General features: G+C 63.2%; 47 protein-coding genes (1 of these 47 running past the window's edge). 23 read left to right on the top strand and 24 right to left on the bottom strand.

Annotated features, from left to right (window positions below; translation table 11 throughout):
• From IAE39_RS10085 to IAE39_RS10075, 3 genes are all read right to left on the bottom strand, one after another.
• Positions 1–759, bottom strand: the 5' end (the start) of a protein-coding gene (locus IAE39_RS10085) for a protein-disulfide reductase DsbD (RefSeq protein WP_201201822.1). The gene continues 1014 nt to the left of window position 1, outside the view; 759 of the gene's 1773 nt are visible here — the first part of the coding sequence; its start codon is at positions 757–759; the stop codon falls past the left edge of the window.
• Positions 760–1003: 244 nt separating this feature from the next.
• Complete coding sequence (locus tag IAE39_RS30075) at positions 1004–1783, bottom strand: methyl-accepting chemotaxis protein (protein ID WP_442968432.1); 780 nt, start codon at positions 1781–1783, stop codon at positions 1004–1006.
• Positions 1784–3211: 1428 nt separating this feature from the next.
• Entirely contained in the window at positions 3212–4567 is a 1356-nt protein-coding gene (locus tag IAE39_RS10075) for a GGDEF domain-containing protein (RefSeq protein WP_201201820.1), read from the bottom strand.
• A gap of 249 nt (positions 4568–4816) precedes the next feature.
• On the opposite strand from IAE39_RS10075, the gene IAE39_RS10070 reads away from it, so the two are divergent.
• From IAE39_RS10070 to IAE39_RS10050, 5 genes are all read left to right on the top strand, one after another.
• The gene (locus IAE39_RS10070) at positions 4817–5884 is read left to right on the top strand and encodes a DUF2333 family protein (RefSeq protein WP_201201818.1); all 1068 of its coding nucleotides are present in this window, start codon (positions 4817–4819) and stop codon (positions 5882–5884) included.
• 2 nt (positions 5885–5886) lie between these two features.
• Positions 5887–6423 carry an NUDIX hydrolase gene (locus IAE39_RS10065; protein WP_201201816.1) on the top strand — a complete coding sequence of 179 codons (537 nt, stop codon included), beginning with the start codon at positions 5887–5889 and terminating at the stop codon, positions 6421–6423.
• Between the two features lie 295 nt (positions 6424–6718).
• The gene (locus IAE39_RS10060) at positions 6719–7090 is read left to right on the top strand and encodes a translation initiation factor Sui1 (protein ID WP_027920822.1); all 372 of its coding nucleotides are present in this window, start codon (positions 6719–6721) and stop codon (positions 7088–7090) included.
• 153 nt (positions 7091–7243) lie between these two features.
• The gene (gene speA / locus IAE39_RS10055) at positions 7244–9157 is read left to right on the top strand and encodes an arginine decarboxylase (protein WP_201201814.1); all 1914 of its coding nucleotides are present in this window, start codon (positions 7244–7246) and stop codon (positions 9155–9157) included.
• Positions 9158–9340: 183 nt separating this feature from the next.
• The gene (locus IAE39_RS10050; RefSeq protein ID WP_201201805.1) at positions 9341–9796 is read left to right on the top strand and encodes an REP-associated tyrosine transposase; all 456 of its coding nucleotides are present in this window, start codon (positions 9341–9343) and stop codon (positions 9794–9796) included.
• Positions 9797–9915: 119 nt separating this feature from the next.
• Here IAE39_RS10050 and IAE39_RS10045 read toward each other — a convergent pair whose 3' ends face one another.
• A complete protein-coding gene (locus IAE39_RS10045) occupies positions 9916–11253 on the bottom strand; it encodes an MATE family efflux transporter (RefSeq protein ID WP_201201797.1) in 1338 nt (445 codons plus the stop codon).
• A gap of 242 nt (positions 11254–11495) precedes the next feature.
• Here IAE39_RS10045 and IAE39_RS10040 point away from each other — a divergent pair, with 242 nt between their 5' ends.
• Positions 11496–16397 carry an alpha-2-macroglobulin family protein gene (locus IAE39_RS10040; protein WP_201201794.1) on the top strand — a complete coding sequence of 1634 codons (4902 nt, stop codon included), beginning with the start codon at positions 11496–11498 and terminating at the stop codon, positions 16395–16397.
• 147 nt (positions 16398–16544) lie between these two features.
• Here IAE39_RS10040 and IAE39_RS10035 read toward each other — a convergent pair whose 3' ends face one another.
• Positions 16545–17642 carry a sugar diacid recognition domain-containing protein gene (locus IAE39_RS10035; protein WP_201201792.1) on the bottom strand — a complete coding sequence of 366 codons (1098 nt, stop codon included), beginning with the start codon at positions 17640–17642 and terminating at the stop codon, positions 16545–16547.
• Between the two features lie 165 nt (positions 17643–17807).
• Here IAE39_RS10035 and IAE39_RS10030 point away from each other — a divergent pair, with 165 nt between their 5' ends.
• On the top strand, positions 17808–19136 hold the full coding sequence (locus tag IAE39_RS10030; RefSeq protein ID WP_201201790.1) for an MFS transporter: 1329 nt from the start codon (positions 17808–17810) through the stop codon (positions 19134–19136).
• Positions 19137–19337: 201 nt separating this feature from the next.
• On the top strand, positions 19338–20858 hold the full coding sequence (locus IAE39_RS10025; protein ID WP_201201788.1) for an FAD-dependent oxidoreductase: 1521 nt from the start codon (positions 19338–19340) through the stop codon (positions 20856–20858).
• 79 nt (positions 20859–20937) lie between these two features.
• Here the strand turns inward: IAE39_RS10025 and IAE39_RS10020 are convergent, their stop codons facing one another.
• The gene (locus IAE39_RS10020) at positions 20938–21735 is read right to left on the bottom strand and encodes an RHS repeat-associated core domain-containing protein (RefSeq protein WP_201201787.1); all 798 of its coding nucleotides are present in this window, start codon (positions 21733–21735) and stop codon (positions 20938–20940) included.
• Positions 21736–21901: 166 nt separating this feature from the next.
• Between IAE39_RS10020 and IAE39_RS10015 the strand changes: the two genes are divergently transcribed.
• Positions 21902–22906, top strand: a complete 1005-nt coding sequence (locus IAE39_RS10015; RefSeq protein ID WP_201201786.1) for an aldo/keto reductase — start codon at positions 21902–21904, stop codon at positions 22904–22906.
• A gap of 150 nt (positions 22907–23056) precedes the next feature.
• Entirely contained in the window at positions 23057–24154 is a 1098-nt protein-coding gene (locus tag IAE39_RS10010; RefSeq protein WP_201201785.1) for an alkene reductase, read from the top strand.
• A gap of 81 nt (positions 24155–24235) precedes the next feature.
• Here the strand turns inward: IAE39_RS10010 and IAE39_RS10005 are convergent, their stop codons facing one another.
• The 4 genes from IAE39_RS10005 to IAE39_RS09990 all read right to left on the bottom strand — a co-directional run bounded on the left by IAE39_RS10005 (position 24236) and on the right by IAE39_RS09990 (position 26952).
• The gene (locus tag IAE39_RS10005) at positions 24236–24448 is read right to left on the bottom strand and encodes a cold-shock protein (protein ID WP_201201784.1); all 213 of its coding nucleotides are present in this window, start codon (positions 24446–24448) and stop codon (positions 24236–24238) included.
• A 146-nt stretch (positions 24449–24594) separates the two neighbouring features.
• On the bottom strand, positions 24595–25575 hold the full coding sequence (locus tag IAE39_RS10000) for an LLM class flavin-dependent oxidoreductase (RefSeq protein WP_201201783.1): 981 nt from the start codon (positions 25573–25575) through the stop codon (positions 24595–24597).
• 100 nt (positions 25576–25675) lie between these two features.
• The gene (locus IAE39_RS09995) at positions 25676–26587 is read right to left on the bottom strand and encodes a LysR family transcriptional regulator (protein ID WP_201201781.1); all 912 of its coding nucleotides are present in this window, start codon (positions 26585–26587) and stop codon (positions 25676–25678) included.
• A gap of 131 nt (positions 26588–26718) precedes the next feature.
• Positions 26719–26952 carry a hypothetical protein gene (locus IAE39_RS09990; protein WP_201201778.1) on the bottom strand — a complete coding sequence of 78 codons (234 nt, stop codon included), beginning with the start codon at positions 26950–26952 and terminating at the stop codon, positions 26719–26721.
• 146 nt (positions 26953–27098) lie between these two features.
• Here IAE39_RS09990 and IAE39_RS09985 point away from each other — a divergent pair, with 146 nt between their 5' ends.
• The gene (locus tag IAE39_RS09985) at positions 27099–27563 is read left to right on the top strand and encodes a glycine zipper 2TM domain-containing protein (protein WP_197889101.1); all 465 of its coding nucleotides are present in this window, start codon (positions 27099–27101) and stop codon (positions 27561–27563) included.
• Between the two features lie 67 nt (positions 27564–27630).
• On the opposite strand, the gene nhaA is transcribed toward IAE39_RS09985, so the two are convergent.
• From nhaA to IAE39_RS09945, 8 genes are all read right to left on the bottom strand, one after another.
• Positions 27631–28806 (bottom strand): Na+/H+ antiporter NhaA, encoded by a 1176-nt coding sequence (gene nhaA / locus IAE39_RS09980; RefSeq protein WP_201201776.1) that lies wholly within the window; start codon positions 28804–28806, stop codon positions 27631–27633.
• A 296-nt stretch (positions 28807–29102) separates the two neighbouring features.
• On the bottom strand, positions 29103–30710 hold the full coding sequence (locus IAE39_RS09975; protein WP_201201774.1) for an NAD(P)/FAD-dependent oxidoreductase: 1608 nt from the start codon (positions 30708–30710) through the stop codon (positions 29103–29105).
• Between the two features lie 103 nt (positions 30711–30813).
• Positions 30814–31488 (bottom strand): COG3650 family protein, encoded by a 675-nt coding sequence (locus IAE39_RS09970; protein WP_201201765.1) that lies wholly within the window; start codon positions 31486–31488, stop codon positions 30814–30816.
• A gap of 223 nt (positions 31489–31711) precedes the next feature.
• The gene (locus IAE39_RS09965; protein ID WP_003254879.1) at positions 31712–32413 is read right to left on the bottom strand and encodes an ABC transporter ATP-binding protein; all 702 of its coding nucleotides are present in this window, start codon (positions 32411–32413) and stop codon (positions 31712–31714) included.
• Positions 32414–33181, bottom strand: coding sequence for a high-affinity branched-chain amino acid ABC transporter ATP-binding protein LivG (gene livG / locus IAE39_RS09960; protein ID WP_003254878.1), 768 nt, complete (start codon positions 33179–33181; stop codon positions 32414–32416).
• The gene (locus IAE39_RS09955; RefSeq protein ID WP_201201762.1) at positions 33178–34434 is read right to left on the bottom strand and encodes a high-affinity branched-chain amino acid ABC transporter permease LivM; all 1257 of its coding nucleotides are present in this window, start codon (positions 34432–34434) and stop codon (positions 33178–33180) included. The genes livG and IAE39_RS09955 overlap by 4 nt, the downstream gene beginning before the upstream one ends.
• Positions 34431–35354, bottom strand: coding sequence for a high-affinity branched-chain amino acid ABC transporter permease LivH (gene livH / locus IAE39_RS09950; protein WP_201201760.1), 924 nt, complete (start codon positions 35352–35354; stop codon positions 34431–34433). Before livH ends, IAE39_RS09955 begins: the two co-directional genes overlap by 4 nt.
• A gap of 186 nt (positions 35355–35540) precedes the next feature.
• Positions 35541–36656 (bottom strand): branched-chain amino acid ABC transporter substrate-binding protein, encoded by a 1116-nt coding sequence (locus IAE39_RS09945; RefSeq protein WP_201201758.1) that lies wholly within the window; start codon positions 36654–36656, stop codon positions 35541–35543.
• A gap of 359 nt (positions 36657–37015) precedes the next feature.
• Here IAE39_RS09945 and IAE39_RS09940 point away from each other — a divergent pair, with 359 nt between their 5' ends.
• Positions 37016–37327, top strand: a complete 312-nt coding sequence (locus tag IAE39_RS09940) for a DUF2288 domain-containing protein (protein WP_201201756.1) — start codon at positions 37016–37018, stop codon at positions 37325–37327.
• 323 nt (positions 37328–37650) lie between these two features.
• Positions 37651–38538, top strand: a complete 888-nt coding sequence (locus IAE39_RS09935) for an NAD(P)-dependent oxidoreductase (protein ID WP_201201754.1) — start codon at positions 37651–37653, stop codon at positions 38536–38538.
• Here the strand turns inward: IAE39_RS09935 and IAE39_RS09930 are convergent.
• Entirely contained in the window at positions 38438–40702 is a 2265-nt protein-coding gene (locus IAE39_RS09930) for a putative bifunctional diguanylate cyclase/phosphodiesterase (RefSeq protein WP_201201752.1), read from the bottom strand. The genes IAE39_RS09935 and IAE39_RS09930 overlap by 101 nt on opposite strands.
• A 362-nt stretch (positions 40703–41064) precedes the next feature.
• Complete coding sequence (gene rapA / locus IAE39_RS09925) at positions 41065–43911, bottom strand: RNA polymerase-associated protein RapA (protein WP_201201750.1); 2847 nt, start codon at positions 43909–43911, stop codon at positions 41065–41067.
• Between the two features lie 151 nt (positions 43912–44062).
• Between rapA and IAE39_RS09920 the strand changes: the two genes are divergently transcribed.
• The 7 genes from IAE39_RS09920 (at position 44063) to IAE39_RS09895 (ending at position 48961) form a co-directional block, all read left to right on the top strand.
• Entirely contained in the window at positions 44063–44758 is a 696-nt protein-coding gene (locus IAE39_RS09920) for a M949_RS01915 family surface polysaccharide biosynthesis protein (protein WP_201201748.1), read from the top strand.
• Between the two features lie 63 nt (positions 44759–44821).
• Positions 44822–45151, top strand: a complete 330-nt coding sequence (locus tag IAE39_RS09915) for an aspartate-semialdehyde dehydrogenase (RefSeq protein ID WP_201201747.1) — start codon at positions 44822–44824, stop codon at positions 45149–45151.
• A gap of 67 nt (positions 45152–45218) precedes the next feature.
• A complete protein-coding gene (locus IAE39_RS09910) occupies positions 45219–45380 on the top strand; it encodes a hypothetical protein (protein WP_003254864.1) in 162 nt (53 codons plus the stop codon).
• 135 nt (positions 45381–45515) lie between these two features.
• Complete coding sequence (gene ccoM, locus IAE39_RS29975) at positions 45516–45632, top strand: cytochrome c oxidase subunit CcoM (protein ID WP_003254862.1); 117 nt, start codon at positions 45516–45518, stop codon at positions 45630–45632.
• Between the two features lie 265 nt (positions 45633–45897).
• The gene (locus tag IAE39_RS09905; RefSeq protein WP_201201743.1) at positions 45898–47886 is read left to right on the top strand and encodes an FUSC family protein; all 1989 of its coding nucleotides are present in this window, start codon (positions 45898–45900) and stop codon (positions 47884–47886) included.
• Positions 47873–48079 carry a DUF1656 domain-containing protein gene (locus IAE39_RS09900; protein ID WP_201201742.1) on the top strand — a complete coding sequence of 69 codons (207 nt, stop codon included), beginning with the start codon at positions 47873–47875 and terminating at the stop codon, positions 48077–48079. The genes IAE39_RS09905 and IAE39_RS09900 overlap by 14 nt, the downstream gene beginning before the upstream one ends.
• A gap of 12 nt (positions 48080–48091) precedes the next feature.
• Entirely contained in the window at positions 48092–48961 is an 870-nt protein-coding gene (locus tag IAE39_RS09895; protein ID WP_201201741.1) for an efflux RND transporter periplasmic adaptor subunit, read from the top strand.
• Positions 48962–49097: 136 nt separating this feature from the next.
• Here the strand turns inward: IAE39_RS09895 and IAE39_RS09890 are convergent, their stop codons facing one another.
• Positions 49098–49856 carry an SDR family NAD(P)-dependent oxidoreductase gene (locus tag IAE39_RS09890; RefSeq protein WP_201201740.1) on the bottom strand — a complete coding sequence of 253 codons (759 nt, stop codon included), beginning with the start codon at positions 49854–49856 and terminating at the stop codon, positions 49098–49100.
• Between the two features lie 111 nt (positions 49857–49967).
• Between IAE39_RS09890 and IAE39_RS09885 the strand changes: the two genes are divergently transcribed.
• Positions 49968–50870, top strand: a complete 903-nt coding sequence (locus tag IAE39_RS09885) for a LysR family transcriptional regulator (protein WP_201201739.1) — start codon at positions 49968–49970, stop codon at positions 50868–50870.
• Between the two features lie 119 nt (positions 50871–50989).
• Entirely contained in the window at positions 50990–51337 is a 348-nt protein-coding gene (locus tag IAE39_RS09880) for a DUF2025 family protein (protein ID WP_201201738.1), read from the top strand.
• Positions 51338–51443: 106 nt separating this feature from the next.
• Here the strand turns inward: IAE39_RS09880 and IAE39_RS09875 are convergent, their stop codons facing one another.
• Complete coding sequence (locus IAE39_RS09875; RefSeq protein ID WP_201201736.1) at positions 51444–54029, bottom strand: bifunctional diguanylate cyclase/phosphodiesterase; 2586 nt, start codon at positions 54027–54029, stop codon at positions 51444–51446.
• 51 nt (positions 54030–54080) lie between these two features.
• Positions 54081–55154, bottom strand: a complete 1074-nt coding sequence (locus IAE39_RS09870) for a diguanylate cyclase (RefSeq protein WP_201201846.1) — start codon at positions 55152–55154, stop codon at positions 54081–54083.
• Positions 55155–55283: 129 nt separating this feature from the next.
• On the opposite strand from IAE39_RS09870, the gene IAE39_RS09865 reads away from it, so the two are divergent.
• Positions 55284–56375 (top strand): MBL fold metallo-hydrolase, encoded by a 1092-nt coding sequence (locus IAE39_RS09865; RefSeq protein ID WP_201201735.1) that lies wholly within the window; start codon positions 55284–55286, stop codon positions 56373–56375.
• Positions 56376–56378: 3 nt separating this feature from the next.
• On the opposite strand, the gene IAE39_RS09860 is transcribed toward IAE39_RS09865, so the two are convergent.
• Entirely contained in the window at positions 56379–57275 is an 897-nt protein-coding gene (locus IAE39_RS09860) for a formate/nitrite transporter family protein (RefSeq protein ID WP_201201734.1), read from the bottom strand.
• Positions 57276–57671 lie beyond the last annotated feature (396 nt).

Genomic DNA, 57671 nt, shown 5'->3' with positions numbered 1-57671 from the left:
GAAGGGCACCAGCACCCAGGCCGATTGCAGGCGCGCCTGCAGGTTCAGGCCGGCGCCGAACAACCCCATCAGCGCGCCGAGAGCTGCGAAGCTGGCGGCCATAGGCAGCACGTAGGCCAGCGACAGCGCCAGCCCGCGCAGGCCGCCGACCTGGCCGCGCAATACCACGCCGGAAAGGATAGGCAGCATCGGTAGCACGCAGGGGGTGAACGTCAGGCCGATCCCGGCGAGGAAGAACAGCAGCAGCGATTTCCAGCTCCACGCTTGTTCGATTGTGCCAGGGGTGTTTGTGGCGCCTTCGCCATCGATGCTCAGGCGTGCGGTTTCCGGTGGGTAGCACAGGCCTTTGTCGGCACAACCCTGGTAGCCCACCAGCAGGGTAAAGGCGCGCGGGTCTTTGCGTGGCAGCTCGATGTCGAGCACGCCGTGGTACACCTCGACGTCGCCGAAGAACTCATCGTGCTTGGCCTCGCCCTTGGGGATGTTCGGCGTGCCCAGGGCGATGTCGGCCGGTTCCGTACGGAACTGGAAGCGGTGGCGGTAGAGGTAATAGCCATCGGTGGCGATGAAGCGCAACTTGATGGTTTGCGCATCGGCCTGGATCAGGTTGAGCTTGAAAGCCTCGTGTACCGGCAGGAAGTCGGCGTCGTTGGCCAGCGAAGCGGCGCCGAGGGTGGCGCTGGGGCGGTTGTCGAGCAGGCCCGTGGCAAAGGCAGGGCTGGCCAGCAGCAGGAACAGCAGGAAAAACAGGCGGCGCATGGCGGACTCGCGAGGTGGAACTTGGTGGGCATGATAGCGGAAGTGCTGCGGGTTGGGGCTATACGGGTGGTGGGGGCGACACATGGCCGCTGGCTGCACCGGCCTCTTCGCGGGTAAACCCGCTCCCACAGGATTTGTGCTGCAGGTGAGTTTTGTAGGCACATGCACTGGCCCTATCGAGGCCAGCAGCAGCGCGGTCCTTGTGGGAGCGGGTTTACCCGCGAAGAGGCCAGTGCAGGCCGGCTCAAACCCTGAACGCCCGCACCGCCCGGTTCAGCTCACCCCCCAAACTCAGCAACTGCTCCCCTTGCTCCCGCCCTTCGCCAATGCGCTGCAGGTTATCTTCACCCAGCTCATGAATCCGCTCGCTGTGATCACGAATCTCACTCACCGCGCCGCTCTGCTGCGCCGTCACATCGGCAATGCGCACGGCGGTATCCGAGATGGTTCGAATGGCACAGACAATCTCGTCCAGCGCACCATCCGCCGCCTGCGCCCGGCTAGCCGTGGCTTCGGCATGCTCCAGCTGCGCGCGCATGCCGGCCACCGAACCTTTGGCCGCCTGCTGCAAGCGGTCGATCAGCAGCTGAATCTCGCCAGTAGCCCCGGTGGTGCGCTGCGCCAGCGAACGCACTTCATCAGCCACCACGGCAAACCCCCGGCCCATCTCGCCCGCACGGGCCGCTTCGATCGCGGCGTTCAGCGCCAGCAGGTTGGTCTGTTCGGCAATCGAGCGGATCACTGTCAGCACCCCGCCGATGGTGGCCGACTCTTCCGCCAGTTGCTCGATCATGCGCGCATTGCCCTGCACTTCATCGACCAGCTCACGCAACCCCGACAGGCTCTGGCCAATCACCGCCTGGCCTTGTTCCACCGCGCGCCCGGCATCACGGCTGGCGTCGGCGGCGGCGCTGGCATCACCGGCCACTTGCTGGATGGTCGCTTCCAGCTCGCCCAGGGCATCTCGGATTTGCCCGGTATCGCCGGCCTGGCGTTCGGCACCGTCATGCAGGGCGGCGCTCATGCCGGCCAGGGCGTGGCTGCTGCCGGCGACCTGTTCGGCGTTGTGACGAATGGTGCCAACCAGTTCGACCAAGTACTGGCGCAGGCGATTGAGCGACTCCTGAATGTCATGCAGTTCGCGGTTGGTCTTGCCCAGGGCGATCACTTGGGCGAAGTCGCCTTCGGCCCAGCGCGACAGGGCTGGGGCGAGGCCGGTCAGGGTGCGGGCCAAGCGCCGCTGCAGGGTATCGATCAACAGGGCGATGAGCAGGATCAGGCCGATCATCAGGCCCTGGATGATGCGCACTTCGGCGGCAATTTTCGCATGCTGGCTGCGCACTTCCGGTTCCAGCGCAGCAATGGCTTGCTGTACGGCCTCCAGGCGCTGGCCGGTGCTGGCAGCCAGGGCGGCGCGGCGCTCAATCTGTTCGCGGGTGCGTTGCAGTTCGGCCGGGTAGCGGCCCAGCAGGCTCTGCAGTTCACGCTTGAGGCCCACGGCGATGTCTTCCTGTTGGGCGCTGGCCTGGGTTTCCAGGCCCATCATGGCGGCGAAGTCGTCGGCACCGGACTCGGCAGCGCGGGTAACGCCAAGCAAGGGCAGGGCGTCGATGATCTGCGCCTGAGCGCGGATCAGTTGCAGTTCGCGCTCCACTTCGTCAGCAAGTTCCGGGCGTCCGCTGCTGACCAGCTTGTCGCGGGCCAGTGATAACCGGCCCAAGTGCACGGTGGCGTCGAGCAGGGGTAGCAAATAGCGGTTGGCCTCGGCATTGCCACTGTCGCGGGCGTAGCCGGCCAGTTGCTCGAAATTAGCCCCCAACTCCCGTTCCGCTTGCAGCAGCAGGGCTTGAGGGTCGCCAGCCAGCTTGCCGGCGGCCAGCAGTTCGTTGGCGGTAAAGGCTTGCAGGCTGCCCAGGCTGGGGCGCAGCTTGTCGGCCAGCTCGACGGGCCAATCAGCCAGTGCCGCCTGTAGCTGCTGGTTGGCCTCCATGGCGGCGGCATGGCGCAGGGCATCGCCACTGCCCAGGTACGCCTGGATGTTGCGCGCTGTCTGGTTCTGAAACTGCTGGGACAGGCCCAGGTAGCGTTCCATCATCTGGTAGGGGCGCTCCAGCGCCCGTTGCGACCACCAAAGGGTAGCGCCCAGGGCGAGGCACACGGTCACCAGCAACAGGGTGTTGAAATTGGTCAGCCACTTCAGGCGCATAGCCGCGAACTTCCTGCGGAGGGGAGTGGAGGTAGGCGCCTGAAGTTATTGCGATTTTGTGACCGGGTGATGACGCCGGAGGGTTGGCGTCAGAAAAAAGTGGCACAGTGCCTGTATCTGTTTGGTCAGTACCGGCCTCTTCGCGGGTGAACCCGCTCCCACAGAGATTGCACAGCCATCAACCCTGGTGGAGAACCTGTGGGAGCGGGTTTACCCGCGAAGAGGCCGGTACTGGCAATGCAAACCTCAGGGCTCTACGCGCACCACACAATTGCGCCCCGCATGCTTGGCCCGGTACAGCGCCTCATCCGCCGCACTGGCCATGGTCAGCGCATCCAGCCCGTCATCCAGCTGCACCACCCCGGCACTGAAGGTGCACTGCAAATCCCGCGGTTGCGCCGGGTAGAGAATCTCGGCAAAGCGTCGGCGAATGTCGTCCAGCACCTTGTGCGCTGCCTCCAGCGCGGTATTGGGCATGACGATTGCGAACTCTTCGCCGCCATAGCGGCCAATGAAGTCGGTCTTGCGCAAACGCTGCTTGAGAAACAGCGCCAGGCTCTTGATCACCCGGTCGCCCATGGGGTGGCCGTGGCGGTCGTTGATCTTCTTGAAATGGTCGATGTCGAGCATGGCAAAGCTCAACGGCTGCTGCTCACGGCGGGCGCGGAAGCTGCAGTCTTCCAGCAATTGCAGGATGTGCGTGTGGTTGTACAGCCCGGTCAGGCTGTCGCGCACCATGCGTGCCTTAAGGTGGCGGGCGCGGGCGGCGCGGTTGCGTACGGTGGTGATCAGGTGGCGTGAGCGAAACGGCTTGGTCAGGAAGTCATCACCGCCTTCGCTCATGGCATCCAGTTGCTTGTCCAGGTCGTCTTCGGCGGACAGGTAAATGATCGGTACGCTCACATAGCGGTCACTGTGGCGGATCACCTTGGCCAGTTCCGGGCCGGTGCAGGCCGGCATGTACAGGTCGAGGATGATCAGGTCGGGCTGGAAATCAGCCAGCTCGGCCATGGTGCGGATCGGGTCGGTCAGGCTGCGGGTGACCATGCCGGCGCTGACCAGTACGCGTTCGGTGTGCAGCGCCTGGGTGCGCGAATCGTCGATGATCAGCACGCGCAAAGGGTCGTGCTGGGCGGCGTTGGTCAGCCGTTCGACCTTTTCCAGCAGGCTGGAAGCTTCCAGGCTGCCGGTCAGAAAGTCCTGCCCGCCGGCGCGCACGGCGGCCAGCCGGGTCGGGGTGTCGGCTTCGTGGTGGCTGAAGAACAGCAGCGGAATGCACTGCGCCAGGCCTCGTTGCACCTGGTCGGCCAGCAACAGGCCCTGGCCGATGCCGGTGAAGTCGACATCCATGATGATGGCCGAGGGCGGGTATTCGCTGATCGAAGCAAGAAAGGCAGCAGCACTGGGCAGCGCCTGCACAACGAGGCCAAAGAACTCCAGTTGCTGGGCCAGGCGCTGGGCCCGGCCGTGGTCCTGCAGCAGGATGTACACCGGCTTGCGCAGGGGTAGCAGTACCTGATCCAGTGGGTCGTCCTTGCGCAGGCCGCTACGCGACAGGTGCGGGTCGGGGCACTGCGGGCTTGGCTCGACGGCTTGGCTCATGTCCTGGCTACTTATAGGTTGGGATATGCAGGGGCAATGATGGCTCTATGCTAGCAGCTCTTTTCCAATGCACGAGTGCCCTGTATCAACAATCCGTTCAGAACGAATATTCAGTTACTGACTGAATGGTCGCTTATGCGCAAGGCAGTGTCTGCTTTATAGTGCTGCCACGCGGGCTTGCCGTGGCACCCTGGCGCAGGCCTGTGGTCCAAGCCCCTGAACCGTCGTGACTGATTAAGGACAAAAGCCATGCTGGACTGGAAAAACCGCGAGGCCAAAGCCGAGCCCCGCGAGCGTGTCGATGGCCGCGGTGCTGCCGCCCGTAGCTACCTTGGCGGCCTTTGGAGCCGTGCCCTGGGGACCCTGATCGGGTTGTACCTGCTGGTGTGTATCGGCCTGGGCTGGTACTGGAGCCAGGAGCCTGCGCTGTTCCCGGTGCAGCAGAACGCCCAGGCTGCCGCCGAGCACAATGGCCAGCAGATGGTTGTGGGCTACACCACCATCGAAACCCTCAAGACCGTGGCCGGCACCCTGCTGAACAAGCCAGGTGGCTATATTTCCAACGACCGCTTCCCGCCAGGGTTGTGGATGGACAACATGCCAAGCTGGGAATACGGCGTGCTGGTGCAGGTGCGTGACTTGTCCCGTGCCTTGCGCAAGGACTTTGCCCGCTCGCAGTCGCAGTCCACCGAAGACGCCGACCTGGCCAAGGCCGAGCCGCGCTTCAACTTCGACAACAAGAGCTGGATCCTGCCATCGAGCGAATCGGAGTTCGAAGAGGGCATCAAGTCGCTGACCCGCTACCAGACCCGTCTGGCAGCCGGTGACAAAGGCGCTATCTTCTATACCCGCGCCGACAACCTGAACAACTGGCTGGGTGACGTTGCCACTCGCCTGGGCTCGCTGTCGCAGCGCCTGTCGGCCAGCGTTGGCCGGGTCAAGCTCAACACCACGCTGAAGACCGAGTCGGTGGTTGCCGGCCAGGCGCCGCAGGTGGACGAAGAGCTGGTGGAAACCCCATGGCTGCAGATCGACAACGTATTCTACGAAGCCCGTGGCCAGGCCTGGGCGCTGTCGCACCTGCTGCGCGCCATCGAGGTGGACTTTGCCGACGTGCTGGCGAAGAAGAACGCCACGGTCAGCGTGCGCCAGATCATCCGTGAACTGGAAGCCTCGCAAGAACCGCTGTGGAGCCCAATGGTGCTGAACGGCAGCGGCTTTGGCATGTGGGCCAACCACTCGCTGGTCATGGCCAACTACATTTCCCGGGCCAACGCTGCGGTCATCGACCTGCGTCAGTTGCTGTCGCAGGGTTGATGATGGCTATCAGCCAGAACGAGGCCGCCCACCGGGCGGCTTCCGACCGTGAACTGGTTACCTGGGTAGACGATGCCGACCAGGTGCTGGGTGCCTTGCCCCGGGCCGAGCTGCGTGAGCGCGGCCTGATCGGCCGTTGCACGTTCATCCTGCTGTTCAACAGTGCCGGTGAGTTGTGCGTGCACCGGCGGACCTTGAGCAAGGCGCTGTACCCAGGGTACTGGGATGTGGCGGCGGGCGGCATGGTCGCGGCGGGGGAGGCGTATGCCGAATCGGCCGCGCGTGAACTGGCCGAGGAGCTGGGGATTGAAGGCGCCGAGTTGCGCTTTCATGAGCGGTTCTACTTTGACCAGCCGGATAACCACTTGTGGTGTGCGGTGTATTCGGCGGTGTCGGATGCGCCGCTGCGGTTGCAGCCGGAAGAGGTGATCGAGGCGCGGTTCATTGGCCTGGCGCAGGCTGAGGAAGAAAGCCTGACGAAACCGTATTGCCCGGATTCGCTGGCGGCTTTGCAGCGGTATAAGGCCAGCCTGAAATAGTTGCTTTGCCTGTGCCGGCCCTTTCGCGGGTGAACCCGCTCCCACAGGATCTGGGCAGTGCTCAGGGGGGCGCAGCACCTGTGGGAGCGGGTTTACCCGCGAAGGGTCGCAAATCATTCGTAAAATGCCGCAATCCGGTACTTAGCAACCGCCGGATTTATCGTTACACTGCGCGCCCTTTTCGGGCTGCCGCATTTCTTGCAGCAGTAGCGCCGCCCCTGCCAGAGTGGGGCTTCGCGGTCGGCCTCTACCCCAAGGCACGACCAGTTTTTGTCCTCAGCACCGAGGAACAAAAGTGGCCAAGAAAGCTTCTTCCTTCGCCGCCCTTGGCGGTCTCGTTTACTCCACCGACGCCGGTCGGCACTGCCCCGACTGTGGCCAGCCGGTGGATGCCTGTACCTGCAAGCAGCAGGTCATCCCCGAAGGCGATGGCATTGCCCGTGTGCGCCGTGAAAGCAAAGGCCGGGGCGGCAAGACCGTGACGACTGTCACCGGCGTGCCGCTGCCGCTCGACCAGCTCAAGGAGCTGGCCACCACCCTCAAGCGCCGTTGCGGTACCGGCGGCGCGCTGAAGGATGGGGTCATCGAAATCCAGGGCGACCATGTCGAGCTGCTGATCGCCGAGCTGATCAAGCAGGGCTTCAAGGCGAAAAAGTCCGGCGGCTGATTCCCCCGCGCGCTTTTTTGCCCAGTGCTTTCTAAACTCGTTGCCGTGACCAGGGTCTATTCGCTGGGCACGGACGAATCGTCATTTTTGGCTTTTACACTGCGCCCGCCTCCTTGCGGGGCAGTGTCTTCGACTTATCTATAGGGGACTTGAATGTCCGTACGACGCACACGCAAAGACGATGGTAGCCAATGGACCGTGGCCGACAGCCGCAGTGTTTATGGCATCCGCCATTGGGGCGCTGGTTATTTCGCCATCAATGAAGCCGGGCGCGTCGAAGTGCGCCCCAACGGCCCCGACAGCGCGCCGATCGACCTGTACGAGCAGGTTGACGAACTGCGCCAGAGCGGCCTGTCGCTGCCCTTGCTGGTGCGCTTCCCCGACATTCTGCAGGACCGCGTACGCCAGCTGACCGGCGCTTTCGACGCCAACATTGCGCGCCTGGAGTACCAGAGCCAGTACACCGCGCTGTACCCGATCAAGGTCAACCAGCAGGAAGCGGTGGTGGAAAACATCATCGCCACGCAGAACGTGTCGATCGGCCTGGAAGCCGGTTCCAAGCCAGAACTGCTGGCCGTGCTGGCGCTGGCCCCTAAGGGCGGCACCATCGTCTGCAACGGCTACAAGGACCGCGAGTTCATTCGCCTGGCGCTGATGGGCCAGAAGCTCGGCCACAACGTGTTCATCGTCATCGAGAAAGAGTCGGAAGTGGCCCTGGTGATCGAAGAGGCCGCCGAGCTGAAGGTGAAGCCGCAGGTTGGCCTGCGCGTGCGTCTGTCGTCGCTGGCGTCGAGCAAATGGGCCGACACCGGTGGCGAGAAGTCCAAGTTCGGCTTGTCTGCCGCCCAGCTGCTTTCCGTGGTGCAGCGTTTCCGCGATGCCGGCCTGGACCAGGGCATTCGCCTGCTGCACTTCCACATGGGCTCGCAGATCGCCAACCTGGCCGACTACCAGCACGGCTTCAAGGAAGCCATCCGCTACTATGGCGAGCTGCGTGCGCTGGGCCTGCCGGTTGACCATATCGACGTGGGTGGCGGCCTGGGCGTGGACTACGACGGTACCCACTCGCGCAATGCCAGCTCGATCAACTACGACATGGACGACTACGCCGGCGTGGTGGTGGGCATGCTCAAGGAGTTCTGCGATGCGCAGGGCCTGCCGCACCCTCACATTTTCTCCGAGAGCGGCCGCTCGCTGACCGCGCACCACGCCATGCTGGTGATCCAGGTGACCGACGTCGAAAGGCACAACGACGACGTGCCGACCATCGAGAACAAGGAAGCCCTGCCCGAGACCGTGCAGTGGCTGGTCGACCTGCTCGGCCCGACCGACATCGAAATGGTCACCGAGACCTACTGGCGGGCCACCCACTACATGGGTGACGTGGCCGCGCAGTATGCCGATGGCAAGCTCACCCTGGGCGAGAAAGCCCTGGCCGAGCAATGCTATTTTGCCGTGTGCCGCCGCCTGCACAACTCGCTGAAGGCGCGCCAGCGCTCGCACCGCCAGGTGCTGGACGAGCTGAACGACAAGTTGGCCGACAAGTACATCTGCAATTTCTCGGTGTTCCAGAGCCTGCCGGACACCTGGGCCATCGGCCAGGTACTGCCGATCATTCCGCTGCACCGCCTGGACGAAGAACCGATGCGTCGCGCGGTACTGCAGGACCTGACCTGCGACTCCGACGGCAAGATCAACCAGTACGTCGACGAGCAGAGCATCGAGACCAGCATGCCGGTGCATGCGGTGAAGGAAGGCGAGGACTACCTGCTGGGCGTGTTCCTGGTCGGTGCCTACCAGGAAATCCTCGGCGACATGCACAACCTGTTCGGTGACACCGACTCGGTGAACATCTACCAGAACGCCGATGGCAGCGTGTACCACGCCGGCATCGAGACCCACGACACCATCGAAGACATGCTGCGCTACGTGCACCTGTCGCCGGAGGAGTTGATGACCCATTACCGTGACAAGGTCGCCAGCGCCAAGATTACTGCGCGTGAGCGGACGCAATATCTGGATGCCTTGCGGCTTGGGTTGACCCGGTCTTCGTACTTGTCGTCGTAATTGCCAAGGCCGCTTCTACAGGTGTACGAGCAATATTTGCCGTACGCGATTCCCTTGTAGGAGCGGCCTTGCGTCGCGATCTGAGGGCGCAGCCCTCACCACGTCATACCCGGTAATGATCCACTCACGCCACCTCTCGTCACGACACCTATCCTGCGAATGCAATGTTCAAAGGAAGTCGACATGGATCGTCATGGCAATCACAGCTTGCGCCAAGGGCGCTATTCAGAGCCAGGCAGGCTCTACCTGCTAACCACTATTACCCGCCAGCGCCTACCCCTGTTCCAGAATCTCTGGTTTGCACGAGCGGCCATCCATCAATTGTGCCTGAGTGAACAAGAAGGGAATTGTCGCTCTCTTGCCTGGGTCTTGATGCCAGACCACCTGCCTTGGCTGATCGAGCTTGGGCCGACCAGCCTGGACAAACTCATGTGTGCCTTCAAGTCGCGAAGCAGCTGTGCGCTTTATCGAAATGGTGCCGAGCGAAAGCGCATCTGGCAGCCTGGCTTTTATGACCGGGCGTTGCGCAAGGAAGAGGATGTCAGGGCCGCAGCCCGCTACATCATCGCCAACCCCATTCGGGCTGGACTGGTGCAGCGGGCTGGCGAGTATCCACATTGGGATTGTGTTTGGTTGTGAGATCGCAGGTGAGGGCTTTGCCCTCATTTCGCGACACAAGGCCGCTCCTACACAGACCTGCATACGCCGATCGATGTAGGAGCGACCTTGCGTCGCGATGGGCCGCAAAGCGGCCCCAATCAGCCAACCCACAGACCTCTCTGCTGCAACCGCCACCCCACCCACCCCAACGTCACCGCCCGCAACCCCATGAACCCGAGAAACGCCAACCACAACCCATGGTTGCCAAACCCGCTCATGGCCACCGCCACCGGCAGCGCAATCAGCACCGAAACCAGCATCGCATTCCGCATCTCCCGCGCCCGCGTAGCGCCAATGAACAACCCATCCAGCAAGTAACTCCATACTGCAATCAACGGCAGCAACGCCAGGTACGGCAAGTACGGGTAAGCCGCCGCCCGCACACTGTCAATATCAGTCTGCAAGTCGATGAACAGGTGCCCACCCAGCAGGAACAACCCGGCAAACCCCACGCTGGTAATCAGCGACCAACCACAGGCCACCACCAGTGAACGGCGCAAGGTATCGCGGTCGCGGGCACCGATGGCATGGCCGCACAACGCCTCCACCGCATGCGCCAGTCCATCCAGTGCATAGGCAGTCAGCAGCAGGCCATTGAGCAGCAGGGCGTTGGCCGCCACCGTGGCTTCGCCCAGGCGGGCGCCTTGCACGGTAATCAGCAGGAACACCAGCTGCAGCGCCAGGCTGCGCAGGAAGATATCGCGGTTCACCGCAAGCAGTGGCCGCCAGGCTTGCCAGCGCTTGAGCGCCGCCCACACGACTTGCCCCGGGTAGGCGCGTAGGGCGGGGCGGGTCAGGGCCAAGCCGAGCAGGGCGGCACTCCACTCGGCAATCACCGATGCCCGTGCCGAACCCAGCACACCCCAGTCCAGGCCCAGCACGAACCACAGGTTCAGCACGATGTTCAGCAGGTTGGTGGTCAGCAGGATCGCCAGTGGCGCCCGGGCATTCTGCGTGCCGAGGAACCAGCCGACCAGTGCGTAGCTGGCCAATGCCGCCGGCAGGCCAAGCAGGCGGGTATGGAAGAAGTTTTCGGTGGATTGCTGCAGGGCGGCACTGGGTTGCATCGCGTGCAGCGCCAGCTGGCTGAAGGGAATGGCCAACAGGCCGATCAGCAGGGCGAAGCCAACTGCCAGCAGCAGCCCTTGTACCAGCACCTGACGCAACGCCGCACCGTCGCCGCGGCCGGCGGCCTGGGCGGCGAAACCGGTGGAACCCATGCGCAGGAAGCCCATCAGGCCGACCATGAAGGTGAACAAGGTGGCGCCCACGGCCACGGCGCCCAGTTGATGGGCGTGGGGCAGGTGGCCGATGACAGTGCTGTCGACAAGGGCTACCAAGGGCACGGAGATGTTGGACAGGATCATCGGCGCGGCCAGGGCCCAGACCTTGTGGTGGGTGGGGCGGTGGCGCCAGTCGGCGGTCAGTGCAGTCATTGGGGTCCTTGGGAATCTGGGGCTGCTGCGCAGCCCAATCGCGACACAAGGCCGCTCCCACATTGATCGGCGTACGCGGGCCTTTTGTGGGAGCGGCCTTGTGTCGCGAAAGGGGCGCAAAGCGCCCCCGGCTATTCTGAATGGCCACAGTGTAACGGCCAGGCAACCAAATCGCGCGAACATGGTCTCAGCCAGCTATAGTTGCTGCCCTCAAGTACCCGCTGCCAAAGAGTTCCTACTCCATGTTCAACAAAGGATTGTTGCTGGCCTGCGCGCTGGCCTTGCTCAGTGCCTGTGACTCTTCCACGCCGGATAAACCGGCGCCGGCCGAGAAGCCGGCAGCCACCGCGCCCGCCGAGACGCCCGCTGCCAAACGCGAAGACCCTGCCGTGCTCGGCAAGCGCTACGAGGGCCGCGAGCTGACTTTACTCGACGTCTCCGAAGTGCAGCTCGACGGCGCCGCGACTCTGTCGATCAGCTTTTCCGCACCGCTGGATGCCAAACAGGACTTCGCCAGCAAGGTGCACCTGGTCGACACTGTCAAAGGCAAGCTCGACGGCGCCTGGGAACTCTCCGACAACCAGATGGAGCTGCGCCTGCGCCACCTGGAACCGCAGCGCAAGCTGGTGCTGACTGTCGACAAGGGCCTGCTGGCAGTCAACGGCAAGCAACTCGACAGCGAGTCGATCACCCGCCTGGAAACCCGCGACATGCAGCCGACCATCGGCTTCGCCAGCCGTGGTTCGCTGCTGCCCACGCGCCTGGCCGAAGGCCTGCCGGTGATTGCCCTGAACGTCGACAAGGTCGATGTCGAGTTCTTCCGGGTCAAGCCGGACATGCTCTCGAGCTTCCTGGCCAGCTGGGGGCGCAACAGCAGCCTGTACTACTACCAGTCCAAAGAAACCCTGGACATGGCAGAGCTGGTCTACAGCGGCCGCTTCGACCTGAACCCTGCGCGCAACACGCGCGAGACTGTGCTGCTGCCGATTGCCGGCATCAAGCCGCTGCAGGAGCCTGGCGTGTACCTGGCGGTCATGCGTGCCTCTGGCACCTACGACTATTCGCAGCCGGCAACCCTGTTCACCCTCAGCGACATCGGTGTGTCTGCCCACCGCTACCGCGACCGCCTCGACGTGTTTGCCCAGGCGCTGGAAGGCGGCAAGGCGATGAACGGCGTCAACCTGGAAATCCATGACGACAAGGGCAAGCTGCTGGCCCAGGGCACAACCGATGGCAAGGGCCACGCCCAACTGCCGATCACGCCCAAGGCCGACACCCTGATCGCCACCCAGGGCGTGCATACCACGCTGTTGCGGCTGAACACCGCGGCGCTCGACCTGGCCGAGTTCGACATCACCGGGCCCCAGGCCAACCCGTTGCAGTTTTTCATCTTCGGCCCGCGCGACCTGTATCGCCCTGGTGAGACCGTGCTGCTCAATGGCCTGCTGCGTGACCAGGACGGCAAACCGGTCAAGGCCCAGCCGGTGAGCGTGGAAGTGCGCCGCCCGGATGAGCAGGTCAGCCGCAAGTTTGTCTGGGAAGCCGATGCCAATGGCCTGTACCAGTATCAGCTGCAGTTGGCCACCGAAGCCCCGACCGGTCGCTGGCAGCTGTTGCTTGACCTCGGCGGCGGGCGCAAGCAGGTTTATGAATTCCTCGTCGAAGACTTCTTGCCCGAGCGCCTGGCGCTGGAGCTGAAGGGCAGCAGCAAGCCGCTGGCGCCGGATGAAGATGCACGCATCCAGGTCAATGGCCGTTACCTGTATGGTGCCCCGGCTGCCGGCAACCGCCTGAGCGGCCAGGCTTATGTGCGCCCGCTGCGAGAGGCCGTGCCGGCGTTGCCGGGCTACCAGTTTGGCTCGGTCACTGAAACCGAACTGAACCAGGACCTGGAGCTGGACGAAGTCACCCTCGACCAGGCCGGCAAGGCTGTGGTCGATATCGAAAGCCGTTGGGCCGAAGCCCGCTCGCCGCTGCAACTGACCGTGCAGGCCAGCCTGCAGGAGTCCGGTGGCCGACCCATTACCCGGCGCCTGGAACAACCGATCTGGCCAGCCGAGCGCCTGCCGGGCCTGCGCGGCCTGTTCGATGGCGAGGAAACCGATAGTGACGGCCCCGTGGAATTCGAGTTCCTGGTCGCCGACCGCGACGGCAATAAACTGGCCGCCAACGACCTCAAGGTACGGCTGGTGCGCGAGCGCCGCGACTATTACTGGAACTACTCGCAGAGCGACGGCTGGAGCTACGCCTACAACGAGAAGTTCCTGACCCAGAGCGAAGAGACTGTCAGCGTCAAGGCCGGCTCTACCGCCAAACTGAGCTTCCAGGTGGAGTGGGGCCCATACCGCGTCGAAGTGGAAGACCCGCAAACCGGGCTGGTGTCCAGCGAGCGATTCTGGGCCGGTTACCGCGCCCAGGACAACGCCGAAGGCGGCGCGGTGCGCCCGGACCAGGTCAAGCTGGCGCTGGACAAACCGTCCTATGCCGACGGCGCCACGGCCAAGGTTACCGTTACCCCGCCTGCCGCCGGTAGCGGCTACCTGATGATCGAGTCCAGCGATGGCCCGCTGTGGTGGCAGGAGATCGACGTGCCAGCCGAGGGCAAGACCTTCGACGTGCAGTTGGACAAGGCCTGGGCGCGCCACGACCTGTACATCAGTGCGCTGGTGATCCGCCCTGGTGAGCGCAAGGCCAACGCCACGCCCAAGCGTTCGGTAGGTGTGCTGCACCTGCCGCTGGACCGTGCCGAGCGCAAGCTGGCCGTAAGCCTGCAAGCACCCGAGAAGATGCGCCCGAAACAGCCGCTGACCGTGAAGGTGAAAGCCGCCAATGCCGATGGCAGCGTGCCCAGGCAGGTGCATGTGCTGTTGTCGGCCGTGGACGTGGGCATCCTCAACATCACCGATTTCAAGACCCCCGACCCGTTCGCCAGCCTGTTCGGGCGCAAGGCCTACGGCGCCGACCAGCTGGACATCTACGGCCAGTTGATAGAAGCCGGGCAAGGCCGCCTGGCCAGCCTGGCGTTTGGTGGTGACGCGGCCATGGCCAAGGGCGGCAAACGCCCCAACACCACGGTGACCATCGTTGCCCAGCAGAGCCTGCCGGTAACCCTGGATGACAAGGGCGAGGGCCAGGTGACGGTCGATATCCCGGACTTCAATGGCGAACTGCGGCTGATGGCCCAGGCCTGGACCGAGGAGCACTTCGGCATGGCCGAAGGCAAGACCGTGGTGGCCGCGCCGCTGATTGCCGAGCTGTCGGCGCCGCGCTTCCTGGCGGGTGGCGACCGTACCAGCCTGGCGCTGGACCTGGCCAACCTGTCGGGCCGGGCCCAGCAACTGAATGTTGAAATCACTACCGAAGGGCAACTGAGCCTGGCCGCCAATGCCATGCAGGCCGTTGCCCTGGCTGAAGGCCAGCGCTCGACGCTGATGATCCCGGTGCAGGCCCAGGGTGGCCTGGGGCAGGGCAAGGTGCATGTACGGGTTACTGGCCTGCAACTGCCTGATGAGCCGACCACCGCGTTCGAGCGGGAGTGGACACTGGGCGTGCGCCCAGCCTACCCGGCAATGCTCAAGCACTACCGTGTGGCCTTGAAGGACCAGCCGTGGACCCTGCCCGAAGCAGACCTGGCCGCCTTCGAACCCGCCGGCCTGGAAGCCAGCCTGGCCTTGTCGAGCCGGCCACCACTGAACCTGGCCGAGCAGATTCGCGCCCTCGAAGCCTACCCTTACGGTTGCCTGGAGCAGACCACCAGCGGCCTGTACCCGTCGCTGTACGCCGATGCCGACAGCCTCAAGCGCCTGGGCATCAAGGGTGAGCCGGCGGACGTGCGCAAGCGCAAAATCGAAATGGGCATCGAGCACTTGCTGGGCATGCAGCGCTACAACGGCAGCTTTGGCTTGTGGAGTTCGGACAGCGAAGAAGAGTACTGGTTGACCGCCTACGTCACCGACTTCCTGCTGCGTGCCCGCGAACAGGGTTATGGCGTGCCGGCCGAAGCGCTGAAGAAGGCCAGCGAGCGCCTGTTGCGTTACCTGCAAGAGCGCAACCTGATCGAAGTCGACTACAGCGAAAACGCCGACCACACGCGCTTTGCCGTGCAGGCTTATGCCGCCTTGGTGCTGTCGCGCAGCCAGCAGGCGCCGCTGGGCGCCCTGCGGGGCTTGTTCGACCGCCGCGCCGACGCCCGCTCCGGCTTGCCGCTGGTGCAACTGGCGGTGGCACTGGACAAGATGGGCGACAAGCCGCGAGCCGAGCAAGCCTTGCAGGCGGGCCTGGGCATCAGCCGTGGCAAAGGCTGGATGGCCGACTACGGCAGCGCCCTGCGTGACCAGGCGCTGATCCTGGCGTTGTTGCAGGAAAGCAACCTGGCCAGCAACCAGGTCGACCAGCGCCTGTTCGCCTTGTCGGATGAACTGGCGGCCAACCGCTGGTTGTCGACCCAGGAGCGTAACGCCTTGTTCCTCGCCGGCCGTGGCCTGCTGGGCAAGCCGGAAGGCAAGTGGCAAGCCCGCCTGGACAGTGCTGGCGAAGTGCGTGAGTTCGACAATTCCGAGTCTGGCATGAAGCTGGAAGGCCCGTTGCTGGCCTCACCGCTGAGTGTGCAGAACGAAGGTAGCGAGACGCTCTACCAGCAGCTGACCCTGTCCGGTTACCCGCGCCAGGCGCCGGCAGCCGGTGGCAATGGCATGCAGATTCGCCGCGAGTACCTGGGCATGAACGGCCAGGCGCTGGACCTGCACAACCTGCGCAGTGGCGACCTGGTGCTGGTGCACCTGGCGCTCAAGGCCGAAGACCGCGTGCCGGATGCACTGGTGGTGGACTTGCTGCCGGCGGGCCTGGAGCTGGAAAACCAGAACCTGGCGCAAAGTGCAGCCAGCCTGGACAACGCCAGCAGTGCGGTGAAGGAGTGGCGCGAGTCGATGCAGAATGCCAGTGTGGTGCACCAGGAATACCGTGATGACCGTTATGTCGCCGCGCTCAAGCTCGACGGCTACGGCACCACACACCTGCTGTACCTGGCGCGGGCGGTGACGCCGGGCACTTACCGCGTGCCGCCGCCGCAGGTCGAGTCGATGTACCGGCCGAACCTGCAGGCGGTGGGCGAGGGGCAGGGCGAGATGACCGTAAAAGCCCGCTAAGGCATGCGGTTTGTTGTAGGAGCGGCCTTGTGTCGCGATCGGGCCGCACAGCGGCCCCAGGTTTTCAGCTCCGCCGCTGGAATTGCTGGGGCCGCCTTGCGGCCCGATCGCGACACAAGGCCGCTCCTACAACGACCGCAACAGGCTTCAATCAGCTGGAAGTAGCTGCAACCCCAGGTACAGGCTCAGCATCCCTTCCATGCGCAGCGGGTCAACCTCGCCCAGCTCGGCAACCCGCTCCAGGCGATAGCGCAGGCTGTTGCGGTGGATGCCCAAGGCATCGGCACAGGCCTGGCTCTGGCCGTCATGCGCGCACCAGGCACGCAGGGTGGTCAGCAACTGGCCGCTGCTGTCTTTGGCACGTATGCGATGCAACGGCTCTAGCAGTTCGTCCAGCGCGTCATCGTTGCGGTGGCGCCACAGCAGTGCCGGCAGCCGGTAGCGTTGCAGGCTTAGCAGGCGTTCACCCGGCAGTACTTCGCGGCCATAGGCCAACAAGTCACGTACCCGGCGGTAACCCCGGCGCAGCTGCTCCAGGCTCTGCGCAGGGCTGCCCAGGGCCAGCCGCTCCACTTCCCAGCCGTGCCGTTGCAAGCGCTCCAGCAGGCGCGCCTCATCCAGCACGGCACCCGCCGGGCGACACCACAGCAGCGACTGCCGCGCAGGGCTGACGCACCAGCTGTCCGGGTAACGGCTGGTCAACCATGCCGCCAGTGCTTCGGCGGCGGGCCCGCAGGCCAGTTCGAACAGGCACGGCACCCGCGGTAGCTGGGGTTTCAGGCCCAATTGCCGGGCTTCATCAAGCAAACGCGGAGAATCGCCGCTGCCGCCCAGCAACAGGGCCAGCAAGTCGTCACAGCGCTGCCGCCGCCATTGCTGGTCAGCCTGTAAATGGCGCTGGGCCAGCAGCATTTCGGCGGTCATGCGCACCAGTTCGCCGTACGTGCGCACCTGCTGCGGGTCGCCGGTCAGGCCGAGCACGCCCATCAGCCGGCCATCGAGCATCAACGGCAGGTTCACCCCCGGCTGCACGCCCTTCAGGCATTTCGCTGCATCCACGTCCAGCTCGACGATGCGGCCGTTGGCCAATACCAGCTGCGCGCCCTCGTGGCGAGTATTGATGCGTTCCGGCTCGCCACTGCCGAGGATCAGGCCCTGGCTGTCCATGACATTGACGTTGCACGGCAAAATGGCCATTGCCCGGTCAACGATATCCTGTGCCAGGTCATGGTCGAGTTCGAACATTGCGTAATCCCAATAGGTGTCAGGCTTTTTGGGCCCGGGCACAGCAGCCCGGGCCAAGTGCTGTGCAAAAGCACAAAGACAGGCACGCCGCAGTCCCCGAGACTCGTCAGGGCGAGCGCCGGAACAGGCGACGCGGCGACAACCATAACAACAGAGAACCCGATCATGGCACACAGCCCCGCCCCTGACCAAGGCACGGACACCACCCGCAACGCGCTGTACCGGCGCATCACCCTGCGGCTGATTCCGTTCATTTTCATCTGCTACCTGTTCAACTACCTGGACCGCGTCAACGTCGGCTTTGCCAAGCTGCAGATGCTCGACGCCCTGAAATTCAGCGAAACGGTGTACGGCCTTGGCGCCGGCATCTTCTTCATCGGCTACGTATTGTGCGGCCTGCCGAGCAACCTGGCGCTCAACCGCTTCGGCCCGCGGCGCTGGATTGCGCTGATGATGATTGCCTGGGGCAGTTTGTCCACCTGCCTGCTGTTCGTCACCACCCCCACCGAGTTCTACACCCTGCGCCTGCTCACCGGCGCCGCCGAAGCCGGCTTCTTCCCGGGTGTGGTGCTGTACCTCTCGCGCTGGTTCCCGGCGGCCCGCCGCGGGCGCATCATGGCGCTGTTCATGTCGGCCATTCCGGTGTCCGGCCTGCTGGGTGGGCCATTCTCCGGCTGGATCCTCGAACACTTCGCCACTGGCCAGCATGGCCTGGCCGGCTGGCAGTGGATGTTCCTGATCCAGGGCCTGCCGACCGTGGCACTGGGTATCCTGGCGGTGTTCCTGCTCAGTGACGGCTACCAGAAAGCCGCCTGGCTGAGCCCGGCCGAGCGCCAGCTGATTGCAGCCGACCTGGAGGCCGACGCCGCCAGCAAGCCCAACACCACCGGCGATAGCGTACTGGCGGTGCTGACCAACCCGCTGATCTGGACCTTCGGCTTCGTCTACTTCTGCATCCAGAGCGGCGTGTACGCCATCAACTTCTGGCTGCCGTCGATCATCAAGGGCATGGGCTTCGACAACCCACTGCTGATCGGCTGGCTCAGCGCCATTCCGTACCTGCTGGCCGGCGTCTTCATGATCCTCTGCGGGCGTTCCGCCGACCTGCGCAACGAGCGCCGCTGGCACCTTGTAGTGCCGATGCTGATGGGCGCTATCGGCCTGCTGATCGCCGTGAACTTCTCGGGCAACCCGGCCATCGCCATCCTTGGCCTGTCGATCGCCACCATGGGCGCCCTCACCGGCTTGCCGATGTTCTGGCCGATGCCGACGGCACTGCTCAGTGCCAGTGCCGCCGTGGCGGGCCTGGCGATCATCAACTCGGTGGGGCAGATGGCCGGCTTCCTCAGCCCGTACCTGGTCGGCTTCATCAAGGACCAGACCGGTTCCACCGATGCCGCGCTGTACTCGCTGGCGGCGCTGATCGTGGTCGGTAGCCTGGTGGCCTTGCGTGTAACCCGTGCGGGTGCGTTGAGTTCTGCTCGGGCCAATTAAGACCATTCGCGGGTAAACCCGCTCCCACAGGGTCGCCACATGCCAGAACATTGTGGTGTCCCCTGTAGGAGCGGGTTCACCCGCGAAGAGGCCCGCTCAGGCCGCTGCAAAACCCACATGTTCCACCGGTCGTCAGCCCAACGCACCCCTTCCCCACCCCAGGCGTCAAATGGTTCCAAAGGCCCCCTTTGGAGAAGCCCCATGACCCAGCACGCCGTAGCCCGCCTGGCCCAACTCGACGAACACCGCCCTTTGCGCGTCCAGGCCGGCAACGAAGAACTCATCCTCGTCCGCCAGGGCGACCAGGTATATGCCTACCAGGGCAACTGCCCCCATGCAGGCGCCCCGCTGGACGAAGGGGTGGTCTGCGCCGGCCTGCTGGTCTGCCCCTGGCACAAAGCCGCGTTCGCCATTGATGACGGCGTGGTCTGCGAACCTCCGGCACTGGCAGACCTGCGCCGTTACAAGGCCTGGGTCAAGGGTGATGAAGTGTGGGTCGACGACCAGCCTCTGCCGGCAATCGAGCCGCCCAGGCACAGCGATGCCCGCTGTTTTGTGGTCGTCGGTGCCGGTGCTGCGGGTAGCGCTGCCGTCGCCACCCTGCTCAACCACGGCTTCGCCGGCAGGCTGGTGTGGATCGACCAGGAACGCCAGCCAGCCTACGACCGCACCTCGCTGAGCAAATTCGTGATCGCCGGGCAGATGGTGCCCGACGAAGTCCCTGCGCTGCTCGAAGCCGATGCGCTGCGCAAAGGCCACCTGGAGCGTAAACACGGCAAGGTCCGCAGCTTGAACAGCCAGAAGCGCCAACTCACCCTCGCCGACGGCGAGCAGATCCAGTACGACGCCTGCCTGCTGGCCACCGGCGGCAAAGCGCTGCGCCCGGAACTGCCCGGCGTCGACCTGCCTGGGGTGTTTACCCTGCGTTCGCGCGAGGATGCTGCCCAGATTCTCGATGCCGCCGAAGCTGGCCAACCGGTGGTCATCGTGGGTGATGGTTTCATTGGCCTGGAGGCCGCCTCGGCATTGCGCAAGTACGGCGCACAGGTCCATCTTGTCACACGCCACCAAGTCCCGCTGGTGCGGCAACTGGGTGAACGCATCGGCCGCAGCATCCGCGAGCTGCATGAACGCAAAGGCGTCACCTTTCATGGCCCCACCGAGGTGGAGCGGATTGTGGGCCAGGACAAGGTCGAAGCCGTGCTGCTGGCCAGCGGCGAGCGCCTGCAAACGCCGTTGGTCTTGCTAGGTACAGGGGTAAAACCGGCCACGGCGTTCCTTCAGGGCGTGCCGCTGGGCGAGGACAAGTCGGTGCGGGTCGACGCCGAAATGCGCGCTGCCGATGGCCTGTGGGCGGCGGGCGATATCGCCACCTTCCCGCTCACGGGTCGCCCGGTACGCATCGAACACTGGCGCCTGGCTCAGCAGCACGGGGTGATTGCCGCCGCCAACATGCTGGGTGAGCAGCGCCGTTATGCTGACGTGCCGTTCTTCTGGACCTACCAGCATGGGCGCACCTACGAGGTGTTGGGACACGCGCGGGACTGGAACAGGATCGAGTTCGTCGGCAAGCCGGAGAAAGGTGATTTCATTGCCCTGCAGTGTGTAGATGAGCAGGTCGAGGCGGTGATTGCCAAGGGCTATTCCGATGCCATGGCAGCGTTGTCGCAGCGCATGAAGCGCCCTATGAATATCGGGGAAGCACTCACGCTGATTGGATGAGACCTTCTCCCCATTACAAGCAGTGCGAGACAAACTGAGCGCCGGCATCAGGGATGCGGATGCCTGCTGCCTGGCATCATCATTGCCTGACTTTTTTAAGTTCCTCGGCAGCAAAATACAGCGCCGTAATGATAATTGCTGCACCTGCTGCGGTTTGCAAGAAAGTCCCCAAGGTACTTTTCCTGAATGTGTCAACTGACCTGAGCATAATGCCGAGTCGGCTTTGTTCAACATCGGAATCGATAAGTTGCCTACTCTGCAAATGTCCCGTTCCCGAAAAATCGTCCTTGAACCGGTACTTGGCCAGCCCCTCGGGATCTGTCGCTTGGGCATAAGTAGGTAGTACTTTGTTGCGTTGTGTATTTGATGAATATCGCACAGCATCAACACGATCTGGATCAAGATGGCGCGACTCGTGAAATGTAGGTAATGTTTCCCGATCCTTCCACGCTTTTGGCAGGCTGTCGCTGCGGGTGACCGCTTTCCTGTAGTACGGCATGTTGGAGGGTTCAGAGAAGCGGCGTCGTGGGCTGTAGGCCGGAGGAGAAGGCTTGTACCAAATTCGGCTTAATCCAGACGGGTCAATGAAGTTGGCAGGATCACCAACGCAGTACATGTAACCATTCATCCCGCCACTATCCCAAGGGCTCAGCGGGTCTGGACTGAGAAATCTGCCCAGCGCAGGGCTATAGAGTCGCTTGCCCTGCCCTAGGTGATAGCCTCGCGTCACCCGATCGAGTAGCTGCCCGTTAAACCCTGACACGGTCTCCCCGGTCATGTCTGGGCCATAACCGTAGGCGGTGTAAGCTCGAGGTTTGTTGGCGCCAGTTTGCACCACCAGATTGTCGTCTAGGTAAGCTTTGCGCTTGTTACTCATGGGTGCCCTCCCTTAAAAAAGCAAGCCATGGCAAACAATATAGGGATGCCCACGCTTGGCCTACTGACAGAATTACCAGGAAGGCAGCAAGTCGCACCCAGCCTTTCAATGCCTTCTCGTTGCGTGTAAAACAGCTGAATCAGTCGAACGACGAGGACCCACGCGCATGATCTACCGCCCCCTCGGCCACAGTGGCCTGCAGGTTTCCGCCCTTACGCTGGGCAGCATGATGTTCGGCGAGCAGACCAGCACCGAAGACGCCCTGCGCATCATCGACAAGGCCTGGGACCAGGGCATCAACTTCATCGACACTGCCGACGTGTACAACGCCGGGCGTTCGGAAGAAATCGTCGGGGAGGCGGTGGCCCGCCATCGTCAGGACTGGATCGTCGCCAGCAAGGTCGGCTTCGGCCCGGCTGATGGCCTGCCCAACCGCAGCGGGTTGTCGCGAAAGCACATTTTCAACGGCCTGGAAGCCACGTTGACCCGCATGCATATGGATTACCTCGACGTCTACTACCTGCACCGTGAAGACCACCAGGTGCCACTGGAAGAGACCGTGCAGGCCATTGGCGACCTGCTGCGCCAGGGCAAGATCCGCTACTGGGGGGTGTCCAACTTCCGCGGCTGGCGTATTGCCGAGGTCTGCCATGTTGCCGAGCGCCTCGGTGTGCCCAAGCCGGTCGTCAGCCAGCCGTTGTACAACATCGTCAACCGCCAGGCCGAACCCGAGCAACTGACTGCCGCTGCCGCCCATGGCCTGGGTGTGGTGCCGTTCAGCCCATTGGCACGTGGCGTACTCAGTGGCAAGTACGCACCCGGTGCGGTGCCGGATGCGGGCAGCCGCGCCGGGCGCCAGGACAAGCGCATCATGGAAGTGGAATGGCGCCAGGAGTCGCTGGCCATCGCCCGGCAGATCCAGGCGTATGTCGAGGCCAAGGGGGTGGGCATTGTCGAGTTTGCCATTGCCTGGGTGCTGAACAACCCGCTGGTCAGTTCGGCGATTGTGGGGCCACGGACCGAGGAACAGTGGGATACCTATGGCGGTGCGCTGACGGTGAAGGTCACGGCGGAGGATGAAGCGTTCATCGATTCGCTGGTGACGCCGGGGCATGCGTCGACGCCGGGGTTCAATGATGTGGCGCATTATGTGACAGGGCGACCGTTGTAGGAGCGGGTTCACCCGCGAATAGGCCGCAACAGGCAGCACACAAATATCAGCCACAGCCATTGGGGAGCCCAACGCCGGGCTCCCGGTCCCCCCTTTCCCCAATCATCCCGGTATCGTGCGCCCCATTGGTTTTCCACCTCTGGAGCTGCGATGAAACTGCTACAACCGCTGCAAATCGGCCCCCTCACCCTGCCCAACCGTGTGCTGATGGCGCCCCTCACCCGCCTGCGCAGCCTGGAGCCGGGTGACATCCCCACCCCACTGATGGCCGAGTACTACCGCCAACGCGCCAGCGCCGGGCTGATCATTACCGAAGCCACGCAGATCTCCTTCCAGGCCAAGGGCTACTCGGGCTCGCCGGGCATACACAGCGCCGAACAGATAGCAGCCTGGAAGCAGATCAACGAAGGCATCCACGCTGACGGCGGCCACAGCGCCGTGCAGGTGTGGCACACCGGGCGGGTGTCGCATACCTCACTGCAACCTGGCGGCGAAGCACCCGTGGCGCCTTCGGCACTGCCAGCCGGCGCGCGTACTACCCTGCGTGACGAGCAAGGCAACCTGATGCGGGTCGAAACCTCGGCACCGCGTGCATTGAGCGAAGCGGAAATCGCCGGGATCGTCGCCGACTTCGGCCAGGCGGCAGTCAACGCCCGTGAAGCCGGCTTCGACTTTATCGAACTGCACGCCGCCCACGGTTACCTGCTGCACCAGTTCCTGACCCCGAGCGCCAACCAGCGTGACGACCGCTACGGCGGCAGCGTCGAGAACCGTGCGCGCATCGTGCTGGAAGCGGTTGATGCGGCGATTGCCAGCTGGAGCGCCGAACGCGTCGGTATCCGGGTGTTCCCGCTGGGTGGTTTCAATGGGGTGGACAATGGCGAAGACCAGGAAGCCGCAGGCCTGTACCTGATCCGCGAACTGGCCAAGCGCAACCTGGCCTACCTGCACCTGTCCGAGCCGGACTGGGCCGGCGGCAAGCCCCTGCGCGACGAGTTCCGTGAGGCAATCCGCGCAGCCTACCCGGGGGTGATCATTGCTGCCGGTGCGTACACCGCCGAGAAAGGCGAAGACCTGATCGGGCGAGGCTTGATCGATGCCGTGGCGTTCGGGCGCAGCTACATTGCCAACCCGGACCTGGTCGAGCGGCTGCGGCTGCAGGCGCCGCTGAATGAGCACCGGGCACAGTTCGATTATGCCAACGGGCCTGAGGGGTACACGGATTATCCGTTCCTCAAGCAGGCTTGATTGAAACGGAGCCGCAAGTGGCTCCGTTTTCTCGCTGGCGTGTGCAACCAACCCAAGGTCGGCTGCACACGCGTAGCGCGGTTACTCGGGGCGCACCTGTGCAGCCTGCATGCCCTTTTGCCCTTTTTCAGCAACGAAAGAGACCTTCTGGCCCTCTTTCAGCGACTTGAAACCGTCCGACTCAATGGCTTTGAAGTGAACGAAAAGGTCGTCGCCACCGCCATCCGGGGTGATGAAGCCGAACCCCTTCTCATCGTTGAACCATTTGACTGTACCGGTTTGTCTGTTGGACATGCTCTGAATCCTCGAATGCTGTTAGATGCGTTGAAGTGGCCATGTCAACCGACATGGCCTCTGCACGTTATAGAGTGGGCGATAGGGAGCAAATTGGCCACTGGCATTTCTCCCAGTAGGCATGCCCGCCGCCCACAACGCTGGCACTACAGCAGATCAGCCAGGGCCTGCGCTGCATAGGCATGCGACCGCTGCCGCGCCAGCGGGTCATGCATGCGGCAGTCGATCATCAACTCATCCGCCCCGGTTTGCTCGATCAGCGAGCGCAGCCCTTCCCTTACCCGCTCAGGCCCACCGGCCACGGTGCAGGCCATCACCTGCTCAAGCACCGCGCGCTCATGCTCAGGCAAGCTTTCCACATAGCCTTCCTGCGGCTTGGGCAACAAGCCAAAGCGCCCGACATGCAGGTCGAGCATCCACTTGCGATGGGAGCTGGCTAGGTAATCCGCCTCGGCATCGCTGGCGGCAGCGAACAGGTTCATGCCGACCATTACATAGGGTTTGGCCAGTTGAGCCGAAGGCTGGAAGTTGGCACGGTAATGGGCAATCGCCTGCAGCAGGTAACGGGGGGCAAAGTGCGAGGCGAACGCATACGGCAGGCCGAGCTTGGCTGCCAGGTCGGCGCCGAACAGGCTGGAGCCGAGGATCCACACCGGCACCTCGTGCTTGCCTGGCACAACCCGCACCCGGCGCTTGCCATTGTCGGCCAGGTAATCACGCAGTTCGGCGATGTCCTGGCTGAAGTCACGCTCCGGCGCGGCGCCGCGCAGGGCACGCACGGTGGGCCCGGAGGTGCCTGGCGCGCGCCCAAGGCCGAGGTCGATACGGCCCGGGTGCAGGGTGTCGAGGGTGCCAAACTGCTCGGCAACCACCAGCGGTGCGTGGTTGGGCAGCATGATCCCGCCAGCACCGACGCGAATGTGCCGGGTGGCATTGGCCACTTCGTTGATTACCAGCGACGTGGCCGCCGAGCCAATGCCCGGCATGTCGTGGTGTTCGGCGATCCAGTAGCGGCTGTAGTGCTGTTGCTCGACATGCCGCGCCAGTTGGCGGGATTCTTCGATCGCATCGGCAAAGGTCTTGCCTTCGCCGATCATGACCAGATCCAGTACGGACAGTGCAGTCATGGGGTCTCCAGAGGGATTATCAGTGGCTGCCAGTTTCCCTGCTGCGCCGCCAGTGATAAACCCGGTTACAGGCCCGGCATAGGGGCCTGACAGTCCCCAATCAGGATTCCCAGGGCACGCCCGCCTCCCAGCTGGCCACCAGCAGGTCGATGAAGCCGCGTACCCGCGGAGAAAGGTGGCGCTTGCTTGGGTACACGATACGAATCGGGTCTGCCGGTGGCCGGTAGGCTTGCAGCACTTCCACCAGGGTGCCAGCGCGCAGGTCCTCGCCGGTGATGTAGGTGGGCAGGTGGATCAGCCCGAAGCCGGCCCGGGCACCGTCCAGCATGGCCTCGGAACTGTCGATATTCAGCCGCCCGGGGTCTTCGCACAGGTGCAGGCCGGCTTCGGTGTGAAAGCGCCAGGGCATGGCTTTTTCGCCGGCGAGGAAGGCGATCTTGTCGTGGCCGTAGAGGTCACCGGGCACCTGCGGCATGCCACGCGCCGCGAGGTACGCGGGTGAAGCACAGGTGACGAACTGCTGCCAGGCCACGGTGCGGGTCAGCAGCTGTGAATCCTCCTTGGGCGCTCCGATGCGCACAGCAACGTCGACGCCCTCCTCGACCAGGTCGACAAAGCGGTCGGTGAAGCGGATGTCGGCGCGCAATTCGGGCCATTGCTTGAGGTACTGGTCCAGAATGGGCAACACATGGCGCTGGCCCAGTGACAGCGGCGCCGTCAGGCGCAGGGTGCCGGTGGGTTTGCCGCGGCGCTGGGCCATGGTGCTTTCGACCTCGTCGAGGTCGTCCAGAATCTGCCGCCAGCGCTCGAACGCCACCAGGCCCTCGTCGGTCAGGCTCAGCTTGCGCGTGGTGCGGTTGAGCAGGCGCACGGCCATGCGCGCTTCCAGGCGGGCAATGCTCTTGCCAACCGCCGAACGGGTCAGGCCCAGGCTGGCGGCGGCTGCGGTAAAGCTGCCGGCCTTCGCGGCGCTGACGAAGGCGGCGATGTCGCCGAAGCGGTTGGGTTCCATGGGTAGATCCTGAAGCGGGTAGACCGCTGTAAATGGGTATGGATTTGCCGATTGCAAGCTGGGGCGCGGTCCATGTAGGAGCGGCCTTGCGTCGCGATAGGGCCGCAAAGCGGCCCCGGCAATCTTCAAGGTTACCCCGAATACCCCGCCGCCTCCCGCTCCAACCACCCCGCCAGTTCCTTGCGCTTCACCTTCTCCACCCGCGCCTGCTCCAACCTCTTCAACATAAAGTCGCGCTTCCCCGGGTCAGCCCCCGCCAGTGACAATGCCAGGTCACGGTCCATCCAGCGGCGCATGCGCACATACAACCACCCGTGGAAATAAAGCCCCGCAATGGTTGTAACCACGACGATGAAGTAATCCATGGCTATCCTTGGTCTCAATTGAAGCGCCATGGCACAGCTGCACTGGCTGTACCCCGGCTGAATGAAAACAATTTTATTACGTTTGTACCGTGACAGCCGTCAATGTGCAGCGTCTAATGAGCACCTGACTTATGGAGACTTTACCCATGCGTAAATCCGCTTTGCTGGTGGCAACCTTTACCACCATGTCGCTGCTGCTGGGGGGCTGCGCCTCAAGCCTGACCGGTGACAGCTACTCCCGTGATGAGGCCCGCCGCGTGCAAACCGTACGTATGGGCACCATCGAATCCCTGCGTCCGGTCAAGATCGAGGGTACCAAGACCCCGATCGGCGGTGGTGCTGGCGCCATCGTCGGTGGCGTTGCCGGTAGTGCCGTGGGTGGTGGCCGTGGCAGCATCGTTGCCGCGGTAATCGGTGCCGTGGCCGGTGGCCTGGCCGGTTCCGCTGCTGAAGAAGGCCTGACCCGCACCCAAGGCGTCGAAATCACCGTGCGTGAAGATGACGGCAGCATGCGTGCCTATGTGCAGGCTGTGCAGGAGAACGAAATCTTCCGCGTTGGCGAGCGTGTGCGCATCATGACCGTTGACGGTACCAGCCGCGTCTCGCACTGACAGCCGCGCAGTAAAACAAAACCCCGACATGGCTTGCGCCAGTCGGGGTTTTTTATGCTGCAGCCCTTCAGCTGTTGATGTTCTTGCGGCTGGCCATGGCGGTGACGGCATAGCCGACCACAGCCGCGAAGAACGAGCCGGTCAGGATGCCCATGCGGTCCATGCCGGCGTAGTCACTGCTGCCCGGGACAAAGGCCAGCGAGCCAACGAACAGGCTCATGGTGAAGCCAATGCCGCAGAGTATCGCCACCCCCAGCAATTGCCCCCAGCCAGCACCCGCGGGCAGCGCGGCGAGGCGCAGCTTGACCGCCACCCAGGTCAGGCCGAAAACCCCCACGGTCTTGCCCAGCAGCAGGCCAACCGTGATGCCCATTGGCACGGGGTGGGTGAAGCTGTCCAGGGTCATGCCGGCCAGTGAAACGCCGGCATTGGCAAAGGCGAACAGTGGCAGGATGGCGTAAGCCACCCATGGGTGCAGGGCATGTTCCAGCGCCAGCAGTGGTGAAGATTCGGCATTGCGTGTGCGCAGCGGGATACACAAGGCCAGGGCGACACCGGCCAGGGTGGCATGCACGCCGCTCTTGAGCACGCAGACCCACAGGATCAGGCCAATGACCAAATACGGGCCGAGCTTGACCACGCCCAGCCGGTTCATGGCCACCAGCACCACCAGGCAAGCCGCAGCCAGCAGCAGCGATACGCTCGACAAGGTGCCGGAGTAGAACAGGGCGATGACAATGATCGCACCCAGGTCGTCAATGATCGCCAGGGTCATCAGGAACAGCTTCAGCGACACTGGCACGCGCTTGCCCAGCAGGGCCAGCACGCCGAGGGCGAAGGCGATGTCGGTGGCGGTGGGGATCGCCCAGCCCGCTACGGCGGCAGGGTCTTCGCGGTTGATGAACCAGTAGATCAGCGCCGGCACCACCATGCCACCGATCGCGGCCGTGGCAGGCAGCACGATCTGCGAGGGTTTGGACAGGTGGCCGTCGACCACCTCGCGTTTGACCTCAAGGCCGATCAGCAGGAAGAACAGGGCCATCAGGCCGTCGTTGATCCACAGCAGCAACGGCTTGGCGATGTTCAGTGCGCCGACCTGAACGGCGACGGGAACGTCGAGCAGGCCGCTGTACAAGTAGGACAGTGGCGAGTTGTTGATGACCAGGGCCAATACGGCGGCGGCGATCAGCAGCAGGCCGCTGGCGGCTTCGAGCTGGAAGAAACGGGTAAACAGGCTACGCACGGGCTATAGGCTCTCCATGAGCAGTTTACGAATGGAACGGGCGTACACCCTAGCCTGTGGCGATATGCTTTAAAACAAAAACTATATTCGTTTTTGTTATATGGTGTTGCTGGCTGGGCTGTTGCAAGCCTAGATGCAGGTGGGGAAGGATGGGGGAGGGGAAGTCTGATGTTTGTATCGGATTTCTCTTATGTGTTTCAGGCCCCTTTCGCGGGTGAACCCGCTCCCACAGGTACTGCACTATCACTGTGGGAGCGGGTTTACCCGCGAAGAGGCCAGGGCAGGCAAAAAAAGGATCAGAGGCCGAGCATATCCCGCGCCACCGCCTCGGCAATCCGAATGCCATCGACACCCGCCGACAGGATCCCGCCGGCATAACCAGCCCCTTCACCTGCCGGGAACAGCCCCTTCATGTTCAGGCTCTGGTAATCCTCACCCCGGGTAATCCGCAGCGGCGACGAGGTACGCGTCTCGATTCCGGTCAACACCGCATCATGCAGGTTGTAGCCTTTGATCTGCCGGTCGAACGCCGGCAGTGCCTCGCGGATCGCCTCAATGGCGAAGTCCGGCAGGCTCGGTGCCAGGTCACCCAGGGTCACGCCCGGCTTGTAGGACGGCTCAACGCTACCCAGCGCGGTCGAGGGGCGGCCAGCGACAAAGTCGCCCACCAGCTGCGCCGGGGCTTGGTAGTTGCTGCCACCCATCACGTAGGCGTGGGCCTCCAGGCGCTCCTGCAGCTCGATACCGGCCAGCGGGCCACCCGGGTAGTCGCGCTCGGGGTCGATGCCGACGACGATGCCGGAGTTGGCGTTGCGCTCGTTACGCGAGTACTGGCTCATGCCGTTGGTCACCACCCGCCCAGGTTCGCTGGTGGCGGCAACCACGGTGCCCCCTGGGCACATGCAGAAGCTGTACACCGAGCGGCCGTTCTTGGCGTGGTACACCAGCTTGTAGTCGGCCGCGCCGAGCTTCGGGTGGCCGGCGTACTTGCCCAGGCGCGCCTTGTCGATCAGCGTTTGCGGGTGCTCGATACGGAAGCCCACCGAGAACGGCTTGGCTTCCATGTACACACCCTTGGCGTGCAGCATGCGGAAGGTGTCGCGGGCGCTGTGGCCCAGGGCCAATACTACGTGGCGCGAGTGCAGCTGTTCGCCGCTCTCCAGCACCACGCCAGTCAGCTGGCCATCGTCGATCAGCAGGTCGGTGACCTTTTCCTGGAAACGCACTTCTGCGCCCATGGCGATCATGTCCTGACGCATCTGCTCGACCATGCCGGTCAGGCGGAAGGTGCCGATGTGCGGTTTGTTGATGTACAGGATCTCGTCCGGCGCGCCGGCCTTGACGAACTCTTCCAGCACCTTGCGGCCGTGGTGCTGCGGGTCCTTGATCTGGCTGTACAGCTTGCCGTCGGAGAAGGTACCGGCGCCGCCTTCGCCGAACTGCACGTTGGACTCGGGGTTGAGCACGCTTTTGCGCCACAGGCCCCAGGTGTCCTTGGTGCGCTGGCGCACTTCCTTGCCGCGCTCGAGAATGATCGGTTTGAAACCCATTTGTGCCAGCAGCAGGCCGGCAAAGATGCCGCACGGGCCAAAGCCGACCACGATCGGGCGCTCCTGCAGGTCGGCCGGGGCCTGGCCAACGAACTTGTAGGTAACGTCCGGGGCCGGGCCGATGTTGCGATCGTCGGCGAACTTGCCGAGCAGTTCGGCTTCGTTGCTGGCTTCCAGGTCGATGGTGTAGATGAACAGCAGTTCGCTGTTCTTCTTGCGCGCATCGTAGCTGCGCTTGAACAGGTTGAAGCTGAGCAGTTGCTCGTCGCGGATGCCCAGGCGCTGGACGATGGCCTCTCGCAGCGCTTCGTCAGGGTGGTCCAGGGGCAGCTTCAATTCGGTGATTCGTAGCATGGCAGGGTCCAGTATCCCGGCCATGGGCGGCCGGCGGCTTTACACAAACCGCCAAGTATAAGCTGTTAGCCGCCCTGACTGGCAGGATAAAAGCGCCCGGCGATCAGTTGTCGCGTGCGCCGCCGTAGTAACCGCAGCCTTGCAGGGTCTTGCCGTCGATGCGCAGTTCGGCGCGCAGGTGGTGTACGGCGCCGCTCATGCTGTCGACGCAGCGTTGTGGGGCGACCCACAGCTCCACATGCTGGCCGTTGGCTTCGCTGGTCAGGGTCAGGCCGCCGCCGGGCACTTCTTCTTCGAGGAACGGCAGGGGCAATGGCGCCTGGCCGACACGGTTGAGGACCATGCCCTTGCCGCTGGCCTTGATGTCCCAGTCTGGCTCATGACCGCTGGCGCGCAGGGTCAGCTGCTTGAAGTTGGGGTCTTCACAGGCCCGAGTGGAAGGTTCCAGGCGGTACAGCCGGCGTACTTCCAGCTGGCCGTCATTGTTAGCCTGCTTGCTGCCGGTGAGGCGGCCGCGGACGTCGGCGAAGAGTTTGTCGTTGGCGTCTTTGGCGAGGTTTGCGGCTTCCTGCAGGATACCGGTGGCGCCCACGTCGTTGATCACGAAGGTGCGGTTTTCGCTGCACGGCTTGAACAGCAGCTGGCCGCCTGCGGCGCGCAGCTCGCCCTGCATGCGCGTGGTGCCGATGTTCGGGTCGCTGGGGGCGTCAGCCATCAGTTGGCAGCCGGCGAACAGGGGCAGCAGGGCGGTGAACAGCAGGGAGGGGGTGAGGCGCATGGGGCGGGCTCCGGGGATCTTTGCCGTGAAAGCTCGCCACGTTACGCAGGCTGGTGGTGGATCACAAGTTAATGGTTGCCTGTGCGGGCCCTTTCGCGGGTAAACCCGCTCCTACAACGGTCGTGCAGCGCCTGTTGTAGGAGCGGGTTTACCCGCGAAAGGGCCAGCACTGGCAACACATTCCTTGCAGGCAAAAAAAGGGCCTGCGAAGGCCCTTTCCCAATCAACCACCCAGATACGCGTCGCGCACCTTCGGGTCGGTCAACAATGCCTCACCGGTCCCCTGCATCACCACCCGGCCGTTCTCCAGCACATACGCACGGTCGGCGATCTTCAGCGCCTGGTTGGCGTTCTGCTCCACCAGGAATACCGTCACGCCGTCGCGGCGCAGCTGTTCGATGATGTCGAAGATCTGCTGGATGATGATGGGCGCCAGGCCCAGCGAGGGCTCGTCAAGCAGCAGCAGCTTGGGCTTGCTCATCAGCGCCCGGCCAATGGCGAGCATTTGCTGCTCGCCACCGGACATGGTGCCGCCACGCTGGATATAGCGCTCCTTCAGGCGTGGGAACAGCTGCAATACCTTGTCCAGCTGTTCCTGATAGTCACCCTTGTCGGTGAAGAAACCGCCCATCGCCAGGTTTTCCTCAACGGTCAGGCGGGCGAACACACGGCGGCCTTCCGGCACCACCGCGATGCTCTTGCGCATGATGTGCGAGGACGGCTGGCCGACCAGTTCTTCACCCAGGTACTTGATGCTGCCGCTGTGCGCCTGCGGTGAGCCGCACAGGGTCATCAGCAAGGTCGACTTGCCAGCGCCGTTGGCGCCGATCAGGGTGACGATTTCGCCCTGGTTGATTTCCACGTTGACGCTGTGCAGCGCCTGGATCTTGCCGTAGAAGGTGGAAACGTTTTCGAACTTCAGCATTTACGCTTCCCCCAGGTAGGCTTTGATCACATCAGGGTTGTCGCGGATCTCTTCCGGCGTGCCGTGGGCCAGGGGGGTGCCCTGGTTGATTACCACGATATGGTCGGAAATGCTCATCACCAGCTTCATGTCATGCTCGATCAGCAGCACGGTGACGTTGTGCGATTCGCGCAGGTAGGCGATCAGTGCCTTGAGGTCTTCGGTTTCCTTCGGGTTCAGCCCGGCCGCCGGTTCATCGAGCATGATGATGCGAGGCTGGGTCATCATGCAGCGGGCGATTTCCAGGCGGCGCTGCTGGCCGTAGGCGAGGGTGCCGGCGGTACGGTTGGCGAACTCGGTCAGGTTGACCTTCTCCAGCCAGTACTGCGCGCGTTCCATGGCCTCCTTCTCGCTGCGGCGGAAGCTCGGGGTCTTGAACAGGCCGGCGAAGAAGTTGGTGTTGAGGTGGCGGTGCTGGGCAATCAGCAGGTTTTCCAGTGCGGTCATTTCCTTGAACAGGCGCACGTTCTGGAAGGTCCGCACCACGCCCTTGCGGGCGATCTGGTGGCCGGCCAGGCCCTGGATCGGCTGGCCATCGAGCAGGATGGTGCCGCCGCTGGGCTTGTAGAAGCCGGTCAGGCAGTTGAATACCGTGGTCTTGCCGGCGCCGTTCGGGCCGATCAGCGCCACAACCTGTTTTTCCTTGACGGTCAGGGCCACGCCGTTGACCGCCAACAAGCCGCCGAAGCGCATGCTCAGGCCGCTGACTTGCAGAATTTCGCGGCTCATCGACGCAGCTCCATGTGTGGACGTTGCATAGGCAGCAGGCCCTGCGGACGCCAGATCATCATCAACACCATCAGCGCACCGAACATCAACATGCGGTACTCGCTGAACTCACGCATCAGCTCGGGCAGCAGGATCATCACGATGGCCGCGAGAATCACGCCCAGCTGTGAGCCCATGCCGCCAAGCACGACGATGGCGAGGATGATCGCCGACTCGATGAAGGTGAACGACTCCGGCGTCACCAGGCCTTGCCGCGCAGCAAAGAAGCTGCCGGCGAAACCGGCGAAGCAGGCGCCCAGGGTGAAGGCCGAGAGCTTGATCACGGTCGGGTTCAGGCCCAGTGCACGGCAGGCGATCTCGTCTTCGCGCAGGGCTTCCCAGGCACGGCCGATCGGCATGCGCAGCAGGCGGTTGATCACGAACAGCGCCAGCAGGGCCAGCAGCAGGGCCACCAGGTAAAGGAAGATCACCTTGTTGATCGAGTTGTATTCCAGCCCGAAGAACTCGTGGAAGGTCTGCATGCCCTCGGCGGCGCGGCGTTCGAAGGTGAGGCCGAAGAACTCCGGTTTGGGGATGTTGCTGATGCCGTTGGGGCCGCCGGTCCAGTCGGTGAGGTTACGCAGGAACAGGCGGATGATCTCACCGAAACCGAGCGTCACGATCGCCAGGTAGTCACCACGCAAGCGCAGCACCGGGAAGCCGAGCAGGAAGCCGAAAGTGGCGGCCATCAGGCCGGCGATCGGCAGGCATACCCAGAAGCTCCAGCCCAGGTAGTGCGAGAGCATCGCGTAGCTGTAGGCGCCGACGGCGTAGAAGCCGACATAACCCAGGTCGAGCAGGCCCGCCAGGCCGACCACGATGTTCAGGCCCAGGCCCAGCAGCACGTAGATCAGGATCAGCGTGGCAATGTCGACTGCTCCGCGCGAACCGAAGAACGGCCACACCAGGGCGGCAACAATCAGGCCGATGATCACGTAACGCTGGGTTTTCGGCAGGGTCAGGTAGTTGCTTACGGCCGGTGGGATCAGCTTGCGATCCGAACGGCGGCCCATCACCGCGCTCCACTGCCGATCAAACAGCACACGCAGGAACATCAGCACCGAACACACGGCAATAATGCTGATGGTGAACGAGCCCTGGCTGTGCACCACCAGGCTGATGCCGTCGATGCTCAGTTTCAGGCCCAGCACCGGGAAGGCCACGGCCCAGACCAGCAAGGCGCTGAAGAACGCCTGTTTGAGATTTCTGTTCATACTTTTTCAACCTCCGGGCGGCCCAGGATGCCGGTCGGCCGGAATAGCAGGACAAGAACCAACAAGCCGAATGCCACCACGTCCTTGTACTGGTCGCCGAAGATATCGGCGCCAAACGCTTCGGCCACGCCCAGCACCAGCCCGCCGAGCATGGCGCCCGGGATACTGCCGATGCCACCCAGTACCGCCGCGGTAAAGGCCTTCAGGCCCACCAGGAAACCGGCGTTGGGGTTGATCACCCCGTACTGCATGCTCAGCAGCACGGCCGCCACGGCGGCCAGGGCGGCACCGATGACGAAGGTGAGGGCGATGATGTTGTTGGTGTTGATGCCCAGCAGGTTGGCCATCTTGATGTCCTCGGCGCAGGCGCGGCAGGCGCGGCCCAGGCGGGAACGGGAGATGAACAGGGTGAGCAGGGTCATGGCCACCAGAGTGACCACGAACACCAGGATCTGCATGTAGGAAACCAGGACCTCTTCCGCACCACCTGGGCCGAACGAGAAGCTGCCGGGGATCAGGTTGGGGATGGATTTGTCCTTGGAGTCTTGCGACAGCAAGACCGTGTTCTGCAGGAAGATCGACATGCCGATGGCAGAAATCAGCGGGATCAACCGGTTGCTATTGCGCAAGGGGCGGTAGGCAACCCGTTCGATGCTGTAGCCATAGGCACTGGTGACACAGATGGTCGCGACGAAGGCGACGGTCATCAGGATGGGCAGCGAGTGGATACCCATCATGGCCAGGCCCGCCAGGGCAATGAAGGCCACGTAGGAACCGATCATGTACACCTCGCCGTGGGCGAAGTTGATCATGCCAATGATGCCGTACACCATCGTGTAACCGATGGCGATCAAGGCATAGGTGCTGCCGATGGTCAATCCATTAACCAGTTGTTGGAAGAAATGGTAGATCTCAGGCATTACAGCGCTCCTAAAAACCTGATTTGCATTTCGCTGGCGGGGGTAAGGCCAGGAAACCGCGGGTGACGGTTTTAAGATTTTCAGGTGGGCCCGCCCCCGGATCGCGGGGATCAGGCCCATGAACCTCGTAAAACAAAGCCCACTGCTCGCACAGTGGGCTTCTACGGTCAGCTATTAGTCACGCAGTTACTGAGGGGAGACTTCGGTCTTCGGCTTGCCGAAGTGCCATTCGTAGACCACGAACTTGAAGTCTTTCAGGTCGCCTTTCTCGTCGTAGGACAGGGTGCCGGTCGGGGTCTTGAAGGAACCGGCGTGGATGGCCGCTGCCACCTTCTCGGCGTCTTCGGACTTGGCGGCCTTGATGCCCTGGGCGATCAGCTCAACAGCCGAGTAGGCCGGGAACACGAAGGGGCCGCTTGGGTCCTTGCCGTCAGCCTTGATGGCGTCGACGATCTTCTTGTTCTCCGGGTCGGCATCGAACGACTTCGGCAGGGTGACCAGCAGGCCTTCGGAGGCGCCCTGGGCGATCTGCGAGATGGAGTCGTTACCCACGCCTTCCGGGCCCATGAACTTGGCTTTCAGGCCTTTTTCCTGAGCCTGGCGCAGGATCAGGCCCAGCTCTGGGTGGTAGCCGCCGTAGTAGACGAAGTCGACGTTGTTCTGCTTGAGCTTCTGGATGATCGAGGAGAAGTCCTTGTCACCGGCGTTCAGGCCTTCGAATACTGCAACCTTGGTGCCTTTGCCTTCCAGGGTCTGCTTGACCGCGGTGGCGATACCTTCACCGTACTGTTGCTTGTCGTGCAGTACTGCAACCACTTTCGGCTTGACGTGGTCAGCGATGTAGTTGCCGGCAGCCGGGCCCTGGGCGCTGTCCAGGCCGATGGTGCGGAAGATCAGCTTGTAGCCACGGGCGGTGATTTCCGGCGAGGTGGCGGCCGGGGTGATCATGATCACGCCTTCGTCTTCGTAGATGTCGGACGCTGGCTGGGTGGAGCTGGAGCACAGGTGGCCGATGACGAACTTGACGCCGTCGTTGACCACTTTGTTGGCGACTGCCACGGCCTGTTTAGGGTCGCAGGCGTCATCGTATTCCTTGGCTTCGAGCATCTTGCCATCGACGCCGCCCGCGGCGTTGATATCCTTGATGGCTTGCTTGGCGCCGATGAACTGCATGTCGCCGTACTGGGTCACAGGGCCGGTTTTAGGGCCTGCGATCCCGATCTTGATGGTATCGGCGGCAAACGAATGGCTGGCTACCCCGGCCAGTACCATTGCGGCGAACAGCTTGGAAATCTTGATCATAGTGCTCCACTCATTCTGTTGTAATTCTTATAGTCCTGGCGGCCAGGGCTACAGACCGGGCGGGATTTGCGGCGTGGCCATGCCAACGCGCAAGCCCACCTTCCCCCGGAACATGTCCCGGAACTGTACCGGTACAGTGTAGAGCGCTGTTTGCGCGCTTGAAAAGCGGGCAAAAAGTGCCAGTTCCCCGGGTTGTCGCATGGTCGACACAAAGATACAAAAAGGCGCCATCAATTTGCCTGCATCTCGGGCCCCACCCCATAACTTCGGGGCCAATCGACCAAATTACGTATTTGAAACCGGGTTTTTCTGCAAAAATGCCGGCCATTTTTATTGGCCGAATTTAGCGGATACCGCCCATGACTGATCAAACAAGCACCCTCTATGCCAAATTGCTTGGCGAGACGGCAATCATCGAGTGGAAAGCGCTGGAGCGTTTCTGGGCCAAGGGTGACCTGATTTGGGTCGACACCCGCCTGGACCTGATCACCGTTGCCGAGGCGATGGCCGAGAATCGCAGCGAGATCTTCGCCAAGTGGCGTAGTGATGGCACTGTTGGGCCGGTGACCGCCGAGCAGGCCCTGGACCTGCAAAGCCGCGATCCAGAGATCTGGGCGGTGGTGGTTTCGCCGTTTATCGTGATTCAGGTAAAGGGCCCGGCTGAGGTGTGATCTTTTTTGGTGCGCAAAAATGCGCAGCAGCCCCGTTTTGGTGCTTGAAGGCGTTCAATACGGGTAGAGGTAAGTAACAATTCGGCGTGGCGGTAACAGTTTACGGGATGCGTAATGTGTCCTCAGTCCTGCCAGGCGGCGCAGCCCCCTGTAGGAGCGGCCTTGCCGGGGCGCCGGACCGGTCGGATGGGCTGCGCAGCAGCCCCGTGTTTTTGCGCTCTTGGTGAAATCCCGGGGCTGCTATGCAGCCCGTCGCGACACAAGGCCGCTCCTACAGGGAGCCGCTTCGCCTGGGCAATGTTCGAATTAGTCAGGAGTCATCAATGAGTACTGCACTACCTTCGCTTGGATTCGCCGGCATCGGCCTGATGGGCCTGCCCATGTGCCGCCGCCTGTTGGCCGCGGGTTACCCGCTGACCGTATGGAACCGCAGCCCGGACAAGTGTGCCGCTCTGGTGGCCGCGGGTGCGCGGCTGGCCAGCAGCCCGGCCGAACTGTGCCACGAAAGTGACATGGTGTTGCTGTGCCTGGCCGACACGGCAGTGGTGCGCGAGGTGGTATTCGGCGAACAGGGCATTGCCGAGGGCGGGCGCAGTGGGCAATTGCTGATCGACTTCTCAAGCCTGGAGCCTACTGCCACCCGCGAAATGGCCGCCGAGCTGGCAGCGTTGTGCGGCATGGCCTGGCTGGATGCACCGGTGTCTGGTGGTACGCCTGGCGCCGAGGCCGGCACCCTGGCAATCATGGTTGGCGGCGAAGTGGCCGACCTGCAGCGCGCGCGCCCGGTATTGGAGGTGCTTGGCCAGCGCGTGACGCACATGGGGGCGGTTGGCGCCGGCCAGGTCACCAAGGCTTGCAACCAGATGATTGTGGCGTGCAATGCGCTGGTGATTGCCGAAGTGGTGGCGCTGGCCGAACAGTCCGGGGTAGACGCAACGCTGATCGCCGAAGCCCTCGCGGGTGGTTTTGCCGATTCCAAACCCCTGCAGATCCTCGCGCCGCAAATGGCCGAGAGCCGCTTCGAGCCGATCAAGTGGCACGTGCGCACCTTGCTCAAGGACCTTGATGGCGCGGTCAAGTTCTCCCGCGAGCAGGGTTCGGCGACACCGCTCAGTGGCCTCGCCGCGCAACTGATGCGCCTGCATGGTAGCCAGGGTTACCTGCAAAAAGATCCGGCGACACTGGTAGAACTTTACCGCAGCAAGCCGTGAGCACACCGTTCTGGCGCTGCAGCCGCTCCAGCAGTGGCCGCAGTTCGGCCAGCGGTACCGGGCGCCCCAGCAGGTAGCCCTGCAGGTAGTCGCAGCCATGGTCTTTGAGGAATGCCTGTTGCTCGACGGTCTCCACGCCCTCACTGACCACCTGCAGGTGCAGGGTATGCGCCATGACGATGATCGCCTGAACGATTTCGCGGTCTTTCTGGTTGGCCGGTACATCCTGCAGGAAGCTTCGGTCGATCTTCAGTACGTCCAGCGGCAGGCGCTTGAGGTAGGCCAGTGACGAGTAGCCGGTGCCAAAATCATCGATGGACAAGGTCACACCCAGTGCGCGAACCCGCTTGAGCAGGCTGACCGTGCGCTGGATGTCCCCCATCAGGGCATTTTCGGTCACTTCCAGCTCCAGTTGGCGTGCTGCAAGGCCGGCATGCTGCAACGCCTTTTCCACTTCGTTGGGCAACTCGTCGTGGCTGAGGGTGACCGCCGAGCAATTGACCGTGACCTTGAGCTCGCCGTAGCCGTGGCGCTGCAAGTGGGCCAGGTCGGCGCAAGCGTGCCGCAGCACCCACAGGTCGAGGTCGATGATCAGGCCATTGGCTTCGGCGATACCGATGAAGCGGTCCGGCGCCAGCAGGCCGTGTTGGGGGTGCTGCCAGCGCACCAGCGCTTCCAGTTTGGCAACGTGCCCATTGCGCGGGTCGAAGATCGGCTGGTAGTGCACGCACAGCCCACGCTCTTCGAGCAGGGCCTGGCGCAGTTCTTCTTCCAGCTGCAAGGCAATCGAAGCACGCGCCTTCAGGCTGTCGTTGAAGAAATTCAGGCTGTTGCGCCCGTTGTCCTTGGATTGATACAGGGCCAGGTCGGCATGCTTGAGCAGCTCTTCGGCAGTGCTGCCGTCTTCCGGGAAGATGCTGATACCGATGCTGGTGGTCATGACCATGCGCCGGCCACCCAGGTCGATGGGCTCTTTCATGCGTTGCATGATGCGCTGGGCCAGGTGACGGGCTTCGTCACGGCCGTTGAGGCTGGTGACCACGCAAAACTCGTCGCCACCGAAGCGTGCAACCAGGTCCTGGCTGCGGGTAGCAGCCTTTATGTGGTTGGCGATCACCTTGAGCAGTTCGTCACCGGCGACGTGGCCGAGGCTGTCGTTGATGCGCTTGAAGTGGTCGATATCCAGGAACATCACCGCCAGGCGGCCTTCGCTGGCCTGGTGTTCGAGCAGGCGTTCGGCGAATACCTGGTTGAAACCACGGCGATTGACCAGATTGGTCAGCGCATCGTAGTGCGCAGCCTGCTGCAGCGAAGCGCGGGCCTGATCCAGTTGGCTGAGCAGTATGCTGACGCGACGCAGGTCATGTTCCTTGCTTTGCAGCTTCTTGTCGGCCAGTGCTGCGCTGATGCAGGCACCACTGATCAGCAAGGTAATGAAACCGATGCCCAGTGCCAGTTGCAGGCTGTTGTCACCAGACGGCAGGCGCAGGGCAGTATCGGCCGGGATCACCAGGGTCATGGCCGACATTGCAGTGAAGTGGGTGGCGACGATGCCGCCGGCCATCAGCAGGCTGGCACCGTACTTCATGGCCTGGTAAAGGGTGCCGCTGCCATTGCGAAAGTAGCGGGCCAGGCACAGTGCGGCCAGGCTGGTGAGCAAGGCAATGGCGGCAGAAGCCAGCAGCAGACCGGTCTGGTAGTACTGCCGGGCACCGGTTTCCATCGCGGCCATGCCGACAAAATGCATGAGGATGATGCCCAGGCCGATCAGCAGGGCGCTTTGTACGAAGTGCTGCGCACGCATCTGCTTGCGTTCAAGGCTGTGCATGGTCAGCCAGGCGACCGCCAGGGCGATGAGCAGTGAAAGGATGGTCAGTGACACGTCGTAGTGCACTTCCACCGGGGCCTGAAAGGCCAGCATGCTGATGAAGTGCATGGCCCAGATACCGCCGGCCAGGCAGCAGGCGCCCAGCATGTTCCACTGGCGATGGGCGGTGGGTTCTTCGCTGTGGGACTGGCGCTCGGCCATGTCGAGGGTGGCGAAGCAGGCCGCGCAGGCCACGAAGTAGGCGAGCAGTACCAGCATCGGTTCATGCCGGCAATCGATGACGATACGCCCGGTTGCCGGCAGGTCGGCGAACAGTTGCAGCCCCAGCCACTCCATGGAATGCCTCTTGGTCGAGTTTTCACTCGTCTGCGCTACAACCCTGTGCAGACTGTCCAGAGGCAGTATAGGAAGAGGTGTTTAAGCCTTCCTGAATAATGGCATATTGATTTCTACGATTTGGTTATAAACCCAATCGCAGCGGGGAATATTGATATTGGGCTGTACCTCGGTCTTTGTGGGAGCGGGTTTACCCGCGAAGAGGGCAGCGCGGTGGATGGCACCGGCTTTGCCGGTGTTCGCGGCGGTTCGACGCCTCGATGAACCCGCTCCCACAGGGGGCACAGTAGGCTCTGGATAGAGCAAGAAACCTGCGTCCTCAAGGGCTGCGCAATGCAGCCCTTGAGGACACATGGGCCGGGTTAACCCGCCACCAGCACGCGAATGGCTTCCAGGCGCAGTGCCGCCTTTTCCAGCATGGCCAGGCCGTCTTCGCGCTGCTTGCGCAGGGCGTCGATTTCGCTGTCACGCACGCTCGGGTTGACCGCTTGCAGCGCGACCAGGCGGGCCAGTTCTTCGTCGGCCTCGGCGGCCAGGCGGCGCTGGGCTTCGTCTACGCGCTCGACATGGGTTGGCAGAATCTTCTCTTCGCCACCACTGATGCGCTTGGCCAGCACGTCGCGCTGGGCCTGGACGAACTTGTTGGCGCTGGCACGCGGTACGCTTTCAAGCTGGTCGTTGAGGGTTTCGAAAGCCACGCGCGATGCCAGGTCGTTGCCATTGGCATCGAGCAGGCAGCGCAGCGCCGCCGGCGGCAGGTAGCGGCCCAGTTGCAGGCTGCGCGGTGCTACCACCTCACTGACGAACAGCAGTTCGAGCAGCACGGTACCCGGCTTGAGCGCCTTGTTCTTGATCAGCGCGACGGCGGTGTTACCCATCGAGCCGGACAGCACCAGGTCCATGCCGCCCTGCACCATCGGGTGTTCCCAGGTCAGGAACTGCATGTCTTCGCGCGACAGCGCCTGGGCACGGTCGTAGGTGATGGTCACACCTTCGTCGTCGCCCAGCGGGAAGCTGGCGTCGAGCATTTTCTCGCTCGGCTTGAGGATCAGCGCGTTCTCGGAATGGTCTTCGCTGTCGATGCCGAAGGCGTCGAACAGGGTCTCCATGTAGATCGGCAGGGCAAACTGGTCGTCCTGTTCGAGAATGGCCTCGACCAGCGCCTCGCCTTCACCGGCACCGCCAGAGTTGAGCTCCAGCAGGCGGTCGCGGCCGGTGTGCAGCTCGGCTTCAAGGCGCTCGCGCTCGCCACGGGCGTCGGCCACCAGGGCATCCCAAGCCTTGCTGTCGCCACCTTCAAGCAGCGGCAGCAGGCGCGGACCGAACTGGTGCTGCAGGGCGTTGCCGGTGGGGCAGGTATTCAGGAAGGCGTTGAGACCTTCGTGGTACCACTGGAACAGGCGCTCTTGCGGGCTTTCCTGCAGGTACGGGACATGCAGCTGGATGGTGTGCTTCTGGCCGATACGGTCGAGGCGGCCGATACGCTGCTCGAGCAGGTCCGGGTGGGCCGGCAGGTCGAACATCACCAGGTGGTGCGAGAACTGGAAGTTGCGGCCTTCACTGCCGATCTCGGAGCAGATCAGCACCTGGGCGCCGAATTCTTCATCGGCGAAGTAGGCGGCGGCACGGTCACGCTCGAGAATGCTCATGCCTTCATGGAACACCGAAGCCGGGATGCCGGAGCGCACGCGCAGGGCGTCTTCCAGGTCCATGGCGGTTTCGGCATGGGCACAGATCACCAGCACCTTGGTGCGTTTGAGCATTTTCAGGGTGTCGATCAGCCAGTCCACGCGCGGGTCGAAGCGCCACCAGCGCTCGTCATCGGCAACATCACCCTGGGCCTGGAAGGCCACTTCCGGGTACAACTCGGCCTTTTCACCTGGCGGCAGTTCGCGGTATTGCTCGGGCATGGCCACCGGGTAAGGGTGCAACTGGCGCTCAGGGAAGCCCTGGACCGCCGCGCGGGTGTTACGGAACAGTACGCGGCCGGTGCCGTGGCGGTCGAGCAGTTCGCGGATCAGCCGCGCGCTGGCCTGGGTATCGCCGTCGCTCACCGCAGCCAGCAGCGCTTCGCCTTCGGCACCCAGGAAGCCCTGGATGGTGGCGTGGGCCTTTGGCGACAGGCGGCCTTCGTCGAGCAGTTCCTGTACGGCTTCGGCCACCGGGCGATAGTGCTCGCTCTCGGCGCGGAAGGCGGCCAGGTCGTGGAAGCGGTTAGGGTCGAGCAGGCGCAGGCGGGCGAAGTGGCTGTCCTGGCCAAGCTGCTCGGGGGTGGCGGTAAGCAGCAGCACGCCCGGGATCACCTGGGCCAGTTGCTCGACCAGGCCATATTCGGCGCTGACCTGGTCTTCATGCCAGACCAGGTGGTGAGCTTCGTCGACCACCATCAGGTCCCAACCGGCAGCAAACAGCGCGTCCTGGGCCTTTTCGTCGTCCACCAGCCATTCCAGCGCAACCAGTGCCAGCTGGGCATCCTCGAACGGGTTGCTGGCGTCGCTTTCGATGAAGCGCTCGGCGTCGAACAGCGCAACTTGCAGGTTGAAACGCCGGCGCATCTCTACCAGCCACTGGTGCTGGAGGTTTTCCGGCACCAGGATCAGTACCCGGCTGGCACGGCCCGACAGCAGCTGGCGGTGAATAACCAGGCCGGCCTCGATGGTTTTACCCAGGCCTACTTCGTCGGCCAGCAGTACCCGTGGGGCGCTGCGGTCGGCGACTTCACGGGCGATGTGCAACTGGTGGGCGATCGGTTGTGCGCGGCAACCGCCCAAGCCCCACAGCGCCGACTGCATCTGCTTGCTGGTGTGCTGCAGGGTGTTGTAGCGCAGGCTGAACCACGACAGCGGGTCGATCTGCCCGGCGAACAGGCGGTCACTGGCCAGGCGGAACTGGATGAAGTTCGACAGCTGGGTTTCCGGCAGGGTGCGCGGCTGGTTCTGCCCGTCCAGGCCGTGATAGACCATCAGCCCGTCGATGTCCTCGACCTCGCGAACGGTCAGCTTCCAGCCTTCGAAGTGGGTGATCTGGTCACCTGGCGAGAAGCGCACGCGGGTCAGCGGCGCATTGCGCAGGGAATACTGACGGGTGTCGCCAGTGGCCGGGTAGAGCACGGTCAGCAGGCGGCCATCCTGCGCCAGGATGGTACCCAGGCCGAGCTCGGCTTCGCTGTCGCTGATCCAGCGTTGCCCCGGTTGATACTGCTGCGCCATACTGCCTGAACTCCCGCGATGAAAAAGCCGGTTATGTTAACGGATCGGCCGGTCAGACCAAAGTGCTGAGCGCACCGAAAGGTGCCGAAAGCCATCAGTCTAGTCGTTTCATCGCCCTGTACCGCACCGCCGACGAGGGCCCTGCACCAACATGTCTGCCAAGCACAGCTGGATCAGCGCTTCCATGGTCGCGGGCAGCCTGTTGCTGCTGAGCGCCTGCGAGCAGAAAAACTTCGAGGCTCTGCCGCCCATTCCGACGGAGCAGCTTGAAGTGTTGGGCGTGCAGACGCCGATCAAGAGCGTGCACTTTCGTGACCGCGATGGCGAAGGGGTGTTGGTACTGAGCCGCAGCGATGGCCAGGCCAGCGACCCGGAAAGCGAGCAGGAAGTGGACAAGGTAGTGCTCAAGGCCACCTTGTACGGGCGCGCCGCCGAAAGCGATGCCTTCAAGGCACGCTGGCAGATCGAGCAGGAAACCACGTGCCCGGGCCTGGACCTGGACGTGGACTTCTATACCGACGTCAGTGATGTCAGCGACCTGAACAAGGATGGTGTGGCCGAGGTGACGGTTGCCAGCCACGCCTTCTGTGGGGGGGGCATCGACCCGCACGACATCGCCATCGAAATGCGTGAAGGCCAGGCCAGCTACACCATCACCGGCCAGTCGCTGATCACCCCGGCGGGCGAGGAACCGGTCGGTGGCGAGCGAGCAGACAGCGCCTCGCTGAAAAACGCGCCGCAGGTATTGCGCGATCATATGGATGCGGTCTGGCAACAGGTTTACAAGCGGCCCTGGAGCGAGACCAGTCCGCCCAGTGACGACGACCCTGACGACGAAGCCGAGTAACGGTTGTCCAAGCCATCAAGGTAACGATGCGCCTGCCGATACAGTGGGCACAGGAGAACGTCCATGCTGCCACCGATCATTCCGCTCAGTGCCGCCCCGGTGACCTCGCAACAGGACCCGGTCAAGCCAACCCCCGACATCAAGCCGGTGGTGCCAGCGCAGCCTGCGTCCGGCGAAAGTGCCATCGACCTCAAGCAGCAGCGCGACCCGCAGGAGCAGGCGTTGCTGCTGCGCGAAGACCAGCGCCGCCAGCAGCAACGCCGCCAGCAGGGCGGGGCAGGGCACTACAGCGCCGAGCCTGGGGATGAGGTCAATGCCGACAATACCGTGCCGGTGGCCCCTTTGCTGGACGAACCCAAGCGCCAAGGCTTGCTTGTGGACATCGAAGTCTGACGCAGGGCTGGTCAGCGCCAGCGCCTGGCTTCATCATGCACGTCTCAGTTGATCGTCGAGCCCACCCATGAGCCAAGACAACCTCATCGATTTCGATGCCGAACGCGCCAAGCGCGTTCATGACCTGAAGGAAAAGCGCCTGAACGAAATGCGCAACGCGTTCGAGCAGGCCCTGCCGTTGAGCACCAGCAAGAAAAAGAAGCCCAAGGGCAAACCGAAGAAGCGCTGAAATTTGACGCAGGTCAACCCTGCACCCGCCTCGTGTGCCCGGCCCCGGGCACCATTGACCCCGGTCAATTTCCTCCCCCCGCACATTGGTTAACTTACTCCCATCGGACAACGGCAAACGAATGGGGAGGCCAGCATGTTCTTCGACAACGTGGTTATCGCCGGTGTGGTAACGGTCGGGTTGATGGTCGCTTTCTTTGCCGGTCTGGGCATTTTCATCTGGAAGGACTCGAACAAGCGCAAGCCGCGCTGACCTTCCGGGTATACGAGCACGCAAGGCATTTAGGGCGACTTCGGTCGCCCATTTTTTTTGCCCGGGATTTGAGGTTCGCTTGTATTCGCGGCTTCGCGGGTTGTATGGGTCCTTTGTAGGAGCGGGTTCACCCGCGAATAGGCCAGCACAGGAGACCCCAAACCCCCCAACAAAGATGATTAGCTAGCTAATTATTCATTTCCACCTTATCCTCCTCACCATTGTCTATCGTTTCAACAAGACCATTCCCCGCAAGGTCCGCGTCGTGCCCATCACCTTCCAGGCCCTGTTCGCCCCCAGCAGCCTCGCCCTCAAGTTCGCCATCAAGACCCTGCTGGGTGGCGGCCTGGCGCTGTGGCTGGCGATGCGCTGGGGCCTGGAGCAACCCTCATGGGCACTGATGACCGCCTTCATCGTCGCCCAGCCGCTATCGGGCATGGTGGTACAAAAGGGCTTGGCGCGGTTGGCCGGTACCTTGGTCGGTACTGTCATGTCGGTGCTGTTCATTGGCCTGTTTGCACAGACCCCGTGGTTGTTCCTGCTCACCCTGGCCCTGTGGCTGGCGCTGTGTACCGCAGCGTCCACCCAGCTGCGCAGCGCCTGGGCCTATGCCTTCGTGCTTGCCGGCTATACCGCTGCAATCATCGCCTTGCCGGCCATCGACCACCCGCTGCAGGTGTTCGACCAGGCGGTGGCCCGTTGCACCGAGATCTGCCTGGGCATTTTCTGCGCCACTGCCAGCAGTGCCTTGCTCTGGCCCATGCGGGTCGAGCAGCAACTGGGCGGGCAGGCGCGGCAGGCCTGGCAGAACGGCCTGCAGGCCGCCAGCGCCATGCTCGGCGGTGAAGACGAGGCGCGCAAAGGCTTGCTGGAGAGCCTGGGGCGTATCGTTGCCATCGACAGCCAGCGTGAACATGCCTGGTTCGAAGGCAATCGCGGGCGCCAACGCGCCCGTGCCATCCGTGGCCTTAGCCAGAAGCTGATGGTGCTGTTGCGCATTTCCCGCTCGGTGCGCCGCCAGTGGCGACAGCTGGATGAGCGCGAGGCCGGGCACCTCACGCCCTGGTTGCTGGAAGTGCGCACGCTGCTGGGCAAGCCCGATCAGCCCAGCCTGTTATTGCTGCGCCAGCGCATCTGGGATGCCGCTCATGATGAGCAGATCAGTTCGGCGGAGCATTTCTGCCTGGCGCGCATGGCCCTGCTGCTGGATTACGCCATGGCCGCCAGCCAGGCGCTGGACGATGTTGAAGCGGGCAGGGCACCGAAGGACATGGCCCAAGGCCTGGCTGCGCACCGCGACTGGTCGCTGGCGTTGTTGTTCGGTTCGCGTAGCGCACTGGCCTTTCTGGTAATGAGCGGTTTCTGGTTGGCCACTGCCTGGCCTTCGGCGCCGGGTGGCCTGGTGCTGACCTGCGTGGTCTGCAGCCTGTTCGCCAGCCGGGAGAACGGCGCGCAGATTGGCCTGAGTTTCTTGCGCGGGATTTTCCTGGCGATACCGGCAGCGTTTCTGGTCGGGCAGATCGTGCTGCCGCAGTGGAGCAGTTTCGCCCTGCTTTGCCTGGGCATGGGCGTGCCGCTGTTTCTGGGTGCGCTGGGCATGGCTCACCCACGTACCGGGGCCACGGCCACCTCCTATTGCCTGCATTTCATCGTGTTGGTGTCGCCGCTTAACGCCATGCAGTTCGGCGTGGCGGCCATGCTCAACAGCGCCCTGGCCATGCTGGTGGGGGTGTCGGCGGCGGTCATGGCCTTTCGCTTGTTGGTGTTCCGCCACCCCGCCTGGCTTGGCCGGCGCCTGCGCGCAGCAACCCAGAGCGACCTGGTACGCCTCACCCGGCGTGACCTGCGCGGGGCCGACACCTGGTTTGGCGGGCGCATGGCCGACCGCCTGATGCAACTGGCGCGGCATGCCAGTGAACTGCCGGAAGGCGAGCGCAAACGCTGGGATGATGGCCTGCACGGGCTGGATATCGGCGATGAGCTGGTGCACCTGCGCATGTGCCTGGCCGTCGCCCAGGCGCCTCTGGGGCGAGCCGAGCGCGACTACTTGCAGCAAGTGGAGGCGGTGCTGGCCAAGGGGCCGGCGGCCGGGCGCGGGCAGCGCCTGGACAGTGCCAGTGAACAGTTCATTGCCGCCTTGCGCCGGCTGCCTTCGAGCGACCCATTACGGTTGGCCGAGGGTGCGGTGTTGCAACTGCAGAAAAGCTGGGGCAAGTGGTGCCGCTGGCAGGAGGAAGCCCATGGGGTTGCGTGAGTGGGAAGTGGGCGGCGTGCTGCTCAGCCCGTTTCTGCTTTATGTATTGCTGGCGCTGGCGCTCACCGGCCTGCTGCGCCTGCTGGTGCAGGCCACGCCGTTGGGGCGCTGGATCTGGCATGAAGCGCTGTTCGACACGGCGTTGTTCGTTTGTGTGCTGTTCCTGGTGGTACGCCTGCTGGGAGCTTTATAAAGGAGTGTTTCGATGCGTGCGGCAGTACGTACCTTGGTAACCCTGTGCGTGGTGGCACTGGCCGTATTGGCCGGCTACCAGCTGTGGCAGTACTACATGCTTACCCCCTGGACCCGCGATGCCCGCGTGCGCGCCGATGTGGTGGTTATCGCCCCTGACGTGTCCGGCTGGGTGCGCGAGCTGAAGGTGCACGACAACCAGCAGGTGAAGGCGGGTGATTTGTTGATGAGTATCGACCGCGAGCGCTTCCAGGCCGCTTTCGACCAGGCCAGTGCGGTGACCGAGACCCGCGCCCAGCAACTGCGACTGCGCGAGCGTGAAGCGGCCCGGCGAACCGCCTTGGGGCCGGAGGCGATCAGTGCCGAGCTGCGTGAAAATGCGCAGATCAATGCGGCCATTGCCCGTGGCGAGTTGCACGAAGCCGAGGCACAGTTGCAAGTGGCCAGGATCAACCTGGCACGCAGTGAAGTGCGGGCACCGCGCAACGGGCATATCACCAACCTGCGCCTGGCCCAAGGCAACTATGTGAACACCGGGGAAGCGGTGATGGCCCTGGTGGATGACGCGACCTTTTATATCCAGGCGTATTTCGAGGAAACCAAGTTGCCGCGCATTCGCGTGGGCGACACGGTGAAGGTCTGGCTGATGGGGGCGGGCGAGCCGATGCAGGGGCATGTGGAGAGCATCAGCCGCGGCATCACCGACCGCAACAGCAACCCGGACAGCCAGTTGTTGCCGGAAGTGGAGCCGACCTTCAACTGGGTGCGGCTGGCGCAGCGGATTCCGGTGAGGATTCGCCTGGACCAGGTGCCGGAGGGGGTAGTCCTGAGTGCCGGGATGACAGCGAGTGTGCAGGTGCATGAGGTGCAGGAACAGCAGTGAGGCCATTGGGGCCGCTTTGCGGCCCAATCGCGACACAAGGCCGCTCCTACAGGAGATCGCGGTCCCCTGTAGGAGCGGCCTTGCCGGGGCGCCGGACCGGTCGGATGGGCTGCAAAGCAGCCCCAAAATCTCGAATCTAGAGAAACATCCCGCCAGAAACCTCCAGCCGCTGCCCGGTGATCCAGCCATTGCCATCTTCCAGCAACAACGCAATCGCCGCGCCGATATCATCCGGCAAACCCACCCGCCCCAGCGCGGTATTGCCCGCAATATAGTCATTCACCTGCTGGTTATCCCGCACCACGCCACCACCAAAATCGGTCTCGATCGCCCCCGGCGCCAGTATGTTCACGCGAATGCCGCGCGCGCCGAGTTCCTTGGCCTGGTAGCGGGTCAGCACCTCCATCGCACCCTTCATTGCCGCATAGGCGGCGTACCCCGGCAGGGCAAAGCGTGCCAGGCCGGTAGAAATGTTGACGATGCGGCCATTGTCCACCAGCAGCGGCAGCAGGCGCTGGGTGAGGAAGAACGGGCCTTTCAGCTGAATGTTCAACAACTGGTCGAACTGATCTTCGCTGGTTTCCACATAGGGCACGTTCAACCCGATTCCGGCATTGTTCACCAGAAAGTCGAAACGCTCGCGGCCAAAATGTTGTTGCAAGGTGATGTTCAGGCGCTCGGCAAAGTCGGCAAAACTGCTGCTGTCGCTGACGTCCAGTTGCAGCATGGCCGCCTTGACCCCGGCCTGCTCCAGCCTGGCCGCCACGGCCTGCGCTTCGTCCGCCTTGCTGTGGTAGGTACCGATGACATCGATGCCGCGAGCGGCCAGGTGCTCGGCGGTGTTGCGGCCAAGGCCGCGGCTGGCGCCAGTGATCAGGGCAATCTTGCGGGTCATGGTGAAAACCTCATGGTGGTGGATGAGCACAGGTTATTGGTCGGCTGGGTGCTGTTAAATCCTGCAAATATGGAAATACTGTTCGCTGAATTCGGACAATTGAGGTTGTGCGTGAACAAGCTGGAGTTGCTACGTACCTTTGTGCGGGTCAGTGAGGTCAGCAGTTTCACCCTGGCCGCAGAGAGCCTGGGGCTGCCACGCTCGACCGTGTCGGAGCAGGTTAGGGCGCTGGAGCGCTTGCTGGGCACGCAGTTGTTCAACCGCACCACCCGCCGGGTGCAGGCGACCCAGGATGGTGCCTTGCTGTACGAGCGTAGCAAGGACCTGCTGTCGGGCATGGATGAGATCGAAAGCCTGTTCAGCGCTGACGACGCCGAATTGACCGGGCGCCTGCGCATCGACCTGCCGACCATGATGGCGCGGCGGGTGATCATTCCGGCGCTACCGCAGTTTCTGCAGCGTTTTCCGCGCCTGGAAGTGGAACTCAGCTGCACCGATCGCCAGGTGGACCTGTTGCGGGAAGGGTTCGACTGCGTGATGCGCATTGGCGCGCTGCATGACCTGGACGTGGTGGCGCGGCCGGTCGGCCAGCTGAGCATGCGCAACTGTGCAAGCCCCGCCTATTTGGCCCGTTATGGCGTGCCGCACACACTGCAGGACCTCGCCGGGCATCATCTGGTGCACTACGTGCGCACCTTGGGCGCTCGCAGCACCGGCTTCGAGTACCAGCAGGGCGGTGAACTGCACTATCAGGCGATGGGCGGCGTGGTCACGGTCAACAATGCCGAGGCCTATTCGGCGGCGTGCCTGGCCGGGCTTGGGCTGATCCAGGTACCGGCGGTGGGGGTTGCCGAGCACCTGCAGCGCGGCGAACTGGTCTCTGTGCTGGAGGGTTGGCAGGCACCGGCCATGCCGGTGTCGCTGCTGTATGCACGGCAGCGGCATGTGCCGCGCCGGGTGCAGGCGTTCATGCAATGGTTGTCTGAGGTGCTGCGCAGCCAGGTCGATGCTTGAGCAAGGTCATGGCGCATGTACGGCCACTTGAATTAGTCTGACCGCTGCGAGTTGCCCGGCAGAGGCAACCCATTTCCGCCCGGCGTGCGTATCTTCCAATTTCATTGCGAGGTTGCGACATGGCCATCACTTCCCAGGACATCTGCAATGCTGCCGACCAGCTCAAGGGCTTTGTCGGTTTTCACGGCAAGCGCGGTGTTCATATCGTGCGGTTTTCCGAAGACGCGTTCGGCATGGATGTGGCCGACGACAGCATCACACCTTGTAACGAGTTTGTCTGGCGGCCCCAGCAAGGGCCGCGCATGGCGCTGTGCCGCGAACGGCTGGCGCTGTTGCTGGAGCAGCATGTGGATGACCGCCTGAACATCGGTGAGCCGCTGCGCGCCTACTTGCGCCGCAGCGACCTGCCGGAGATCGTGGCCGAGCGCAACCTGCAGCAGCGGCTGCACTGTCGTGCAGAGAGCTGAATTCGCAAGCGCTCCGCATACTCTGTGGGAGCGGCTTTAGCCGCGAAGACTCCGACGCGGTGCATGATGGCACCGGCTACGCCGGTGTTCGCGGCTAAAGCCGCTCCTACAGGGGGTGTGCGCTACTTTGAGAGGGACGCTGCAACAGCACAGCCACCCCCGCACTCTCCAGTGGCCGGCTCAGGTAATAGCCCTGCACTTCATGGCAGCGGTCCTTTTGCAGCATTTTTAGCTGCTGTTCGCTTTCCACGCCCTCGGCCGTTACCGTCAGCCCCATCGCCTCGCCCAGGTTGATGATGGCCTGAACCACCGCACGGTCGCTGCCGCCGTTGTTGGTCAGGCCGCTGATGAAGCGCTTGTCGATCTTGATGCTATCGAATGGGTAGGTCCGCAGGTAGCCCAGCGATGAATAGCCGGTACCGAAATCGTCCATGTTCAGCCGCACGCCCAGTTCCTTGAGCGACAGCATGGTGCCCAGCGCGCCCTCGATATCGTTGAGCATCACATTCTCGGTAATTTCCAGTTCCAGGCGCTGCGCCGGGAAGGCAGTGTCCAGCAGGATCTCGCGTACGTCGGCCACCACATCGCTGCGCAAGAACTGCGCGGGTGACAGGTTTACCGAAACCAGAATGTCGGCGGGCCAGTCATGGGCCGTGCGGCAAGCTTCGCGCAGCACCCAGCGGCCCAGTGCCACAATGATGTCGCTCTGCTCGGCCAGCGGAATGAAGGTGTCAGGCCCCAGCAACCCCTCCTGTGGGTGCTGCCAGCGTAGCAAGGCTTCGACCGCGACAATACGCAGGTCACTGAGGCGGTAGCGCGGCTGATAGTACAACTCGAATTCCTGGTTGCGCAGGGCCCGGCGCAGGTCGTTCTCCAGTTGTCGACGGTACTGGATCTGCTGGTTCATTTCGGCAGCGAAATAGCGCCAGGTGTTCTTGCCGTCGGCTTTGGCCTGGTACAGGGCGATGTCGGCGCAGCGGATCAGCTCGCCGGCATCGAAGCCTTGGGTACGGGTCTGGGCAACACCGATGCTGGCGCCTATGTGCAGGGGCTGGCCGTCAAAAACGACGGGTTGCTGCAGCAGGCCGATCAGGCGCGCGCAGAGCCGGTCGACCTCGCTGCGGTTATCCATGCCGTTGAGTACCAGAATGAACTCGTCGCCGCCCAGCCGCGCTACCAAGTCACCGTCGCGGGTGGTGTCGCGCAGGCGTGTGGCCACCTCCTGCAGTACGGCATCCCCGGCGGCATGGCCAAGCGAGTCGTTGATCGGCTTGAAGTTGTCCAGGTCCAGCAACAGCAAGGTCAGTGGCGGTGAGTCACTGCCGCGCAGCAGGGCCTGTTCCAGGTGCCGGGCCAGTTTGTTGCGGTTGGCCAACCCAGTCAGTGGGTCGTGCAGCGACAGGTGCTGGATGCGTGCGTGGGCGTCGACTTCGTCGGTGATATCGCTGGCCGTACCCCGAAAACCGACGGCCTTGTCGTGGTACCAGATGGCGCGGGCAGAGATCCGGCAGTAGCGGTTCTGGCCATTCTGGTCACGGTAGGTGCAACGCAGGTTGGCCAGTTGCTGCGGGTCGGCAGTAGCCAAGGCATCCAGCCAGGGAGAAAGGGGCGTGGTATCGCAGGCCAGTAGCTGGTTGAGCGGGTGCCCCAGCCAGCCATCTACCGGGTAACCGGTGACATTGGCAAAACGTTGCGACAGGTAAGTCAGGCGTTGTTGCCGATCGGTTTCCCAGATCCAGTCGGATGCTGACTCGGCCACCGCGCGAAAACGTTGCTCGCTGGCCTCCAGGGCCTGATTGCTCTGTTGCAGGTGCACAAGCGTCAGGCCGATTGCCCGCGAGCTGCGCAAAGCATGGCGGCACAGGTAGAGCAATACCAGGCCAAGGATCAGCAATGCACCCAACAAGGCCGGCAACACCGCCCACAGCAGCTGGCGCCCCGGTAGCGGGCTGCTCCAGGAAAGGTGGTAGCCGGTGTCGCCCAGATTGATGCGCAGGTGGTGGTGGTGCTGCCGGTCTTCCTTTTCCACGTGCATGCCGGCAAGGCCCGCACCTTTGCCCAGTTGCGCCAGCTTGTCTTCGGTGAGCTGGTCGACGAACAGCATTACCGGCGCCTGGCTTACTTCGTCGTCGGTGACCTCGCGGTCCGGGCGTACGGCTGCGGCACTGAGAACGGCCGGCCAGCCATTGAACAGCACGAAGCGGGTGATCTGCTCGCGTGCGATGGCCGCCGCACGTGCCTGATCGATGATCGGCTGAAGCGGTGCATCCATATAAGTGCTGGCGCCGGCCTGGCTGGGCTGGCCTTTGAACAGGGCATAGGTGGTACGGTCGTTTTCCACCACGAACACGCCCTCGTAGCCGCTGGCGCTGTAAAGCGACTCACCGACGTTCTTTTCTTCATAGGCCCATTGCCAGTCGGCCTGGCCCTTCAGGTGTTCGAAGGCGGCATCCCAAACGGCATAACTGGACAGGAACTGGCGCGAGGCGAGTAGCCGCTGTTCCAGCGCCTGGTTGGCATGGAAGGCGCTACGCTCGCGCTCCTGCTGGTCGAGCGTGGCGGCGATATTGAACAGCACACCGAGAATGACCAGGCAGGCCAGGCCGAACACGATGCTGAAACCGGCGATCAGGTGGCGTACTTGAAAGCGTGGGGTGGGGCTGGCGGGTGGAAGGTTGGCGGTCCTGGCCATGCGCGAGCGGCTCCTTCAGGCAACCTCCCGCCAGGCAATCAGGCAGCAGGTTCAATCAGGATAGGCCAGCTTGAGCGCGGCAGCTTCACTACGGGCGAAATTGACCTGGTCGCGGCCAGCGTGCTTGGCCGTGTAAAGCGCCTTGTCTGCCTGTTCGAGCCAATGTTCGGGGGACACCAGGCCGGGTTCGAAGGGTGACAGGCCGATACTCAGGCTGATGCGCAGGTGTGGCAACTGCGGGTTGCGGTAGCCGGAAACCCGCTCACGCAGGCGCTCCATGGCGAGGCAGGCCTGGGCTTCGCTGGTATCGGGCAGGATCACGCAGAACTCGTCGCCGCCATAACGCCCGGGCTGGTCGCCATCGCGCAGGTTGCGCCGCAGTTCGGCGCCGAGCTGGCGCAGGACACAGTCGCCGACCACGTGGCCGAAGGTATCGTTGATGGTCTTGAAGTGGTCGATGTCGATCAGGGCAACCACCGCGTGGCCTTGCTGTTGCTTGCAGGCTTGGTACTTGAGCAGCAACAGGTCTTTCCACGCACCGTGGTTGAGCAGCCCGGTCAGGCTGTCAGTCAGGCTCAGGGCGCTCAGCCGGCGTTTATGGTCGCCCAGCTTGATTGCCAGTTGGTAGCACACCCAACCCAAGGCCAGCGGGTACAGTGTCAGCATGGGCAAACAGGCGTAGACCTGCAGGGCGGTGGCGGTCAGTTGCAGGCCAGGGCCGAGCAGCAGAATGGCTACCAGCATGCCGGCCAGTTGTGCCAGTACCCCGCGAAAGACCATGCGCTTGCCACCGGCGGCGACGTTGTTCATGGTCATCATCGACAATACGGTAACGCTGGGGAGCGGGTTGAAATGCATGGCGGCGGTCCAGAAGCCGCCCATCAGCGAGTCCAGCAGCAGGTTGCGTTGTTCTGCCTGGTACGGTGCTGCCGAGCGGGCTGCCCACAGGTAGGCCACGTGTGGCCACAGCAGCCCGTTGAACAGCACCAGCACCCATACCCAGACGGGTGGCGACTGCGGCGCAATGCCTGCCATGACACTGAACAGCCCGATGCCCATGCCAATGACGCGCGGCAGGTAGATGCGCTTGACGAATGAAAGGCCTTTGCCGCTGCGGTTGTCCATCATGGTCATGTTCTTCTGCCGGGGTACCGTTTATCGCATAACTTGTATGAATATTGTTGAACAGTGTTTCATCGGCGAAAAATGACCTTACAAGCCAATTCACGGTTGATCCGATCACTGTGGGGTAACATGAAGGCTTTCCTGTTGCTCGGAGTGTTGCTGATGGTTCCTTTGGCCAATGCCGCCGGTGAACCGGCGCCACAGCGGGACGGACGTTTTCACAACCAGGCGCTGCTGCCGCAGGACGGTGTATTGAAAAAACTGCGCATCGGGCTCAAGTACCTGTTCCTGCGCAAGCCGCCGGAAACCCGCCCGGCCACGCCGATCAGCCTGCAGCCCATGACCCGTCAGCAGGTGCTCGATGCGCCTGACCACAGCTTGTGGCGCCTGGGCCATTCCACGGTATTGCTCAAGTTGCGTGGGCGCTTCTTTATTACCGACCCCGTGTTCGCCGAGCGCGCCTCACCCGTGCAATGGGCTGGCCCGCAGCGCTTCCATGCGCCACCGCTTGGGCTGGACCAGTTGCCGCCACTGGCTGCGGTGGTGTTGTCGCACGATCATTTTGACCACCTGGACGAGCATGCGATACGCCAGTTGGCATCGCGTACCGGGGTATTCCTGGCGCCCCTGGGCGTGGGTGACCTGCTGATCAGCTGGGGCGTAGCGCCAGCGAAGGTGCGCCAGCTGGACTGGTGGCAGGAAAGCATCGTTGACGGCGTGCGCTTTGTCGCCACCCCGGCACAGCACTTTTCCGGGCGAGGCCTGCTGGACAGCAATCGGACCTTGTGGGCGTCGTGGGTGATCGTCGACGACGATGTACGGGTGTTCTTCAGTGGCGATACCGGTTACTTCGATGGCTTCAAGCAGATTGGCGAGCGCTTGGGGCCGTTCGATTTGACCCTGATGGAAACCGGTGCCTACAACGTGGCCTGGCCGGACGTGCACATGCAGCCAGAGCAAAGCCTGCAGGCCCACCTGGATTTGCGCGGGCGCTGGATGCTGCCGATCCACAACGGCACGTTCGACTTGTCCCAGCACGGCTGGCAGGAACCGTTCGAGCGTATCCTGGCGCTGGCCAACCAGGCCCAGGTGCGGCTGAGTACGCCGCAGATGGGCGAACGGGTCAGCCTCGACTCGCCGCATGCCGGGCAGAACTGGTGGCAGCCACGGCCTGTGCGCCAGCACGGCCAGGGGCATGAGCGAACGATAGCGGCGCGCTGAGCGTCATTCCGCGCTGTTCTTGCTCTGCCTGGGCTGTGGTGGGTCGTCCTTTAATAGCCGCGAAGGTGGTTTGCCACTGTCACTGCGTACTTGTGCATGGCTGATCAAGCCGAAGATGAAGCTGCCGCCAATGATGTTGCCCGCCAGCGTCGGCAGGGCAAACTCCAGCCAGAAGCTGCGCCAGGTTTCATCGCCAGCCCAGACCAGGTAGGACACCTCGACCGAGCCCACGACTATATGGGTGAAATCGCCGAGGGCCATCAGGTAGGTGATCATCAGGATGATCCAGATCTTGGCGTGCTCCATTGATGGGATCATCCAGACCATGGTGGCGATCATCCAGCCCGAGACGATGCCCTTGGCGAACATCTGGCTGATGTCGTTCTTCATTACCTTGCGGCCAACCTCAAGGAAGGCCACATCGGTCTTGCTGTCGAAGATCGGCAGCTCCAGCATTACCCAGGCCACCAGCAAGGTTCCGGCCAGGTTGCCGAACAGCACCACGCTCCACAGCCGCAGCAGGCGCCCGAAGTTGGCCAGGGTAGGGCTGGTCATGACCGGCAGCACGGCGGTGAGGGTGTTTTCGGTAAACAGTTGCTGGCGGGCCAGGATCACAGCGAGAAAACCGGCGCTGTAGCCGATGCTGGCGACCACCTGGGCACTTTCGCCTTCCGGCAGCCGCGCATAGAACAGCCCCATCGCCATCAACGACAGGCCCATGGACAAGCCAGCGGCCAATGCCGACCACCACAGCGCGGCAAGGGTGCGCTCCAGTTCCTGGTCGCCCTGGTAGCGAATGATCTCGTGCAGCACCGCCGCCCGCGGCGGCTGGTTGTGGCTGACTTCCTGCTCTTCGTCTGCAGACAGGCCAGGTGTTTTCTCGCTTTGCGCATCGCTCATGGCCGCTACGCTCCGTTGGGGGGATTCTCTACAGATTCGCGGCGCTTTCATTAGTTGCCGGGTGACGGCGAAACGCTTTCGAAAAGTTTTTTAGAACAAGGTGTTGACTCTGATTTCAAAGCGCGTATTATTCGCCTCCTCGCAGCGATGAACGCTTCGGGGCAAGCGGTAAGTTGTTGAAGTTGTTAGCTTTCGAAAGGAAGCGGTGGTAAAAAACTTCAAAATAAACGCTTGACAGGCTCTGAGGAAAGCGTAGAATGCGCGCCTCGGTTGAGGCGAAAAGCTCTTAACCAAACGCTCTTTAACAAATCGAATCAAGCAATTCGTGTGGGTGCTTGTGAGTATGGACTGATAGTCAAAAAGATTATCAGCATCACAAGTGGCCATGCGAGAAAT

The organism is Pseudomonas sp. S37 (assembly GCF_016658545.1).
GTDB lineage: Bacteria > Pseudomonadota > Gammaproteobacteria > Pseudomonadales > Pseudomonadaceae > Aquipseudomonas.
The sequence above is the reverse complement of the archived record's forward strand: the minus strand, read 5'-3'. Positions and strand labels throughout refer to the sequence as shown.

What these genes read in the sequence shown, in the direction of transcription:
- IAE39_RS30075 (WP_442968432.1), bottom strand. Translation starts at nt 1,783, where the DNA reads ATGAGCGCCGCCCTGCATGACGGTGCCGAACGCCAGGCCGGCGATACC.
- IAE39_RS10075 (WP_201201820.1), bottom strand. Translation starts at nt 4,567, where the DNA reads ATGAGCCAAGCCGTCGAGCCAAGCCCGCAGTGCCCCGACCCGCACCTG.
- IAE39_RS10070 (WP_201201818.1), top strand. Translation starts at nt 4,817, where the DNA reads ATGCTGGACTGGAAAAACCGCGAGGCCAAAGCCGAGCCCCGCGAGCGT.
- IAE39_RS10065 (WP_201201816.1), top strand. Translation starts at nt 5,887, where the DNA reads ATGGCTATCAGCCAGAACGAGGCCGCCCACCGGGCGGCTTCCGACCGT.
- speA (WP_201201814.1), top strand. Translation starts at nt 7,244, where the DNA reads ATGTCCGTACGACGCACACGCAAAGACGATGGTAGCCAATGGACCGTG.
- IAE39_RS10050 (WP_201201805.1), top strand. Translation starts at nt 9,341, where the DNA reads ATGGATCGTCATGGCAATCACAGCTTGCGCCAAGGGCGCTATTCAGAG.
- IAE39_RS10045 (WP_201201797.1), bottom strand. Translation starts at nt 11,253, where the DNA reads ATGACTGCACTGACCGCCGACTGGCGCCACCGCCCCACCCACCACAAG.
- IAE39_RS10040 (WP_201201794.1), top strand. Translation starts at nt 11,496, where the DNA reads ATGTTCAACAAAGGATTGTTGCTGGCCTGCGCGCTGGCCTTGCTCAGT.
- IAE39_RS10035 (WP_201201792.1), bottom strand. Translation starts at nt 17,642, where the DNA reads ATGTTCGAACTCGACCATGACCTGGCACAGGATATCGTTGACCGGGCA.
- IAE39_RS10030 (WP_201201790.1), top strand. Translation starts at nt 17,808, where the DNA reads ATGGCACACAGCCCCGCCCCTGACCAAGGCACGGACACCACCCGCAAC.
- IAE39_RS10025 (WP_201201788.1), top strand. Translation starts at nt 19,338, where the DNA reads ATGACCCAGCACGCCGTAGCCCGCCTGGCCCAACTCGACGAACACCGC.
- IAE39_RS10020 (WP_201201787.1), bottom strand. Translation starts at nt 21,735, where the DNA reads ATGAGTAACAAGCGCAAAGCTTACCTAGACGACAATCTGGTGGTGCAA.
- IAE39_RS10015 (WP_201201786.1), top strand. Translation starts at nt 21,902, where the DNA reads ATGATCTACCGCCCCCTCGGCCACAGTGGCCTGCAGGTTTCCGCCCTT.
- IAE39_RS10010 (WP_201201785.1), top strand. Translation starts at nt 23,057, where the DNA reads ATGAAACTGCTACAACCGCTGCAAATCGGCCCCCTCACCCTGCCCAAC.
- IAE39_RS10005 (WP_201201784.1), bottom strand. Translation starts at nt 24,448, where the DNA reads ATGTCCAACAGACAAACCGGTACAGTCAAATGGTTCAACGATGAGAAG.
- IAE39_RS10000 (WP_201201783.1), bottom strand. Translation starts at nt 25,575, where the DNA reads ATGACTGCACTGTCCGTACTGGATCTGGTCATGATCGGCGAAGGCAAG.
- IAE39_RS09995 (WP_201201781.1), bottom strand. Translation starts at nt 26,587, where the DNA reads ATGGAACCCAACCGCTTCGGCGACATCGCCGCCTTCGTCAGCGCCGCG.
- IAE39_RS09990 (WP_201201778.1), bottom strand. Translation starts at nt 26,952, where the DNA reads ATGGATTACTTCATCGTCGTGGTTACAACCATTGCGGGGCTTTATTTC.
- IAE39_RS09985 (WP_197889101.1), top strand. Translation starts at nt 27,099, where the DNA reads ATGCGTAAATCCGCTTTGCTGGTGGCAACCTTTACCACCATGTCGCTG.
- IAE39_RS09975 (WP_201201774.1), bottom strand. Translation starts at nt 30,710, where the DNA reads ATGCTACGAATCACCGAATTGAAGCTGCCCCTGGACCACCCTGACGAA.
- IAE39_RS09970 (WP_201201765.1), bottom strand. Translation starts at nt 31,488, where the DNA reads ATGCGCCTCACCCCCTCCCTGCTGTTCACCGCCCTGCTGCCCCTGTTC.
- IAE39_RS09965 (WP_003254879.1), bottom strand. Translation starts at nt 32,413, where the DNA reads ATGCTGAAGTTCGAAAACGTTTCCACCTTCTACGGCAAGATCCAGGCG.
- livG (WP_003254878.1), bottom strand. Translation starts at nt 33,181, where the DNA reads ATGAGCCGCGAAATTCTGCAAGTCAGCGGCCTGAGCATGCGCTTCGGC.
- IAE39_RS09955 (WP_201201762.1), bottom strand. Translation starts at nt 34,434, where the DNA reads ATGAACAGAAATCTCAAACAGGCGTTCTTCAGCGCCTTGCTGGTCTGG.
- livH (WP_201201760.1), bottom strand. Translation starts at nt 35,354, where the DNA reads ATGCCTGAGATCTACCATTTCTTCCAACAACTGGTTAATGGATTGACC.
- IAE39_RS09945 (WP_201201758.1), bottom strand. Translation starts at nt 36,656, where the DNA reads ATGATCAAGATTTCCAAGCTGTTCGCCGCAATGGTACTGGCCGGGGTA.
- IAE39_RS09940 (WP_201201756.1), top strand. Translation starts at nt 37,016, where the DNA reads ATGACTGATCAAACAAGCACCCTCTATGCCAAATTGCTTGGCGAGACG.
- IAE39_RS09935 (WP_201201754.1), top strand. Translation starts at nt 37,651, where the DNA reads ATGAGTACTGCACTACCTTCGCTTGGATTCGCCGGCATCGGCCTGATG.
- IAE39_RS09930 (WP_201201752.1), bottom strand. Translation starts at nt 40,702, where the DNA reads ATGGAGTGGCTGGGGCTGCAACTGTTCGCCGACCTGCCGGCAACCGGG.
- rapA (WP_201201750.1), bottom strand. Translation starts at nt 43,911, where the DNA reads ATGGCGCAGCAGTATCAACCGGGGCAACGCTGGATCAGCGACAGCGAA.
- IAE39_RS09920 (WP_201201748.1), top strand. Translation starts at nt 44,063, where the DNA reads ATGTCTGCCAAGCACAGCTGGATCAGCGCTTCCATGGTCGCGGGCAGC.
- IAE39_RS09915 (WP_201201747.1), top strand. Translation starts at nt 44,822, where the DNA reads ATGCTGCCACCGATCATTCCGCTCAGTGCCGCCCCGGTGACCTCGCAA.
- IAE39_RS09910 (WP_003254864.1), top strand. Translation starts at nt 45,219, where the DNA reads ATGAGCCAAGACAACCTCATCGATTTCGATGCCGAACGCGCCAAGCGC.
- ccoM (WP_003254862.1), top strand. Translation starts at nt 45,516, where the DNA reads ATGTTCTTCGACAACGTGGTTATCGCCGGTGTGGTAACGGTCGGGTTG.
- IAE39_RS09900 (WP_201201742.1), top strand. Translation starts at nt 47,873, where the DNA reads ATGGGGTTGCGTGAGTGGGAAGTGGGCGGCGTGCTGCTCAGCCCGTTT.
- IAE39_RS09895 (WP_201201741.1), top strand. Translation starts at nt 48,092, where the DNA reads ATGCGTGCGGCAGTACGTACCTTGGTAACCCTGTGCGTGGTGGCACTG.
- IAE39_RS09890 (WP_201201740.1), bottom strand. Translation starts at nt 49,856, where the DNA reads ATGACCCGCAAGATTGCCCTGATCACTGGCGCCAGCCGCGGCCTTGGC.
- IAE39_RS09880 (WP_201201738.1), top strand. Translation starts at nt 50,990, where the DNA reads ATGGCCATCACTTCCCAGGACATCTGCAATGCTGCCGACCAGCTCAAG.
- IAE39_RS09875 (WP_201201736.1), bottom strand. Translation starts at nt 54,029, where the DNA reads ATGGCCAGGACCGCCAACCTTCCACCCGCCAGCCCCACCCCACGCTTT.
- IAE39_RS09870 (WP_201201846.1), bottom strand. Translation starts at nt 55,154, where the DNA reads ATGGACAACCGCAGCGGCAAAGGCCTTTCATTCGTCAAGCGCATCTAC.
- IAE39_RS09865 (WP_201201735.1), top strand. Translation starts at nt 55,284, where the DNA reads ATGAAGGCTTTCCTGTTGCTCGGAGTGTTGCTGATGGTTCCTTTGGCC.
- IAE39_RS09860 (WP_201201734.1), bottom strand. Translation starts at nt 57,275, where the DNA reads ATGAGCGATGCGCAAAGCGAGAAAACACCTGGCCTGTCTGCAGACGAA.